The sequence below is a fragment of the Exiguobacterium sp. SH3S3 genome (assembly GCF_004337115.1).
Taxonomy (GTDB): domain Bacteria; phylum Bacillota; class Bacilli; order Exiguobacteriales; family Exiguobacteriaceae; genus Exiguobacterium; species Exiguobacterium aurantiacum_A.
In genome coordinates, this window is the sequence record NZ_SJUU01000005.1 from 113,710 (window position 1) to 169,352 (window position 55,643).

Here is a 55,643-nt window from a genome sequence, read left to right on the forward strand (position 1 = left end):
CTTCGTAAGTTTCTCTCTCCATGACCGTACTCATCGTACACCTCCCGTCTTCCGTTGTCGCAACAGAATCGCGATGAACACGACCGAGCCGACCGTCCCGAGAATGAGTGACACCGGCAACTCGAACGGCATGATGATCGTTCGGGAGATCAAGTCACTGACAAGAATCGCCCCCATCCCGATGACACACACCCACGGCAAGTTGCTGCGGAGGTCGTCACCGCGGAACATCGAAACGAGGTTCGGGACGATCAAGCCGAGGAATGGCAAGTTACCGATGACGGTCGCGACGACCCCGACCGATAACGCAATCAAGCCGGTTGCGATCAACATCAATAAGTTGTAGTTGACGCCAAGGCTCGTCGCAATATCTTCCCCGAGTCCGACGAGAGTCAACCGGTTCGCGAGTAAGAAAATAAAGAACGTGGTGATGATGATGAGCCATAAGTATTCATAACGTCCGACTTGGACCGAGGCGAACGAGCCGACGAACCAGCCTTCGAGCGTCTGGCTAGCCCGGAAGAACAATCCAAGAAACGTCGACACGGCCGAGACGACCGCCCCGAGCATGAGTCCGATAATCGGGACGATTAAGGACGAACGAAGTTTGACCGACCGTAAAAACCAAAAGAATACCATCGTTCCGATAAACGAGAATACGATTGCTCCCGTCATACGCATCATGAGTGACGGTGCCGGGACTAACAAGTAGACTGCCAACAACCCGAGACCAGCCCATTCAATCGTGCCGGTCGTCGTCGGTTCGACCAATCGGTTTTGCGTGATCAACTGCATAACGAGCCCCGCCATCGCCATTGCGGCACCAGTCAACATGAGCGCGACCGTCCGCGGGACCCGCGTGATCCAAAACATATCGAAGCCGTCCGCTTTACTAATGTCGTATACACCGGTGAAGAGCGATAGAATCGCAAGCATCAGGACGACGAGCATGGCAAAGATGAACGACTTCGTCCAAATGTTAGAAAAGGAGGGTTGAGCACTCGTCTCAACCCTGTCTAGTATTGGATTTTGCACAACGTGACCCCGTTACTTCGCGAGCGCTTTTGCGACGCTCTCAAAGAATTCCGAGTACGTTTGAATCGATTCGTTCAAGTACGTGTCTTTCGGTGTGTAGACGATTTGGTCTTCCTTGACGGCTGTCGTCTTTTGAAGTGCAGGTGCGTTATCGATGACGTCTTCAGCCGGGACTGCGCCTTCCGCGTCAGCGAGCGGTGCGTCGCGGTCAAGTACGAACAACCAGTCCGGGTTGCTCTCGGCGATCGCTTCGACCGATACTTCGTCGCCTTGGTGGTCGCCTGTCGTCTTCTCGACTTCTAGTGCTGGCACCCAGCCGAAGATGTCGTACATCGGTCCGAATACGCGGCCGCTGATTGGAGCTGAGAATCCGATGTCGCCACCTGAGACGATGACCGACATAATCGTGTCTTCGCCGTCATAAGCTGTTTTCGCGTCTTCGATTGATTGCCCGAGGTCAGCGACCATGTCTTCCGCTTCTTCGTTTTTGTCGAAGATTTGACCGAGCGTGAGTGTCGTGTCTTCAAGTCCTTGGACTAAAATCTCACCCGGTGTGCCTGAATCTTCCGGTAGTTCGATGTTCAAGTCGATAACAGCCGCATTCGGGACCAACTTTTTGATGTCCTCGTAGTAGTCGGCGAAACGTTGACCGACGATGACGACGTCCGGATCGACTCCGGCGATCGCTTCTAAGTTCGGCTCGAAGTGCATGCCGACGTCGACGATGTCTTCGTCTTTGACGTATGGTGACTCAGCCGGCATCAAGCCGACCGGCGCCGCCGCGAGTTCGACGTCCCACTCTGCGAGCGTCTCGAACGTCCGGTTGTCGAGTGCGACGACCGTCTCCGGGTTGACCGGTACTTCGATCTTGCCATGGGCGTCCGTGATCTCGACCGTCTTCGGTGTCGCTTCCGCTTCCGCGTTGCCCGTATTTTTCGCCTCATTCTCGTTCCCGCACGCCGCGAGTAACAAGACGAGCGATGTCGCCATGATTGATGCTTTCAATTTCCCCACTTTTTCCATCTCCCTATATGTATTGAGTACGCTGACAACCTTCTCAATCGAACGGCATCCCGGTTGTTGGTTTTGTCTATGTAAGTCACAGGAATACTTTCTCATTGATAATGATTATCATTGTCGTTTTCATTGAGAAGCATAGCAAACAAAAAAAGGATGCGCAATGCCAAAATTTCAAAAAGAGATTGGAAATATTTTTCCTACTATCTAACGCAAAATAAAAAGAAAGTGGTACGAGACCACTTTCTAAAGAGTTAAAGTTCAATTTCGCCTGTCTCGTTTTCGTTTGAGAATGCTGTAGATGAGAAATAATCCGAACGTGTAAGTGAACGAAAAGAGGATGAAAAATGGCCGTTTCGGTGTTTGATTCTCCATGCGACTCCCCCTTCCCAAGTTTCGTTATTCCGTTCACTTATTCTGTCGACACTCGTACATAGCTCGATCCGGTCGCGACCGGGCTTATCGTCATCGTGCTCGGTGTCATCGTCATGAATTTCGGGAAATCGAATACGGTACACGGCTAACGTTTTTAGAAAGGAGTGACGCGAATGCTCGCACCATTGATCGAAGAGAAAGAACGCCTGTTATTGACGACGGAAGTACGGACGTCGCCGGAGCGGTTGCGTGAACTGTTGACCGAAGATTTTTTTGAAATCGGCAGCTCCGGTCGCGTCTTATACAAAGAAGACGACACGAATACGATGGACCTTGGAGAGATTGACATCACACTCTCCGACTTCAATCTCGAGGTCATCCGCGACGATGTCGTGCTCGCTACGTATCGAACCGAGAATCACGCGACTGAGAAGACCACCCTTCGCAGCTCGATTTGGGTCAGGATTGACGGCGTATGGAAAATGCGATTCCATCAAGGGACACCTGCACAATAACGATAGATAGGGCGCGCCGATTTAAGCGTTCCCTTTTTTCTGTTCACCCTACCCTTTATTTTACTCACCCGCCTTGTCCGGATGTCCTATAATTCACGTATGAATGACATCAAAAGAGAGGGTCGACAAAATTGAATACATATAGCACACGCAATCACTTTGAACCGGTCATGCGACGACCGAGAGCCACGTTAGAAGAGAAGTTAGCGCTTATGGAGTCACGCCGAAAGAAATTGATGTTCGAGCCGACGATCCCGCTCGATGCCATCCGTAAAAAGAAACCGACTATCACCGTCACGTTCTCCGTCGGTGGCTTCGGTGTCCACAACGAGTCCACGTTGACGTTCTTTGAAGACGGGTCGGTCAAACGAGAAGTGATTTGGCGCGAAGATTACGACTTGAGCGTAGCAATCCCAAGCTCAGGTTGGTACGAAAAGGAGGATGCGATACGCGTCCACGAACGATTCGTCGCCCTCTCCTCACATCGTTGGCCTGAAGTGTTTGAAGAAAAAGGATATTACACCACCGATGGGACGCAGTGGAGCCTTGTTGTGAAACGTCACGGGAAACTGATCCATCAGCATTCCGGCAGCAACGCCTACCCATCGAGCTGGAAAGCCGTCACGGAACTGTTCGGCATCTCGTGAACCGACAAAGGGAGCACCCACTTGGGCGCTCCCTTTTCTCATATCGCCTGAATCATCTCGACCCGATTGCCGAACGGGTCGCGGAACTCGAACCGGTCAAATCCAGGGATTGGAATCCCTTCAATCCGCTCGATTCCTTCTGCTTCGAGTTTCCGTCCCCATTCCGCTAGATCAGTCACCGTATAGGCGACATGTGCTTTCGTTTTCAGCCGATCGACCCCGTCCTCGGTACCGACATGGACGCTTTGGTCGCCGACTTGAAGCCAAAACCCGCCTCGTCCTTGAAGCGACTCCGGTTTGTCGATTTCATTCAAGCCGAGCATATCGCAATAAAACGCGCGTGCCCTCGCTTCTTCACCTTTTGGGATCGTGATTTGGACGTGATGGATGCCTGTGATCATGTCGTTTTCCCCTTCCGATACGTCAATCCGATGAACTGCAGTTTTTGGTTAAACAAGCGTGGATACGACATATAGCCGACCATGACGGCTGAGATCGTCGCCGTCGTCAAAATGAGGAACAAGATAAGCAGTTGGTACAACACCGCCTCCATCGGGTCGGCGCCGCCGATGATGAGACCGCTCATCATGCCGGGAAGCTGGACGAGTCCCATCGTCTTTTGTGCCTCGACGGTCGGGATCATACTCGTCCGGATGGCGTTCTTCAAGCTCCGCTCGATCGCCGTCTTCGGAGCCCCACCCATCGACAGGATGAGCTCGATGACCTCGTCGCTCCGTTCGACCTCGTCCTTGAACTTGTTCAAAAACAGGAGCGATAACACCATACAGTTACCGATGACCATACCGCTGATCGGGATGATTTTCTCCGGCTCGAACGGGATGATGCCGAGCCCGAGCATGAGCCCCATCGTCACCGATTCGACCGTGACGAGCGTGAGGACGATCATCCAGGTGATGCCAGGGATGCCGTCCCCTTTTTTGATGATGTTTTGCGTCGCCGCCCCGATCATGAGGAGGATCATGAGCAGCATGAACACCGGGTTATCGCTCTCGAAGACGAACGTCAAAATGTAGCCGACCAACAACAGTTGAATGATCGAGCGTACCGTCGCGATGACGATGTCACGCTCGAGACCAAGCTTCAAAAATAACGCCAATCCGAGCGGAATCGCCACAAAAATCAAGGAAGTCATCAGTTCGATGAACGTCATAGCTCTTCCCCCCTGACGAAACGTCCGATCATCGGATTGTCCGACTCGTCGATGAACGACGCGTCCCCGAACTCAATCAATTCCCCGTTCCGTAAAAACCACATGTCATCACTGACCCGTCTCGCTTGATCAAGGTCGTGGGTGATCCAAATGACGGTGACCCCGAAATCTTTTTGAAGTCGCACGATCAAATGCTCGATCTCTTTCACCGTCCGGTAGTCGAGGCTCGACGTGATCTCATCTAACAGCAAGACGTCCGGTTTATTGACGAGCGTCCGGGCGATGGCGACCCGGCTCCGCTCCCCGCCGGACAACGTCTTGATCGGTTGGTCGAGCGAGATGCCGTCCAAGTCGACTTTTCCGAGCAGCTCTGTCGCTTTATCCCGGTCGAGCGTCTCCCCGAAAATCGCTTTCGGTAAATTCAAGTTGTCGTACACCGTCCCGTCGATCATCGGGGCGCTTTGGAACGCCATGCCGATCTGTTTCCGGAGCGCGATGACATCGATATCGCGGATGTTCTCGCCTTTGAAATAAATGTCGCCCGCGTCCGGCGACAGTAGCCCGTTAATATGCTTCAGGCACGTCGTCTTGCCGGCGCCGCTCGGTCCGACGAACGTCGTGATCCGGCCTTCGCGGAAGTAGCCGGTGATGTTATGTAGGATGTCGTTATGACTGACCCCAATGAATTCGATAATGTGCATGTGCCTTCAATCCTTTCTCGATCCGATCCCTATTTACTGAAAGTTAGACACGTCGTCGACCACGACGTCACCGTTTGAATCAAGTAACGGCGTGATGCCACCACCCGTCCCGACCCATGTCTGGATGTAGTTGACACCGGTCGCTGTGTCGACGAGTACCATAACTTGGCCAAGTTCCGGCAACTGTTCCGTCAATTTGACTTGGAAACGCGTCGCCCTTGTCACTTCCTCGTCTGTTTTTTTCTTGAATAACATGACATCCCGCCTTCCTACTGTTAACTGTACGCAACATGACCCTTTGTTTCAATGAATGCGATATCTCCAAGGCTGACAAATCCTTAACCCGTTCATTTTTGTTTAATATGACTCTAAAAAAACACGCCGACCTCGGCGTGTTTAGGAATAACTCCGTTCGATGACAAAACTTGTCTTGTCCCCTCGGAAATATGAACGTGAGTACTCGATCGTTTTTCCCGACGCGTCCTCGGTCACCGTCTCGATATAAAAGCACGGTGTTCCGAGCGGACAGTCGAGAAGATCGCTTATCCGTTCGTCGGCGAGCGCGATCTCGAGCGCCTCGGTCGTCTTGGCGACGTGGACGTCGTGGACTTCCGCTAGCGTTTGGAACAGCGAATGCTCGGCCTGGTCTTTCGTGATACCCGGCGCGATCTGCCACGGGATGAACGAGACCTCGTATTGCGTCGGCTCCCCGTCGGCGTGACGGATGCGTTCGATCTTTTGGATCGGTGCTTGTTCGTCGACCGTGAATACGTCGGCGAGCTGGGCGTTCGCCGAGACGACCGACAAGTCGATGAGCGACACTTGGCCGCGCTTGCCTTGAACGGCGAGCTGGGCCGCGTAATTGTTCGGTGTATGCGATAACGTCTGCCGGACTTTCTTCCCGGCGACGAACGTGCCGCGCCCTTGCTGGCGGACGAGATAGCCTTCCGTCGTCAACTGGTTGAGCGCGCCGCGGACCGTCGTCCGGCTGACGTCGAACTCTTCGCATAACGCGTACTCGGTCGGGAATTTCTCGCCTTCTGTATAATGCCCGCTCTTGATGCGGGACAATAACTCTTCTTTGATGGCTGTTTGAAGCGTCGACTGCGACATTCTGTCACCCCTTTGTGTCATCCTTCTTTCCTTTATTCTGATACAGCAAACATACAAATGCAAATACAAAAAACAATTTGTATTATTTGTACTTTTTACATTGCGACAAGTTGTACTATTTGTTATATTTGTTACAACAAAAAGAAATCGCTTTCACAAGGAGGAGTTGGCACTATGGCAGTCAAGGTCGTCATCATCGGTGGAGGTTCGAGTTATACCCCCGAAATCATTGAAGGTTTGATCCAGCGGCAAGCGACGTTTCCGGTTCGGGAGATCGTTCTTGTCGACATCGAGGAAGGGAGAGACAAATTAGACATCGTCGGCCGTCTCGCCGAACGGATGATTCAAAAGGCAGGCGCAGACATCAGACTCAGTTGGACGCTCGACCGGAAAGCCGCACTTGTTGGCGCCGACTTCGTCTCGACGCAGATCCGCGTCGGTGGCCTGAAAGCCCGCGCCTTGGATGAACGCATCCCGCTCAAGCACGGCTTCATCGGTCAAGAGACGAACGGTGCTGGTGGTTTGTTCAAAGCGTTCCGGACGATCCCGGTCCTCGTCGAGCTCGCTAATGAGGTGGCGGAGATTTGCCCGGACGCGTGGCTCGTCAACTTCACGAACCCGGCCGGTATCGTCACCGAGGCCGTCTTGCAGCACTCGGCCCACAAAAACGTCATCGGCGTCTGCAACATCCCGTTCAACATGCGCAACTCGGTCGCGGAGATTTTAGACACGCCGGTCGAACGTGTCGCCATCGAATTCATCGGACTCAACCATTTCGTGTTCGGCCGCCACGTCTGGGTCGACGGCGTCGATCGTACGGACGACGTACTCGCGTCACTGAACGCCGGCACCGACTACTCGCCGGCGAACATCGTCGGGCTCGGTTGGAGCGAGTCGTTCTTGAAATCGCTCCGCATGTTGCCGAACCCGTACCATCAATACTATTTCCAAACGGCGGACGTACTCGCGAAAGATCTAGCGGCGTATGAACAGAACGGCACGCGCGCCGAGGTCGTCCAGCAAGTCGAGGCGCAACTGTTCGAGAAATACAAAGACGTCGAACTCGACGTGAAGCCTGTTGAGCTCGAACAGCGCGGCGGCGCCTATTATTCCGACGCCGCCTGCAACTTGATGGACTCGATCTACAACGACCGCGGTGATATCCAGACTGTGAACACACTGAACCGCGGCGCGATTCGCGATTTACCGGACGACGCCGTCATCGAAGTGAACGCCGTCATCACGAAGGCTGGTCCACGTCCGATTTCAATCGGTGCGTTACCGCTCCCGATCAAAGGACTCATCACTAATTTGAAGACGTTTGAACAGCTCGCCATCCGCGCAGCGATGTCCGGCTCATACAACGACGCCTACCTCGCCTGCCTGATGAACCCGCTCATCCAAGATGAGAAGAAAATCGATGTGCTCTTGCGCGATTTGTTCGACGCGCACGAAGCGTACTTACCCCAATTCAAGAAGGAGGTTTACTCATGAACAAGTTTATCGAAATCGCTGGGCGCATCGGCTCCCAGCGACACTTAGTCGCCATCCGTGACGGCTTCGTCTCCGTCATGCCGCTCATCATCGTCGGTTCGCTCGCTGTCCTTATTAACAACTTCCCGGCTATCAATTTAGGTGGCCTCTCGCTCGACTTCGTCGGCATGATGAACAATGCGTTCGGCGAAGGCAGCTGGCAAGGACTCGGCGGCAATATTTGGACGGCCTCGTTCGCCATACTCGGGTTACTCGTCGCTTTCTCGATCGGGTATAACTTGGCCCGGTCATATGGGGTCGATGGACTCGCCGCCGGTATTTTATCGGTCGCGTCATACATCATGCTCGTGCCGGTCACAGAAGACTGGGGCTTAAACTTCGCTTGGCTCGGTGCCCAAGGATTATTCGTCGCCATCATCGTCTCGATCGCGGTCACCGAACTGTTCCGTTACCTCATCAACACGAAACTGACGATCAAGATGCCGGAAGGCGTACCGGGTGGGGTCACCCGTTCGTTCCAAGCACTCATCCCGTCGATGCTCATCTTGACGCTCGTCGCCGGAGTTCAACTGTTCATGACACTCCAAGTCGAGCTCAGCATTTTTGAAGTCATCTTCAAAGTCATCCAGCAACCGCTTCAAGGGTTCGGCGACTCGCTCGCGGCCGGTCTCGTCATCGCCTTCTTGAACCATATCCTTTGGTTCTTCGGACTTCACGGCACGAACATCATCGGTTCGGTCATCGAGCCGATCTATCTCCCGCTCATCGAGCAAAACTTGGCCGCGTTCCAAGCAGGTGTGTCGGCTTATGATGTCCCGTACACAGTGACTAAACCGTTTCTCGATTCATTCGTCTTCATGGGCGGATCAGGTACGACGTTCGCCCTGCTTCTCGCCATCTTCATCGTCGTCCGCAAACAGCGCAACCACCCGTACCACCAAGTTGCGAAACTGTCGGCTCCGGCCGGACTGTTCAACATTAACGAACCGGTCATCTTCGGTCTCCCAATCGTCTTGAACCCGGTCATGTTGATCCCGTTCATCTTGGTACCGGTCACGCTCACGATCGTGTCGTACGTCGCCCTCTCAACGGGCATGGTACCGAAGACGGTCGCCATCGTGCCATGGACGACGCCACCGATCATCAGCGGTTACCTCGTCACCGGCGGTAGCGTCCGCGGCGTCTTGCTTCAACTCGTCAACTTGACGATCGCGACGGCGATGTATATCCCGTTCGTCATGGCAGGGGCGAAAGCGATGACGGCCGAAATCAATAAAAATAAAGCAGAAGTCAACGAAGGAGAGAAAATCAGTTGAAGACAGAAAGCATCCAACAATTATCGTTCATGATCATCTTACACGCCGGAAACGCCCGCTCGTCGGCGTTCGAGGCGATCGCCGCCGCCAAACGCGGCGAAGGTGAACTCGCCGAAGCGAAAATGAAAGAAGCGGATGAGGCGTTTTTAGAAGCCCACAAGCTTCAAACCGAACTGTTGCAGGAAGAGGCACGCGGTGCGACGAGCGACATGAGCGTCCTGCTCGTCCACGCCCAAGATCACTTGATGACGGCAATGACCGTCAAAGAACTTGCGATCGAGATGGTCGACATGATCACTCGACTCAACCAATTGGAGGAACTGAAATGAACATCTTACTCGTCTGCTCGGCCGGTATGTCGACATCGATCCTTGTTGAAAAAATGCGCACCGAGGCCGCAGCACGTGGCTTGGACGCGACAATCGATGCCATCCCGGAATCGCGCTTGAAAGAACAAACGAACGTCGACGTCATCTTGATCGGACCACAAGTCCGCTACCTCGAAGGCAAGATCAAAGCATCCGTCACGGTACCGGTCGCCGTCATCGACAATATGGCTTACGGGCTCATGAAAGGCGACCAAGTGCTCGACCAAGCGCTCGGTCTCGTGCAAAATGCATAAGACGCACGTCTTGATCAACGCCGACGACTTCGGATTGACGACCGGCGTGAACCGGGGCATCATCGACAGTCACGTCCACGGCATCGTCAATTCGGCGACACTTATGATGAACGGCTATGCCGTCGATGAAGCCGTCGCGCTCGCAAAACTTCATCCCGCCTTACACGTCGGCGTGCACCTCGCCTTGACGTGGGGACGGCCGCTCGCAAAGACAAGTACACCGCTCACGAAAGAAGACGGGACGTTCCGCTACACGAACCGGTTTCTGACGGAAGCGGCACCCGACCCTGAGCTCGTCTACCTCGAGTGGAAAGCGCAAATCGACGCGTTCCGCGCGACGGGACTGTCGCTCCATCACCTCGACAGCCATCATCACGTCCATGGCTGGCCGGCGATCCAAGACGTCATCGTCCGTCTCGCCGAAGAATACGGCACGACGTTTCGGGCCTTAACGACACTCGACGCACGACGGGACTTGTGGGTGACCGAGCGGTTCAGTGACCAGTTCTACGGCGATGGTGTGTCTCGGGCAACGCTCGACGCAATTCAACCAGGCGACTCGATCGAGGTCATGGTCCACCCGGCCGACATCGATGAGATTTTACCAAGCGTCACGTCTTACCTCGTGCAACGCTTACTGGAAAAGCAGCTATTGATCGACTATGAGCGCCCTGATTGGTGGGTGTAGAAAAAGAGAGTTGTTCACCGTTTGCCGGCGAACAACTCTCTTTTCTGTTCGTAGATTAACCAGGTAGACCTCTTTCTTGTCTACTCATGTCTTCGATCACAATATCGTAAATCTCACCTAGCGACGCACAATATTTAACGAGATCCCACGGTTCGTTCGTGTGAAAATGAATCTTGATTAGATTTTCGTCCCCGACTGCCAACAAACAATCTCCCGCGAAGCTTGTGTTGATGTACTCAAATATCGCATCTTCGGACAGTTGTTCCCCTTCGATCAACAGTTGTGTATCATATTTGAATTCTATCATCTTGTTCACCTCGCATTTCAATGGATAGACTGCAAAGAATGTAATGGTTACTATCTAGTGCTAGATTATCTCTTTTCGTCCCGATTGGCAAATCAGCCGTCGCTCTTCAAACTTCTAAAGGTTGAACTGGCGTTGGATCTGTCGCGCGACCGTTTCGGCATCAAGGTCCGTGTTATTGATCCGCAAATAGTTGTCGACATCGATCTCTCCGTCACGCGAGTTCAAGCGGTACAGCGTCGCCGTCTGCTTCAATTCGGCCTCGGACCAAGCGATATCCCGTTTCGTCGGCTTATGTGCCAGCCGATTCTCGGTCGTGTTCCGGGCGAGCCGCTCCTCGATGTCCGCTTCGAGTTCGACGTAGTAGACGTCCGCCCCGTGCGACTCGAACAGTTCCGCCACTCCTTCGATGTAGGTCCGGTCTTCTTCCATATCAAACGCCCAGACGAACGTGAAGATCAAGCCGGGCTGATCGCTTTTCGCGACCGCTTCGAATAACTCGTGCCGAAACAGTTGGACGAGCCGGCGCCCCTCGTCCGTCCCGTAATCAAAGAACGGGCTGACGAGATCGATCGTCATATGGTTATGCAGTAACTTCAACCCTGTCTGCTTCGCAAGCTCCTGTCCGACCGTCATCTTGCCGACAGCTTGTGGACCGATCAGTATGACAAGCTTCATTCTTCCCCCGTCCTTTATCCATTTCTTGCTAGCATACCATACGGCTCGAGTCCTCGAGTAGGAAGAGCGAAAAGCGAGCGACATGAGACGTCACTCGCTACTTTTTATTGTTCGAACGCCCGGCGCAATACTTCTTCTTCCTCGGCGTGACCTAAGTTCCGATTGACGACGCGCTCGATGTCGATGTCGAGTTCGTCTTTCAACAAGTTGGCACTCCGGTCTTGCCCGATGATGACGACATCGCTCCATTTGTGCTTCTTGTGCAGCGAGCGAATCTCACCGGCGACGTCGCGATAAAATTGTCGGACTTGTTTTTCTTTCCGGCTGTCGAATTGGTCGACTTGACTACTCGACGATGCATGTCCACCAGCTCCGCGGCCTTGGTACCGTCTCCATTGATCGGTGTCTAAATCAAGATCGAATACGACGATGTCTTCGACTTCACCGAGCCGCGTATCGTACACCGTGATGCTGTCGAGTTGAGCCAACAAGATGCCCGTGTTCGGGAATTCAGCGTCAAGTTTCTCGATTTGATCCAAATTCGGCTTGTCGCCGTAATGGAAATCATTGTCGACATCGAGTTGCAGGAAGTGGAGCTCGAACAAGCCATCGTTTCCTTCCGCGAACAAGACGATACTGCGCAACAGCTTATGTTCGTTGCCCATAATCTCACGCTCGGCCCGTTCCCGGACGCCCTTGAACGCTTTCAACTTCGCCTCGTCCCCGCTCTTGATTTCTTGTTCGAGTCGGCGCAGCTCATTCTTCAAATGAATCTCCCACTTGTCGCGTTCGCTCGGCTTCGTACTTAAGTAGAGACTCAGTACGCCTGCCTCCGCGTTATGCAGTTGCTTAATTTTTCCGAGTTCTGTTGATAATGCCATGTCGTTCCCTCCTTAGTAGATGAAAGCAACAAGATACCGGTGATAAACACAGACATGATTGCGACCATTGAATAATTGTCTTGTATCCTTCTAACAACTTCCTCATCCGTTGTTCGACATATCATTTAATGGTTTCGCTAGACAAGTTCCCGCCGTAGACATAAAGAATGATGTTGGCACTAGACTGGTCAGCTGTTTTAGATGTTTTCAACCTTTCTCGGAGACATTTAGACCTGATTCCTTTCGATCGGAAGCTTCGACTGTTTGCGTAACGCGTATAGTTTTTGCAAGTTGAGGAACGTGACTTTCAGGACGGCATAGAATGGGACGGCGAGCAGCATGCCGACGATACCGGCGAGGCGTCCCGCAACGAGCAGGACAAGAGTGATGGTGATGGGATGGACACGGAGTGACTTGCCTTGAACGAGCGGTGAGATGACGTTGGCGTCAAGCTGTTGGACGATGGTGATGGCGATGATGACGTAGAGCGCTTTGACCGGCTCGTCGATGAACGCAATCAGAACGGCGGGTGCGGCCCCGAGAAACGGACCGAAGTAAGGGATGATGTTCGTTGCGAAAATGAACAGACCGAGCGGCAGGAAGAACGGGACGTCGAGCAGCCAAAGAGCGATTGTCGCGAAGAAGCCGACGAACGTGCAGACGATGAGCTGGGCCCGGACGTAACGTTTGATCGTCTCATGCATGTCATGCAAAATGTGGCGGGCGTTTTGTTCGTACACCTCAGGGATCCAACGTACGATTGCCGTCGACAGCTTGCCCCCGTCAATGAGCATGAACACGTACAAAAATAGGGCGATAAACAACGTGAACAGTCCAGACACGATCAGTGCGAGCACGCGTCCGAGCGAACCGGCGACGGTGCCGATGAGTGATCCGAGCGCGTCGGTCAACTGGCGAATCCACGTCTCGACCGATGTCGCGTTCTGCTCGGCATAGTCCCGAAACCATTCGTATTCCTCGAGCCGTCCGTACAGCAGCAAAAACTGGCGGTAGCTCCCTTCGGCAAAACGTGGGAACGCGTCAAGCAGCGCGAGCAGTTGCCTTGTGATGAGCGGTCCGAGCGTGACGACGAACAACACGGCGAGCGTGAGTAACAACATGAGCACGCTCATGATTGCGAGCGAACGCCGTTTCCATTTGATCTCAAGGAAATCGACGAGACCGACCGTCAAATAAAACAAGATGCCGGCGAACAAGAACGGTGTCAGTACGGTCGCGAAAAAGATACCGACCGGATAGAACAAAAACTCGACTTGTTTCGCCATGAAGATGATCGTCAAAATGAGCAGTACCCAGATCCCGTTACGGAACGCGCGCGTTGTCCAAAAGGGCTGCATGGACGTTTCCCCTTTCTTGAAGGATATCTATTTCATTCCCGATTTCCGGAAGTTCATTCCAACCCCATCTGCTTGCCCCATCAAAATATTGTTTATCCCCTCTTTATTTAAGGTATAGCTAATCATCTATGTATATGAAAGAAGGTGTCACCCTCGTGACTTGTCCACGCTGCGGAACGAAGACCCGCTCAAAAACAACTGCTTGTCCGACGTGTGGCCATCGCCCCCGTCGCTTGAAATGGATTGCCATTCCGACCGTGATTGCACTTATCGCATTCATCTCTATTTTAACAGTCGCCTATTTGAAAGAAGCTCCTCGTTCGACGGATTCACTCGCTGACAAAGTCAACTTGAACGTCGCCGAAGACACCGTCTCAGCCGATAACGCTTCGATGATTGATTTGGCGACACTTGAGAACAGTCTGTTTTCCGTCGGTGCCGGTACAGGGTTTTTGATCAGCCCGCAAGACGTCTTGACGGCTGCCCATAATGTTGAAGGTTTGACGACGATGACAATCGACCACGACGGGAAGAAACTAAAAGGAACGGTCGTCGGACGTACCGTCGACATCGCCGTCATCCGAATCAGTCAACTGAAAGAGACGCCGTTCATGTTCAGCCACGCAATTGCTGCGGCGGACGAGACGCTCATCACGCTCATGCCGTCTAAACGGATCGAAGGCCGGGTGACGTTCAATGAGACCGGGTATGAGCGCGAGTTCGATATCCCGAGACGGGCAATCGGCAGTCCGATTGTTGCTGCAGATGGACGGGTACTCGCCATGCACCTCAAGTCAAAAGCACTCCCGGTCGCCCTGTTCGAACAAGACGTGCTCGCGTTTCTTGAATCGGACACACCAGCGCCACCGTTAGCTAAACTAGCACCGGTCGCACCAATCACGCCACCTCGAAATGAGCAACCTGTGACGGAACCAGCGCCAGCGCCGCAACCAGAAGCCGAGGCCCCGGAAGCTGCACCAGAACCGGCCGCGCCTGCCGAAGAGCCGGTTGAAGACGCACCGGCAACGCCAGAGGAAACGCCAGAGCCTGAAGTCGTTGAACCGGAAGTGCCAGCTGAAGAACCGACGCCGCCTCCCGTCACAGAAGAACCGGTCACGCCGGAACCTCCTGTGACAGAACCGGCAGAACCGGTGGCGCCTGAAAAACCAGCGGCTGAAGCAGAGAAACCAGTCAAAAAGCAAGAAAGCAAACCGAAAGATCAGCCAAAAGAGAAACCGGTCACAGAAGAAAAACCGGTTAAAAAAGACCAACCCGCTAAACAAGAAAAGCATGTTGAAAAAGAACAGCCCGTTAAACAAGAAAAGCCCGTTAAAAAAGAACAACCTGCTAAACAAGAAAAGCCTGTTAAAAAAGAACAGCCTGCTAAACAAGAACAGCCTGCTAAAGAAGAAAAGCCTGCTAAAGAAGAAAAGCCTGCTAAAGAAGAAAAAGCTAAACCGGCTGCCACAGAGCGAGACGAAGAAAGCACGCCTTCCGACTAAATCGGAAGACGTGCTTTTTACTCGCCCTTATTCAATTTGCGTTGCACGTTACCGACCGCGGCCCCGAGTAACAGCAGCAAAATCGATAGCATCCAAAACGGGATCGCGTCTTGCAAGAGCCAGACGAGAAATGCGCTCAGCGCGATGACGCCGCCGAGCCAAAGAAAATTCCACTGTCCCATATGACTCACCTCGCATCCATCATAGCACATCAATCCGGTGCGCCGCCGCCTGGGGCGGCAATGATTTCGTCATCATCTCACTATGCTCGACCCGCACGAATTGGCCGACCAAGAGCGTCGATATGTCCTCGATCTGTTCGTCTAGATGAAACACGATGCCGTCGAACGGTTCAGCCTCCAAATTCGGTGCGACCCGAATTCGCGCTGCCCCGAGTTCGACGATATAGCCCGTGAACGTGACCACGTTGATTCCTCCTTCCCCCAAATGCGCTCCCCCTCTTTTCTTTTCCCATTTTTTCAAATAATGCTACTTCATGAAGCGATTGACTTGTATAATAAAGCGACAATCACAAAAGCTGGGAGGGACCTCATTTGAAACACACCATCGACTTACACACCCCAGACTTTCAGCGCACCTTCCTTGAGATGATGCTCCTTGAAGAGTTGATCGAAGACTATAACGCCGAGGCCATCGAGACGCTCATCGTCCGCGGCGAGACGGCTTTCCCGAACGACCCGTTCTTCCCGGCGATGCGCGCTTATCCGCTCATTCGCGAAGGCGATTTCAAGACAGCCAGACAAGTGCTCGAAACCGCGAGTACGATGGGCGACCATTACCTCATCCATTGCCTGCACGGCGCCCTCAGCGAAGACGCCGGGTTTACGTTTGAGGCCGAGCAACATTACTGCCGCGCCGTCGAGCGCTATCCGGACGTGCCGATGACACGGCGCGCCCTTGCCGTCCATTACTTCAATCGTAAATTCTACGGCGAAGCGGGCTTACACATCATGCACTACGTCCGTCTCGCCGGTTTCAGCGAAGAGACCGTGCCGATGTTGCTCGAATTCTTCCAAGCGTTCGACGAGATCCCGCTCGAGATGAACGACGAGCTGCTCAAAGCCGCAATCGGCTATTTGAACGCGAATCCGCGAAACCCGCGGGCCCATTCGCTCTATGCCTCGATTTGCAGCCACCGGGTCGAGATGCTCGTCAAACGTTTGCCCGAAGACGGCCAACTCGACGACGAGACGATCGCGACGCTGCTCGAAGTCGAAGAGCACGGCATGTGGAGTGCGACGTACGACGATAGTGAGGACAAAATGTTCCGCGCCATGTTCGCCGACTATATCGATAACGTCGTCTTGCCGAACACGTCCCGAACGTATGTATATCGCCTGCGCCTGCGCTACTGGTATCATCGCCTGACCCACCGCCTGACCGGGGGCTATGCGGATACGATGCGACAATCCTAAACGACAGCCCGAACTCAAAAAGAGTTCGGGCTGTCGTCGGCTTATGGTATTGAACGCTGTCTAACTCACCCCATATACGGGTGAATCGGTCCGCGCAGTTCAAATGAGTAGTCCTCGTGATTGACGATGCCGACCGTTTCATCGCTCTCAAGCAATTGAACTAAAAACTCGGCCATCTCTTCGGCCGTATGGTACTTCGCGACGTTCTCACTATAATCAAAGTTCTCTTCCTCGCGGGCCCGGCTCGCGAATCCGGTCTCGGTCGCAGCCGGTGCGAGCACTTTCGCCCGCAGCTTGTCCCCGTTTTGGATGAGCTCTTGGGCGAGTCCTTCCGTGTAGGCGCTGACGAAGAACTTCGTCGCGCTGTACGTGACCCCTTTCGCCGCGATGCGGTAGCCAACGACCGAGGCGATGTTTAGGAGTGTCGCCCCTGCGACGTTGTGATAGTCCCGGACGTACAAGTTCGACAAGACGGTCAGCGCCTCGACGTTTAGACGAATCATGTTTTCCATTTTTCCGACTTCGGCGTCTTTCACAAGATTCGAGTCCCCGAACCCGGCGTTATTGATCCACGTCTCGATATCGAGGTCGGCGAGCGACTCATAGAGTGCATAGACGTTTTCACTATATGACAAGTCATTCGTTTTGAGGATGACGTCGCTGTCTGGTGAGATCGACTTGATCTCGTCACGCAATTTTTGAAGCTCGTCCGTGCGACGCGCGACGAGCACGAATGATTTCCCTTGCTTGGCAAGCTGCTTCGCCGCCTCGTAGCCGATGCCTGAACTTGCCCCTGTGATGACCGTATATTTCATCTGAATTCCCCTTTTCTGTTTAAATTGCATTCTCTCCCGCAATTCCCGAAACGTAGCATCGTCAATCCTTTGAACGTACAAAAGCCGTCCGAGGACGGCTAAAGTCATGTATTGAATTTTCCGATCAACGTCTGCAGATCGCCCGTCATGTTCCCGAGTGACTCGGCGACGCCGTTCAACTCTTGGATCATCGCGAGCTGTGAATCGGCTGTCTCGCCGACCGAACGCATCGTCTGCGCCATCTGTTCGCTCTCGGTCGCAATCCCGAGGGCGGCCGTGGCGACTTGTTTTGTCGTCAAAGCGATCTCGTTTGAGGCGACACGAATATGTTTCGTGTTCTCAACCGACGTCTCGAGTTGGACGACGATTTGTTGGAACGCGTTTGTCGCTTTCTCCAACAGTTTCGTATTCGCCTCGACCCGCTTCGCACTGAGTTCGTGCCTTGCGAGCACGGCGTTCGATTGGACTTGGATCGATTCGATCAACCCGGCAATCCGTGTCGCCGACTGTTTCGACTGCTCGGCGAGTTTCCGGACTTCTTCGGCGACGACGGCAAACCCTTTGCCTTGTTCACCGGCCCGGGCCGCTTCGATGGCCGCGTTCAAGGCGAGCAAGTTCGTCTGGTCCGTGATTGATTGGATGACTTCCGTGATCAAGGCGATCTCGTCCGACTGATGTTTCAACGCCGCAATCGATTCCCCGGTCATTCGTGTCTCGGTTTCGAGGGCGAGCACTTCTTGTTTCGCTTGTTGAATCGTCTCGTCCCCTTGTTCGGCGAGCTTTAGACTCATCGCGACGTCTTCGCTGATCGTCCCGATTGAACGAGCGATCTGTTCGACGCCTTCATCGGCCGCAGCGACCGCTTTGGCACTGCTCGTCGCTTCTTTCGCTTGTTGAATCGTCTCTTCGACGACCGCCTCGATCATCCGCGTCGTTTCTTCAGTTTGAGACGACATCTCTTCCGTGCTGGCGTAAAGTTCTTCCGATTGCGCCGTGATCTCTTGGGCGTTACGGGTCACTTCATCGATCAACTCGCGCAAGTTGCCTTTCATTTGGTTGAAGCCGACCATGAGCTGCCCGATCTCGTCACGTGTCAGCGCGACCAAGTCGGCACGTGTCAAATCGCCATTCGCGACGACGGCGACTTCGTCTGACAACATCCGGAGCGGGACGGTCACCATTTGTTTCAAGATGTAGCCCGCACCGACCGTCAAGAGTAGGATGAAAATCGCGATTCCCGCGGAGTACAAGAGTGCCTTCTCACCTAACTTTTCAAGTCTTCGTTGCTGCTCAAACATCTCCGCCTCTGACTCGGCTTGTAACCGCTCGCCCGTCTCCGTGATTGAAGCTGTCACATCCGGCATGAGTCGAAGCGCGAGTCGGTCGATCGACTCTTCGTCCCCTTCATCGATTGCTGCAATCAATTGGGCGGCTAACTCATCATAGCCGGTTGCATAGGATAAAAGATTCTCGAGTTCTGTCTGTTCTTCTTTCGTCTCGGCAAGTTCGATGAGTGTCTGAATCGCCTGTTTCTTGTCTTCTGACCCACGTTTCTCTGCTTCGAGACGCGAGTCATCTTGCTCGAGTATGTAACCCCGAAGTCCATACGCCTGACGCGTCATGCCGAGTGATAACTCGTCGGCCGCCTTCATCTTCATCACATCATGGCTGATCATATCTTCATACTGATTCGTCATATTTTGAAGCGTCCATAAGTTATAACCCATGCCGAACGCGACGAACAATAAAATAAGTCCGATACCACTAAATAATTTTTGCGTTAATGACAGTGTTTTCAATCGTTTCATCTCTTTTGAGGAACACGTCCTCTCCCACCTCTACTTCTCTCTAATTTTGTATTGCCACTCTTATATCGGATGACGAAACCTAATATGTACCAAATAAAAGAAGTCTGACTTCTTATTGACTATCTTTATCAGTTTTATGTTCCAATTTTTGTCACAATTAAAGACCACAGTCGTTTGACTGTGGTCCTGTCTCATAACTTGAACTGTGACACGCGATTCGATAGTTCGGTCGCCCGCTGTTCCGTCTCGTTCATCCGCTGTTGGACATCGTTGAACCGCTCGACGGACAGTTGGACTTTCTCTGAGATCGACTGCGTCCCGTCCGCTCCTTCCGTCACCGTCGTCGCGACTTCTTGGATGACGTGCAAAATGCTATCCGTCATATGGCGGAGCTGCAGCGCGTTCGTCTCGAACGTGTTCGCCGTCTTGCCGAATACGGTCGCGTCCTCTTCGTACTGCGTTGCCGATTCCTCGAGCCGGTCGTAGTCGGTGAGCACGTTCGTGTTCAAGAACGTAAGCATATCCGCCGAGCTCGTATTGAGCCGTTCGACCGAATCGATGACCGTATTCGACACCGCTTGAATCTCGTTCACGGTTTGACGAGAGTTCTCGGCGAGTTTGCGGATCTCTGACGCAACGACGGCAAATCCTCGTCCGGCGTCACCAGCCCGTGCCGCCTCGATTGATGCGTTCAAGGCGAGCAGGTTCGTCTGGTCGGCAATCGTGAGGATCGCACTCGTCAAGACGCGGATCTCTTCGACCGACTTGGCACCTTTGATCGCCTCATCGAGCTCGATGCGTTTTTTCTGGATGATGGCGTTCGCTTCCGTCTTCGAGGCGATGGCTTGCGTACGCATCGTATGGGCACGACGCTCGACGTTTTCTGCCGTTTTGGCACTATCGTTCGAGAGTTCGACGATCGTATCGATCGAGCTGCCCATCTCGGTCGTCGAGGCACTCATCTCTTGCGACGAAGCGGCCGTCTCTTCCATCCCGGCCGTCAGTTCTTCGACCGTACCTGACGTCTCTTCCATATAACGGCTCAGTTGGGTCACTTCCGCGGCGACTTCTTGCGACGACGTGAGCACGACTTTCGCCGTCTCGTCGACATCAATCATAATCTCACGAAGCGAGGCGAGGAAGACGTTGAATGAACGGCTCACTTGCGCGATCTCATCGTTCGACGTGACCGGGATCGACATCGTCAAATCTCCGCCTTGTGATGCCAGTTCATCGAATTTCGTCTGAAGCATCCGCATCGGCTTGATGATTGAACGAAGTAGACTCATCCCGAGGAACAAGAGGATGACAAACGCCCCAACCGTCACGGCAAGTAAGGCGATGAGCGCTTGTTGAAACTTGCGTTCCATGTCCGCCCCGACTTGCCGCGAGCCTCCTGAGTTGTAATCGACGAGTTCGGTCAGGCGTTGCGTAAAGTTATCATATGTAGACTGAGACTGGGCATCGTAGTACGAGCGGGCCATACCGTTGTTGCCCGATGTACTAAAGATGAGCATGTTGTCTGACACGCGTTGATACATCTCCCATTGGCGGGCGAAGTTCGTAAACAGTTCTATGTCCGTCTCGCCTGACGCTGTCGCCTCATATTTCGGCGCGAGTTCATTGATTCGGGTCCGAATCTCTTTCAGTCTCGCCATCAATTCTTCTTTCCCGGCCGCGTCCTCGGTCACGATATGCTCGAGTTCGAGCGCACGATAGTTCGCGGCGAGCGTGTTCAGTTCGTGGGCGTAGTCGAGCCCTTTATTCCAGTTGTTGACGATATCGTCGCCTTGACGGTTCGCGTCGGCGAGTGACAACAGCGAGTAGCCGCCGACACCGGCGACCATGACGAGCGCGAGGATGACGAGCCCCCATAACTTTTGACGAATCGTCAGGCCTTTACTTGAAGGCGCGGATGTCTCTACTTTTTGTCGTCTCCGTTGTTTCGGTTTCCATGTAAAGCGGCGGGTATCGATGCGACGCAGGTTCAATCGACGTACAGCCGCTGTCCATTTTTCTTTCCATGCCATGTATGTATTCCCCTCTCAAGTACAACGTTTCATTCTTTATCGTCTTGAAATTGAGAAGTTTAAAGCGGATTGACCAAAATAAAAAAAGGTGACTGAAAACTCAGTCACCTTCCGGGTTCGATTATTGGATGTTCAACACCGTCTCGGTGCCTTCGATCATCTTGATCTCGGTCCACTTGACGACGTTTTTGCCGAGCGGGTCGTTCGCGACCATGAAGTCGGCGAGCGCTTGCACTTTCGCTGGGTCGACCGGTTGTTTGACGTTGTTCAAACGGAAGCGGGCAACTTTATTAAACGTGTCCAAAAAGGCGATCTCTAGTTTTGTCTCAGTCATGGTTCATTTCCTCCTTAGAATGTGAGTGGATTAGGCTAAGTCGTATTCGCGGACGACCGACACGGTGAAATCTTCATGTTCGAGAAGATCGAGCATGAGCTGACCATATGAGTCGGCAACATCTGCCGTGAGCGCTGAACGAATCGGACCGAACCGTTGCGTCTTCTTCGTCGGTTTCAAACTTTCGAGGTCATGGTGCGTCGTCAGGACGAGCGTGGCTTTCTTTTCTGTCAGCTGTGCCATAGGGGATGGCTCCTTTCGGGGAGTGGTTACAATTCAGACGGATAGGTGGAGTCCAGACGTTCGAGCAGCTGAATCATCCGCTCAAGACGTGTCTCGATCCGATGGAGCAGATAGAGCGAGACGACGATCGGGAATCCGAGATTTGAGATGAGTTCGGGCCAGCTCATGTGACCACCTGCTCATCGTGCCGATTGTGAGCGGCGGGACGAGGGGGTATTAGCATAAGTGGGAGCCTCCAATTTAGACGGTCACGTGGAATTCACGCGACACGACGTACGTAGCGGATTCGACCGCGAGTAACGGGATCAACAAGTCGCCAAACTGTTTGATCTCCTCGGTCTCCATCCGCGCACCGAGCGGACCGAAGCGGACGAGCTGACGTTTTTCCTTGCCGTCAACGAGCCGTTTCGTGTCGAGATAAAAAACGCTTGCGTATTCTCGATACACTGCCATATGTCTCACCTCCTTCGCCCTTATTAACCGACACTAAAACCGTTTTGCTCAAAAACCGCAAATTTTCTAACCGTGACTTTTGAACCACATCATCAAGCAGTCGTTATATCTGCCTCAAATCATTCCTATGACTTGCATCGCCATACCATTTAGGGTATTTTTATAGACGTTGTGTAAATTTCACAACCGCATCGAAAGTCCCATAAATTCATTTCCACGCTTTCAAAAAATGAACAGTTAATTTTTTGAAAATAGGGTACTATACGAGGGAGGGTACTACCACCCGGCAGACTTGAAGAAGGAGCTAACACTAGATGAACAACTTAGACATCACACTCGCCACGCCAATTCCTTCCGCTCAATTTGAAGTTGACACGATCGATTTAACGTTCTTTGCGACCGAATGGGATGCATATCGTCCCGAACTAGGTAAACCATTTCAATATAACGGACGCCATTTAATTGTCTATCCGCTTAAAGAATTGAGTCGCGCCTTCACTGTCGCCGGCATCCCACGCAGCCAGCAACAGTTGATCAAATGGGAGACGGACGGCGTCTTACCGCCGACCCCGTTCACGATGGGACGCAAACGTTTTTATACGGAAAATCAGATTCGGACAATCATCGATATTGCTTTGGAATGTGGATTACGACCACGTACGCACGTCAGAAAGACTAACTTTTCAGATCAAGTACATGTAGAATTGACGTACATACTCCAATACGAATTAGCCGAGCGAGAAAGTTCACTCGCATGAGCACCCAAAAAGCCTTTCCCGACGACACGTTGATCGTCGGGAAAGGCTTTTTGAGTTGAACTCGATTTGAGTCTATTTTTATAACCGTTCCCGGGACATCATCAAGGCACACGGGGGCACGGTCACCGTGACGAGTGACCTCGGTGTCGGGACGACGATTCAGATTGACCTGCCACAATGAAAACAAGGATTCGCTCAACGGAGCGAATCCTTGTTTTCATTGTTATAAGCTTCAATCCACGCCTCGAGCTCATCAATCGGGAGCGGACGCGAGAAGTAATACCCTTGCATCTCGTCACAGCCAAGCAAACGGAGTGCGTCGTGCTGCTCGGTCGTCTCGATGCCTTCGCAGACGGTCTTTAAACCGAGGCCGCGGGCGAGCTCGATGATCGATTGGACGATGACGTTTCCGGTCGGGTCGTTCTCCGTCGCTTGGATGAACTGACGGTCGATTTTGATCTCATGGATCGGATAATGCTTTAAATAGACGAACGCCGAGAAACCGGTCCCAAAGTCATCGATCGAGATCGAGAAACCTTGCGTGCGGAAGGCGATGAACCGTTCGATGACGTGCTGCTGATTCTCCATTCCGACGCTCTCCGTGATTTCAAACGTCAAATAGTTCGGGCAGACACCCATGCTTTCGACGACACGGGCGAACTTCTCAACAACGCCTTCTGATAGGAAGTGACGGGCCGACAAATTGAGCGCCAAGTGATATGTCCGGCCAGAGGCGTGCCACGCGTTCAATTGGCGGCATGCCTCCTCGAGCGCCCACTCTTCGAGGGCGATGATGACACCGGTCGACTCGGCAAGCGGGATAAAGTCAAGCGGCGGGATCAGCCCTTTTTCCGGATGGATCCAACGCATGAGCCCTTCAAAACCGTTAAGCCGTCCGGTCGACCCGTCAATTTTCGGCTGATAGTAGAGCGCAAACTCGTTCAACGCGAGCCCTTTGCGCAAATTCATCTCGAGCGTCAATCGGGCCGTCGCCTTCTCTCCCATCTTCTCTTCATAGAAGATGATGCCACCGCGTTGGACATGATGATGACTAGCGGCGATCCGTGTCGTGTGAATCATCTCGAGCGTCGAGCGCGCCTTATCCTCAATCGAGATAAAGGCACTCATCGTCAAGACGACATCCAGTTCATCGACGGTAAACGGCTCGTTCGTCACCGTCTCACAAAGCATGTCGGCAATCCCGTACGCTTTGATCCGGTCGCCGTACGGTGTCCATATGACGAACCCGGATTGAGAACTTCGGGCGATCATCGCCGGATCGACGACGAGACGGAGCCGATCTGCGATTTCCTGGATTAATTGATTGGCCTTCTCGCTGCCGAACGCGTCCTCGACAGAGCGGAACTCATCGATTCTCACGTAAATGAGTGACCCGAGGTGATGATTGAGTTCGTCCCGCATCCGGTCGACTCGTTCGATGAACGCGTTCTTATTCATCAGTCCTGTCAATTCATCCGTATAGGCGAGCCGGGCGATGTGTTGTTCGACCGACTGACGTTCGAGCCGACTATATAAAATAGCGACAAAATCGGCGAGTGTACTCACGATCAGCTCTTCGACATACGTCCACTTCCGAAGCTCGTATGTCTCGCAGCAGATGACACCGCGGGCTTGTCCGTCCGCAAAGATTGGTGCGTCAAGCATCGAGTAAACCCGTTGTCCTTCGACGAAGTATTGTTGATATAAATTTTTCACCCATTCGTGCGTCCGGACATTCTCAAACAGGAGGACACGGTTCGTGCAGAGCGCATCAAAATAGACCGGCGCATCCTGACGATAGACCGTTAATGCCGGCTTGCTGATGCCTTTATCTTTTGAATACGCGACTTGACAACTGATCGAGTGTTGCGCCTCATCGAAGTGCCAGATCGAGACGGTGTCGACTTCGAGCATATCCGCGACGACTTCGCACATATAGCTGATCGCCTGCTCGACTGTCGCATCAGACACGTCCGGCATCCGTACGAGTTCGAACAGTTTCGCTTGATGTTTACGGTATGTTTGTGTTGAAAAGTTCCCCTCGATCATAGTCCCCTACCCTCGTTCAAACAGTTTTGCCTTAATGATAGCATGAAGCACAAATACGAGACCTTCCAAAATTCAACAGAAAGTCAATTTTTAATTTCCCTCTTTTTAGGAGGTATCTATCTGACAGACCTATCAAAAAATATTGACCTGCTTTTCAAGGAATATCGCTCGAATGAGTCCTTTCCACCATTGCTTCCCGGTTTCTCAGCACCGTACAATAAACGTGTATCGTTACCCGTCATGAATGACTCTATTATATTAAAGGAAGTGACTCCATGAATCACAAGTCCGGCCTCATGTACTCATTCGCCGCAATCGCCGCCGTAAGCGTCCTCGCCCAGGCCGAAGAAGCGTCCGCCGCTAGCACCCATATCGTCCGAGCCGGTGACACGCTTTGGTCGATCAGCCAACAGCATCACATCCCGCTCGCGACACTCAAGTCGATGAACAACTTGACGACCGACCGAATCGCCATCGGACAAACACTTCACTTGGCCGGATCACCGACCGTACTCACGACAACGAGCACGGCGGTAAGCAAAAATCGAGTGACGACCGCTGCATTGAACCTTCGCACCGGTGCCGGTACGAGCCATAATGTCTTGCTCACCATCCCGAAAGGTCAAGCGCTCAAACCGCTCAAGACGAGCGGTAAGTGGTCGCAAGTCACTTTTAACGGGAAGACCGGCTGGGTACATAACGATTATCTCAGTACAGCCAAGGCAGCAACGACCAAGCCGACGGCATCAACGAGCACCGTCAGCCCGACCGCCCAATCGACGTCACAGACGACCGTCAACTTGAACCTCCGGGCTTCGAAATCGACAAAGGCGAACGTACTCGTCACGATCCCGAAAGGAAAAACGGTCACGATCCTCAAAGTCGAAGGTTCATGGTCGCACATCAAATACGGTTCGACGACAGGCTTTGTCGCCACTACATACTTAAAGAAAGCCGCCGCGACGCCTTCACCGAGTCAACCTGCCACACCTTCACCGAGTCAGCCGGCGACACCGGCAGCGCCGAAAGAAGAGAGCGTCAATCAATCGTTCGTCACGACGGCGAACTTGAACGTGCGTAAAGGAGCAGGCATCGGTTTCGCGCTCGTCACGACGATCCCGAACGGCGCGACCGTGCAAGCAACGAAACAGAGCGGCACTTGGTACTACGTCACATATAACGGGAAGAGCGGTTATGTCAGTGCCGGCTACTTGAAACAGACGACGACCGCACCGAGTGCACCGGTCGCACCGAACTTAGGTGACGCCGGGGCTGGGAACACTTCGGTCGATTACGTCGTTAATACCCCGTCCTTGAACGTCCGTGCTTCTGCGTCGACGAGTTCCGCCATCGTCGGTAGCGTCAAAGCCGGCCAGACGCTCCGCGTCGTCCAGACGGCAAACGGCTGGCACCAGATTTATATCGGCAACACGACGGGCTTCGTCGCAGCCTCGTTCGTCAAAGAAGTACCGAAAGGCTCAACGACAGCACCGACATGGGTCAGCGGGTCGTTCGACTCACATACGTTCTATACAGCAAGTCCGGCCGCGATCCGCGCCCAAGAAAACGATTCGAGTCAGGTCGTCGGGTCGACGCTCCGCGGCGGACTGTTGAACGTCGTCGGCGAGACGGCGACACACTACCGTGTCAACGAGAACGGGACGCAAGGCTTCGTCGCCAAAGCGTTCGTCACCCAAGTCAACGGACAGACCGCCCAAGCAACCCGGCTCGCGACGATCGCCGTCGCGAAGAAATACGTCGGGACGCCGTACATTTGGGCGTCATCTAGTCCGGTCAACGGCGGCTTTGACTGCTCAGGCATCATCTATTACGCGTTCAATCAAGCGGGTGTCTCAATCCCGCGGACGAACGTCGCCAACTATTGGGCCGGGTCTTACTTCGGGCCGCAGCTCGACAAATCGTTCGTGCCCCAGGCTGGTGACCTCGTCTTCTTCGAGAACACGTATACGGCCGGTCCGTCCCATATGGGCATCATGATCGACGCCGATACGTTCATCCACGCCGGGACGTTTGGTCTCGGCTACAATCAAATCAGCAAAGAGCCGTATTGGAAATCACGCCTCATCGGCTATAAGCGACCGTGACCTTTGACGCATTTGAAAACCCGACCTTTGTCGGGTTTTTTTTTAGTTAGCAGGATTTCACTTGAAAGACTCGAAATGCGATATAAGATAGGAAGGGTAGAAAGGGAGTGTACGATGGGAAGCAACCGATTCGCCAAAATTCCGTACCGGATCTATACGATGGTACTTGCTGTCGCCTGCCTCGTCGGTGTGTTGTTATTCGGTCTCGGATTAAGCTATTACTGGAAAGAGAAACACGTCAGCGTCGATCAGTCCGTGACGAACTTGAACCATGCATCCGACCTTGCCAGCGTCGAGTCTTACCTCGTCCTCCACCAGGCCGCGAAACTGTACGAACTGAACTCGGGTCAGCCGACGGCGTTGTTGTCCTCGCCTTACCGCGAACGCGCGCTCCAGTATAACACCCAGCTGCTCGACGATTTCGAGACCGGGGTCCACGAACGCGAACGGGACGCCCTCCTCTCTTTTTCTGAACGATTAGAAGAGACGCTCGACGGCGAGTTAAGCGAATTCGACAACGTCCCGTTTGACGTCATCGAATCGATTGACCGACGCTGGCTCTACCAAGGCTTAGAGCGGACCGCCCAAGCGAACACAGTCTACGAGTTGACCGACGCCGTCATGCGGATGCAGATGACGTTCGTCCAAAACGTGACGAACTTGCTGGCGGAGACGCCGGACCGAGAAAAATTAGAAGCCGAACTCGCCTCCATCGCCTCCGAAGCGCGTTTACTTGAAGAGATTATCGCAACGAATCCTGCTCTGCAATCGAAATCGATTGCTGATTTAACGGAGAGCGCCCTAGCTTTGGGACGACTGACTTCGAGCGGCTCGACGCTCGAGGCGCGTTACGTCAACGGGACCAAATTTTACGAAGACTCGCATGAAGCGCTCCAGACCATCCGCTCGTCGACCGAGTCATTGCTCCTGAAGGAACGAAACCGATATGGGACACTCGCCGTCCTCGTCTTGCTCGCGACACTGCTGCTTTCGACCGGGCTCTTGGCCGCGCTTTGCTGTACACGCAAAATGTATGCCCATGATTTAAGTCATTTGAAGGCCCGTGCGCTCGCCATCGACCCGAGCACCGAACCGGTCGAGGCGTCATTCCCGGCCAGTCATGACTTCCGCGGTATCGAGGACGAGCTCCGCGAGATCGCGGTGAGCGTCCATTCGACCGTCAACACGCTCGAGACGAAATCGAACGACCTGCTTCGCTATCACGAGCGTTGGTCGTCCCTGTTCTCAGAGACCGGTCTCGCCATCGCGTTGATTGATGACGCCTATAACTTTATCGAACGGAACGATGTGTTCGGCCAATTCTTCGGCGAACGGAACTTGTACGAGATCAATCAGCTGTTCACCAACACAGGCCGTCGCCTGTTTCAGGAAGCACTTGAAGGTGTGACCGAGCACGGGACGAGCGCCCAGTTCATTTTGCATTTAAAAGGAGAACATGCCCGTTTCTTGAACGCGAAAATCATCCCGCTCAAGCGCGGAGAGACACTCACGTACTATTTGATCCTCGAAGATGAGACCGAGCGCGTCGAGCGTGAACGGAAAGTCGATCGCCTCGTCCGATTCGACCTCGCCACCGAACTGTATAACGAGTACGGTTTTATGCGAGCGTGGGAAAAACAAGATATCGACGGAACGTTCCTCTTAATCAAGTTGAACGATTTCCACCATCTCGTCGATTGGTACGATACGATTTATGCTGACCTGCTCATGACCGAGTTTGCCCGTCACGTCGAGGACCGGCTCGAGAAGTATGCGCATCACTTGTTCGGCCGCTATCGGGACGACACGCTCATGCTGTACGTCAGAGGGTTCAACACGCTCGACGAACATGAACTGATGGAGCTGTTCCCGACCGAACTGTTGATCAATCAAAAACGACAGACCGTCCACGTTCAAATCGGGGCGGCACACACGACGCCGAACTATACAGATTGTTTGTTCGAGGCGACGCGAGCACTCCAACACGCCAAAGAGACGCGGACGCCGTTCGTCTGGTATGACGCGAGCATCCTCGCCCAGCTGCAGTGGGCCGCCTTGATCGAACAGGCGCTCCCCGAGGCGATCGAGCAAGGACACATCACCGTCGCCTACCAGCCACAAGTCGAATTGACAACTGGACGCGTCGTCGGGGCCGAGGCGCTCGCTCGTTGGCAGCATCCGGATATCGGTCACGTCCCGCCGAACGAGTTCATCCGGATTGCCGAACGGTCAGACCAGATTTTATGGTTATCTCACTCGATCCTCGACCAAGTCATCAACCAGCTCGTCGCTTGGCGCGATACGTCATTCTCCGGCGTCTCGTTGTCGTACAACTTGTCTGCCCACTCGGTCGACCCGTCGATTGTCACGAAGCTGCGTGATTTGATCGAGACGTATCCGTGGCTGCCGGACCGCTTGAAAATCGAATTGACCGAGTCGGCCGACATCATGTCACATGCGAACGAGCTCGATCGGCTCGAGGACATCGCCGACCTCGGCTACTGCTTGTCGATCGATGACTTCGGCACCGGCTACGCCTCGTTCGAAGCGATTTGGCACTTACCGATCCAAGAAGTGAAGATTGACCGGATGTATGTCAGCGGGAAAGCGAAAGACAGCACATCATTCCTCCGTGCCGTCTCACGCTTCGCGAGCGAGCAGGCGCTCACATCCCTCGCCGAAGGCATCGAGACGAAGGAAGACCTCGAACGGATGATTGCCGAAGGGGTCGAGCTCGGACAAGGCTACTACTACGCCCCGGCGCTCAAACCTGACGCGTTCGAGGCTTGGGTGAACGAAGAAAAAGGACGCCCTGAGTGAGCGTCCCGATCGGCTGACGTCTAGCGCGTCAGCCTTTTTTTCGTCTGATCACGTTCAGTACGAGCTTTAAGGCAATCAAGCCGAAGATGATCGGCAAGATGACCGGAAGCGTGCCACGCGGCAATAGACCGAACACGATGAACACCGTCATCCCGACCGCGAAAAACAGTTTGATGCCCCGGTCCGTCGTAAATTTGTCCCACTGCCAGACGAGCAAGAGCAGCGCGAGCGGCGGAAAAAAGAACGTCAGGAAAAAGAACGGCATGTTGCGCGCGTACCATGGACTCATCGAGTGATCACCTCCTCATATAATTGTTCCGTTGCTTCGTATGACTCCTGATTCAAGTAAATCGGCTGACCGCTCCAATCGATACGGATGACCGCTTCAATGCGACGGTCGATGAACAACAGCACATCTTCCCCACTCATCGTCCGGAAATGCCCCGTCAGACGAGAACCGATTGTGGCCCCGTTCGTTCGACGGTGGATTTGCGGTAAATACGACATCGTCACAGCTTCAATCTCGTCATATGGCACGGTCTGCCCGTAACTGCCCTCGATGACGATTGCCGTATCGGTCAGTGTCACCTCCGTCGGTTGGGAGAACCAAAGCAGGAGCCCCGGTACGACCGTGAGCAAGAGCACAGAGACGAGGACGATCGGGATGAGTTTCTTCTTACCGCCCGGGCGAAGCCGTCCCGTGTCGTCAAAAATATTCCCGTCATACTTTTGGGCGCGCCAAAGGATGATGACGATGAACAGGATGAGCACGATAACGAGCGGCTCGAGTGGGACGACGAGTCCGAATCGATCAATGAGCACGATGATGAGAAAGATGAACCCGATGCCGTAACACATGATACCAATCAACCGTGCGACCGGTTTGATGTCGACACGTGCCTTGTCTTCTTCGTTCATCGTGTTATAGCCCGAGATGAGAGAATGCCACTCTAACTTGTGGACGGCAAACCCGAGGACAAACATGAGCAGTGCTGCAAATATAAGAATCCACATGGACGAGTCCCTCCTATCTCTTTCATTCTACGAGAAAACCGACCGAAATGTTTCATCGGATCATCAGACGTGCGCGAACGAAAGGCGCATGCGTATACTAGCGGTAGAATATGCAAAAGGAGGTTAGTTTATGTATCGGAACGTTAACGACTTCAAACAGGATTGGACAAAATCATCGACCGGCACGCTCGACGTGCTCCGCGCCATGACCGATGACGCACTCGGCCAAAAAATCGTCCCCGACCATAACTCACTCGGTTGGATCGGTTGGCACGTCACGACCGCCCTCGGCTACTTCACGAACTTGCTCGGCTTCCGTCTTTCGGCTTTGAAGAGCCTGACCCAGCCCGATCAAGCGAGCACGATCGCCGACCAGTACGAGCGATACGCGCAAGAAATCTCAAGCGCCGCTGACGGTTTTACAGATGACTACTTGCTAGAAGAAGTCGACGTCCACGGGAAGATGACGCCGCGCGGCGCCGTCCTCCGCATGATGATCGACCATCAGACGCATCACCGCGGTCAGATGACGGTACTTTTACGCCAGGCCGGACAACACGTCCCCGGTGTCATGGGTCCGACAAAAGAACAGACGAACCGCTAACAGATCTGTCGCTGATGGGATTGAAGCGCATGATCGAGGAAGGCTACTATTTCACCGAACCGCTCGACGCCATCGCACTCATCACCTCGGGCATCGACCACATGTGACTGCTAAACTAAAAAGAGACGTTCGAGAACCGCCTACAGGAACAGGTCCTGCTCGCCGTTCTTCGGGAGCGAAACAAGCTATCGGATAATGTCTGACATGAAGAAAAGTACCCAAGCCGCGTCATAAGTCGACGCATATTGGGTACTTTTTTGTCTTGATGATGCAACATCGTATTCATATCTCATCAATGTGTTGATCGAGCACATTTAACATAATTAAGCGAGAATTCTCCCACCTCTAAGCGTCTGGGGCGAAGCCCAGCGTAGGTGGGAGATGAATCGCCCGTACATAAACCTCTTGGCCACCCCTGTGACAGATATGACGAACAGAAGTTCGTGATTCCGTCAGTTTTCCCTTCCCCCGCCGCGGGTATCGGATGAGGAAGACGTTCATCACGATCATCGGCCGGGAGGAGGCGGAGACATGCTGAAGGGCTACAAATACAGGCTCCACCCGACGGCGGCACAGGCCGATTTCCTGGTCCGGACGATCGGCTGTGCCCGCTTCGTCTACAACAAGCTGCTCGAGGACCGCATCGCCATCCACGAGGAGGCGAAGGCGAGCGGCGGGCCGAAGCGAAAACTGCCGACACCGGCCTCGTACAAGCCCCTGTTCCCGTTCCTCGCCGAGGCGGACAGCCTCGCGCTCGCCAACGCGAAGCTTCACCTCGACGCGGCGTTCGCGAAGTTCTTCGCCGGGACGGCCGGCTTTCCGGTGTTCAAGTCGAGACGGAAATCGCGCGCCTCCTACACGACGAACAACCAGCACGGCACGATCCGCATCGAAGGGGGCCACGTCCGGTTGCCGAAGGTCGGGTTCATCCGGTTCACACAGCACCGAATCTTCGACGGGGCCATCCGGTCGGCGACCGTGTCGATGACGAAGACGGGCAAGTTCTTCGTGTCGCTCCTCGTCGAGCAGGACGACGAGCCGTGGGTCCCGGCCGAGCACAAGATCGGGATCGACCTCGGCCTCGGGCACTTCGCCGTCATGACGAACGACGCGATGGTGACGGAGAAGGTCCCGAACCCGCGCAACCTGCGCGAGGCCGAGGCGCGGCTGAGACGGGCGCAGCGCGCGCTCTCCCGCAAGAAGCCCGGCAGCAGGAACCGCGAGAAGGCCCGGCTCCTATTGGCCAAGAAGCATGAAAAGGTACGGAACCGCCGGCACGACTTCCTCCACAAGCTGTCGCGACGCATCGTCGACGAGAACCAAGTCGTCGTGGTCGAGACGCTGAAGCCGAGGGAGATGATGCAGGACCGCCGCCTGGCGAAGTCGATCGGGGACGCCGGGTGGGGCGAGTTCGTCCGTCAGCTCGCCTACAAATGCAGGTTCCACGGCCGGACGCTCATCATGGCCGACCCGTGGTTCGCCTCGACCCAGGTCTGTTCGGCCTGCGGCGAGAACGGCGGCAGGAAGGGCCTGCACGTCCGCGAGTGGACGTGTGGCGCATGCGGCACGCACCATGACCGCGACGTCAACGCGAGCCTCAACCTGTTGCGCCTCGCCGACTGAAACACCCCAGGGCAGGGACTGCCCGACGAGCTTGGTCCACAACCGTGGCTGGTCAAAGCACGGTCTTCCCAAGAAGCTCCCACTTCAAGTTGCGAAGCAAATAAGTGGTGAGTAGTTCACATGTATACAGAAATCAATGAGGGTATGCTGACGAATCAATGTTTCTTTCTCCTCTAGATCTACGATGTACAGTTTAGCGTCTGTGATGACTTCTCGAATGTCCGCGTCATCGCTACAAATTAAGCCAGCGCTGATCAATCGTGCAGCAGCAAGGCTATGGATTTCACCCAAGTCACTCGTATGTTTGAGTGGCCGACCTTCTCTGATTTTCTTTTCATCCAGTTGTTGAAACGCAAGACGAACTTCTGTCAGATAAACTAGATAAAGGTCATAGAGTTCATCCGACGCAATCGACGCTTCCGATTCAGGATCGAATAGCACCCAAGTCCCTTCATTGATGAACGCGTCGACCTTTTCTCTAACCGAAGATGTCTTCAGTTCATTCAATACCTCAACATGGATAAGAACTTGTCCATACAGGCTGTTGATCCAATCAAAGACGTCGGCTTGTCGAAAACTTGCCGCATGGATGATGATGTTCGCATCGATGAACACCGGTTCATTAATCATGGGTGGCATCCTCTTGTAGACGACTGACCTCATCTTCTTGTAACGCTCGAGCCAGCTCGGGTCGATAGACGGAGAGCTTGCTCGCAGCGCTCAATCGTGTCAATCGTTCTTCTTCTACTGCTTTGACGACCACTTGTTCATAGGCTGGAAATGACTCGAAGCGTTGGGGTTGATCTAATGGGCTCGGAGCGATCCCGAGACGATTCCGTTCCTTGCGCCAATCGACTTCCTGTTCGCTCAAGTCAGAGAATCGATAATTGAGTTCTCGGAGTCGTCGGACGACCGAGACGTATGGCACTTGGGCCATATCGGCCAAATAGATGATGGCGGACTTCGTATCATAGCCGTCTTTAAGCTTCTCCCAGACTTCTTTTGTCGTACTCTTCGGCAACATGATCGCGGCTGCGAACCGGTCGGCCGCCCGCTCGTGATCGAACCCGTTGACTTGCCACTCGCTTGCTTCAGACAAATGCCATAGTTCATGGGCCGCTGTAAAGTAACGCATACGCAGCGGTTGGTAAGAATTCAGGGCGATGAACTCTTCTCCTGACATATGCTTGATGGCGACACCGTAATAAGAGTCGTCCTCGACATATTGAAAAATGAGGTTCGCGCGTTTGGCCAATACCTGTTCGATGTAAGCGCCAATGAAGACGTGACTATCAATGACTTGATCTAAGAAGTCGGCTGCGAACGCTTCTGCCGTGTCTTCAGCTATTCGTGTTGACGGCTTCATCTTTGCTCACTCTTGAGACCAACATAGTCTTCCACCGCAAATTTCAAACGTTCAAGTTCCATTTTGGCCCGTCGATTTGAGAGTGTCCCTCGCAACTCGACCGTCATGCGTTCTTCCCTCATTGAAGCATCAGTTGTCAATTCGTTGACCGATACGCCTAATGCCTTCGCGATAGAAACGATACGTTGCGGTTGGATGACACGGCTCTCATTCAACATATGACCGACCATTGCCTTGCTGACCCCGATTTCCTGAGCTAACCATTGATGCGACTTTTGATTATCTTGTAGCCTTGATTTTATATTGTTCACGATGATTGTATTTGATTTCATGATGCCACCTTCTTTCAAAATAATTATAACACCTCTTGTAGACGACTACAAAATTATAAAATAACGAACGATAATATCCCTCAATTGTTTTTAAAAAAAACTCTCTCCTCATCCTACGATGAAAAGAGAGTTCTATATGAATGGTCATTTCGATGACGGTGTGTTCGTCTTGCCCTGCATGCGGCCGACGCCTTCGTACTCGACGTCTTCTGGGTCGCGCGCATACTTCCATGCGTTGCGTGCGTCAATCAACCGTTTCGTCCGCATCCCGGCGAACGCTTCCGGTTTCAAGTTGACGAGTTCGTCCCATTCCGTGACAAGAATCGCCACGTCGGCTCCTTTGAGCGCCTCTTCTGGTGTCAACGCTTGACGGTACTCCCACTTCGCGAGCGGATCGTAGCCGACGACTTCGACTTCACGTAACCGTAAGTGATTGGCGAGTGTGATCGACGGTGCGTCACGCATATCGTCCGTCCCTGGTTTAAAGGCGAGACCGAGGAAAGCGACGCGCAGGTTCGGGCGGTGTTCGATCTTCGATGCGACATAGGCGATCTGTTCATCGTTCGCTTGAATCGCCGCACGGATGACCGGCAAGTCGAGTTCGTTCTCGGCCGCGACGTTCAAGAGCGCGTTCATATCTTTCGGGAAACACGAGCCGCCGTAACCGAGACCAGCGTTTAAGTAAGAACGTCCGATGCGCGGGTCAAGCCCCATCCCGTCGGCAATCGTCGCGATGTCGGCGCCAGCTTTATCCGCGAGGCGTGACAAGTCGTTCATGAAACTGATTTTTGTGGCTAAAAATGCGTTCGAGGCGTATTTGATCAGTTCGGCGTTGATCGGTGTCGTGCAAACAATCGGCACACCGAGACGGCCATAAATGCCGGCGAGTTCTTCGCTGATTTCAAGACTTCCGCTGCCGATGACGACGCGGTGCGGTTTAAGGACGTCGGCGAGCGCACGCCCTTCTTGTAAGAATTCTGGCATGACTGCGAACGTGTGGAATGGATACATGATGCTAAGTAAGTCGGTCGTTCCCGGTGGCACGGTGCTGCGGATGACGATTTTTTGCTTCGTGTTGATCTCAGACAAAGCGGCATCGACGAACGTCATGTCGCAGCTGCCATCTTCCTTGCTCGGCGTACCGACAGCCAAGAACAAGTAATCGACATCATTTGTGTCGGCGGTGTTATCCGTAAGTGTGATCGAGTCTGCATAGTCTTGGAGCACTTCTGCCATACCCGGCTCGTGAAACGGTGCGTGGCCGCTCATGAGGCGGCGCAGTCTCGGTTGGTCTTTCTCGACACCGATGACTTCATGTCCCGCTTTTGCAAGGCCACACAGGGTGGCTAATCCGACATACCCTAAGCCGATGATTCCAAATTTCACGCTAGTTCCTCCTTAAATAATCTATCTTCAACTGTAGCGAAAAGTCGTCTTAAAGGGAAGCCTCTAACACTCTCGCAATGTTGTCTGCTATAATTGGTCAAAATGATGCTAGAAAGGACTAACCGCATGGGCTTGCTCGCTTTCTTTTTGATCACGTTATTCATCTATTACTGGTTTCCGGTCCGGGGGGGACTGCGAACCTTGTTGCTCATCCTCGTCATGATCAGCGGATGGTTGTCCATCTTTGAAATTGTCGCGATTCTCGAAGCCCGTCCTTGGGTGGCCGCTCCGATTTTCCTCGTCCTCGGTCTTGTGATTTGGAAATGGCGGAAAAATCAACAGCTTGAAGACAAGAAGAGCGTTTGACGACAGTCGAACGCTTTTTTCTTTTTGCACTTATTCCACGAATCTGCCGAAACTCCTGCTTTTTCGATATGTATGACGCGTGAACATTCGCTGTGATAAATGTGGTTCAATATCTAGCTGTCGATTCGATTTCTTGAAAGTATGCTCGCGTTGTCGCTTCGTTTTCGAGTCGAAACAGGAATAGTCAAAGAGAGTCTAGGAAAAGAGGGGTGTCTATGACGATCATGACGTTCATCACGGCCGCATGCGTGGCGAGCACGCTCAGCCTCGTGTTCATCTGGTTCGCCGAACATCCGGTCGAGCCGATCAAACTACAAGTCTTCGCGACCGTCTTATATTTACTGTTCGTCGGCTCGAGCGTCTACTACTACAACTTGGAACAAGACAAGCTACACGTCAGCGCCGACTTAGCTGAGGTCGAGGCGAACTACGACGAATCCCTGCTCGCCCTCGAGGAACAACATGCCGACGCCCTCGCCTGGCAAGCGATTCAAATCGAGCGGGACGTGACCGAGAAACTCGAGGCACGCCTTGCCGTCCGCGAAGACACGATGAAAGACAACTTGTTTCAAAAAGTGTTCGATCTAGAAGAAGTCATCAAGACACAACGGACCGAGATTTACGCGCTCGAAGACGAATTGCGGGAAGCGCACGCCTTGAACGAGCAACTCGAAAGTGAACTAGCCGCCCTCCAAGACGACGCAGTCGCCACGGCCGACGAGACGGATGCGTTCTTCGAGGTGTACGGCTCCTGCACCGATTTGAACGCAGTCTACCCGGACGGTGTCCCACTCGAGCACGACGCCTATTTGCTGTCGTTCGACACCGATCTTGACGGCATCGCCTGCGGACAGAGCGACACCCAGTAGACGTGAGGGTGTCGCTTGTTCATTCTTTCGGCATCTCGACTTGGTCCCCCGCCTCAATCTCGCCAGACATGACCCGCTCCATCTCCTCTAAGCTGAACGCATCGAGCAACTTGATCCCGTCCACGTACACGGTCGGCACGTATTCGACGCCGAGGTCACGCGTATAGAGCCGTGCGTTTTGAATCCCCGCGTCGACTTGCGGCGCGAGCAGAGCTTCCGCGTCCACATCGAACGTTTCCGCGAGCCGTTGGACGTACGCCTCCGTACCAAAGTCCGAGACCGTCTCGGCGTCGAGCCCGATGTGGCGTTGCAACGCATAGTACCGTTCCGGCATCACTTGTTCCGCATTCGCATCGACACTAGCGAGCAGTTGCGACTGCTCATTCAACAAGACGAGCGGCTGTCCTTTGAACGTCGCCTCTCCCGTCTCGATCCACCGCGACTCGATTTCCGGCAAGACGCTCTCCATCCATTTTTTGCACCATGGGCAACTGTAGTCAAAGACGAAGACGATCTCGTGCGAACCATCGCCGAGCGCGACCTTATCTTCGAGCGGGAGCTCGTACCTCGTATATGTAAACTGCTCTCCCCGTTCATCCGACTCGCTTGTCCCGCAAGCCGCCAACATCGTCACACCTAATAGAATCAATAGTAAACGTTTCATGCTCATCCTCCATATGTTCATTTATTCACATATGTCTGTTATACCACGCCTCCTATGAAAACTCGAGTGACGTTCTGTTGACACTCCCCGGGCCAAACAAAAAGAAGCGCTTCGATTCTAATCAGAACCTTCACGCTTCGCGCTCCATAATCACATCGTTCCCCGCTTGTCCCGTCCCGACGAAGCCATGCTTTCTGTAAAATGAAATGGCGTGCTCATTCGTCTTCTCGACGTGAAGCCGGATCAACTGCTTATGTTGCTGCGCCGCTTCATCGAACAGTCTGACCAACAAGTCATGCCCGCTCCCTTTCGGCGCCTCCGGCAAGACACATATATGGCTGATGAAGGCGACGTCCGTATCAAAGTAGGCCGCGAGGAGGCCGATCAACCGGTCGTCGTCCCACAGTTCGAACGATGTCGCCCGGTCATGCAGCTTACGCGCATATTCGTGCAAGTCGATCCTCTCCGACAGTGCCGTCGGGAACAACGCATCACACGCCTCGAGGTGGGCCTCGTAGTCGGCGACCGACCCGCGGCCGAGCGTGATCATACGTCCTCCAAGACGGCGACACCGAAGCCGTCGCGTCCGAAGGCGTTGCCGTTATACAGCAAATACTGCCGCCCGTTCATCTCGAACACGTGCGGGTAACATTCCATTGCTGAATCCCACCCCGAGTCGCTCCGTTCAAAACCGAGCGAGGCGTCGTCGCGCGTCCACTGCATGAGGTCGTCGGAATAAGCGTAACCGAGCCGGTAGCCGCGCGTCGGGTCGTCCCGGAAGCCGAACGTGTCACGGAAACAGAACACCATGTGATAGCGGCCACCCGCCTCGAACACGGTCGGGAGCGCCTGGCTCTCGTCTTGAATCACATCATCGATGATGCGGCCGTGCCGGGTGAACGTGCGCCCGTCCTCGGACGTCGCGAGCGCGATCTTGTACGTCCGTTCGGCGACGCCGTCCGGGCCCGTCTTCCACGTCGTACCGTAAATGTAGTACATATACAGCTTGTCTTTCGTGAAGACGAACGGGTCCCCGACGAGGAACGGCTCATCGACACTCGCCGATAGCACCGGCCCGTCACCGAGCCGCTCGAACGTATGCCCGTCGTCATGACTGATCGACAGGCCGATCCCCGTCTCGACCGACACTGACTTGCGTCGGCTCCAGCCGCTCGTATATCCGTACAGGCCCGTGTCCGTCCGCGTGACGTGGAACGGGAAGATGCCGTGCTCATCGAACGTGCCCAGTTTTCCGAGCGGGATGACCGGGTCGTGCGATACGGCGATCACTTCGAACGACGGTGTCATATCGACGTAACGGATATGGCTCTTGAACGTCCCGTCCTCATCCGGCTCCCGGGTCGAGAAGTAGATGCGGACGAAGTCGTCGAAGACGAGTGCTTGCGGTGATTGAGCGAACGCTGAATAGTCCCCGAAAAAGCCGTGCGGCTTGGGATCGAAAATATGCCCGAGTTTCCGCCACTTCATATCGTTTCCTCCTTCCGCTCGGCGATGCCGAAACCGGCCCGTCCGACCTCGTTGCCGAGATAGAGCAGATAACGCTTCCCGCCGACGACGAACGTGTGTGGATAGGCGACCATCTCGTCGTCAAACCCGACGTCTGAGCGGGTGAAGCGCATGACGTCATCGTCGCGCGTCCAGTTCAACAAGTCCGGCGACGACGCATAGCCGAGCCGATACGTCCGTTCGGGATTCTTCCGGTAATCGGTCGCGTCGCGATAACAGAAGAACATATGGTACGACCCGTTCTCATAAAACACGTCTGGGCTCGCCTGTGCCTCGTCCGGGATGATGCTCTCGATCAAGTCGCGCTCTTGTTTCACCCAGTTCACGCCGTCGGCTGACGTGGCGAGACGGATCTTGTACACCGGTTCCGGTTTACCTTCGTGCATGAGCCACTCCCGGCCCGCGATGTAAAACAAGTACCACGTGTCTCCAAAGCGCCGGATTTTCGGCCCGCTCAAGACGAACGGTTCATCGAGCGTATACGACAAAACCGGTCCCGGTCCGATCCGCTCGAACGTCTTGCCACCGTCCCGACTCACTGCTTTGCCGATAGTGACGTTGAACGGGACCGACGTACAACGTGTCCAGCCGCCGTAGTAGGCGTGTACCTCGTCCCCGACGTCGATTGCCGAGAACGGATAGATGCCGAACTCGTCGAACGTGCCCCGCTCCCCGAGCGAAAGCGCTGGCTGTTCACTCACGCGCAAAATCGAGAAGTCTCGTTTATCGACGTCGACGTAAGCGCTATAGCTGACGTAGCGGCCATCGATCGGTTTCGGCCGGCAACTGAAATAGATGCGCAAATACGTATCGCGCTCGAGCACGGACGGCGCCTGTGCGAATGCATCCATCCAATCGATGTCGGTATCTCGTTCCGGACTGAACAGCAAGCGCCGGTTCGTCCATTCGTACGTCGTGTTCGTCGTGTTCGTCGTCTTCGTCGTCTCAGCCATTCCCCGTCACCCTTTCGCGTACATCTTGTCGTAGTAGTGTGCATAATCCCCGGAAACGATGTGGTCGACCCAGTCAGGATGCGTGACGTACCAGTCGACCGTCTCCCGCAAGCCTTGGTCGAACGTGTAGGCCGGACGCCATCCGAGCTCGGTCGTGATCTTCGTGTTGTCGATCGCGTAGCGGCGGTCATGCCCGGGACGATCGGCGACGAATGTGATCTGGGAGTCATCTTTACCGAGCAGTTCTAAAATTAAGCGGACGATCGTCACGTTCGCCTGTTCATTGTTGCCGCCGATGTTATACACGTCGCCGTCGCGTCCGCGCTCAGCGACCGTCCAAATCGCCACGCAATGGTCTTTGACGTGGAGCCAGTCACGGATCTGTTGACCGTCACCGTACACCGGGAGCGTCTCCCCGCGCTCGGCGCGTTGGATCATGAGCGGGATCAGCTTCTCAGGGAATTGGTATGGCCCGTAATTGTTGCTGCAACGCGTAATATTGACCGGGAGGCCGTACGTCTCGTGATAGGCCCGGACGATGAAGTCGGAGCTCGCTTTCGAGGCCGAGTACGGACTGTTCGGGGCGAGCGGGGTCGTCTCGGTGAAGAACCCGTCTGGCCCGAGCGTCCCGTACACCTCGTCGGTCGAGACGTGGACGAATTTGACGCCTTCCGAATAGTCACGTGAGTGTTTATCGTCAGGACGTAAATTCCAGTGCCGCTTCGCCGCGTCTAACAGTACTTGTGTCCCGAGTACGTTCGTCGTCAAGAACACGTCCGGTTCGACGATGCTCCGGTCGACGTGCGACTCGGCCGCGAAGTGGATGACGCGCGTCACGTCATACGTCGCAAACACGCGTTCGACCGTCTCGCGGTCCCGGATGTCACCTTTGACGAACACGTAACGCGGGTCGTCGATGTCTTGTAGCGTCTCGAGGTTACCGGCGTACGTGAGCGCGTCAAGGTTGACGATACGCCACTGCTCGTTTTCCAGAAGCATCTTTATGAAGTTTGATCCGATGAACCCGGCTCCGCCAGTTACGAGTAAAGTCTTCATGCTCGACACGCTCCTCTTCAAGAAGTGATAGGATATACTGCCCGTAATCCGTCATCTTTAACGTTTGGCCGATATCGCGGAGCTCGGTCGACGTGATGAACCCGCGGCGCCAGGCGATCTCCTCGAGACAGGCGATATAGTAACCTTGCCGCTCCTGCACCGTCTGGACGAACACCGACGCCTTGATCATCCCTTCCGGCGTCCCCGTATCGAGCCACGCCATCCCGCGTCGGAACAAGACGACGTTCAAATCACCGGCCTCGAGGTACATCTGGTTGATCGATGTGATCTCGAGCTCGCCGCGCGGGGACGGCTGGACTTGTTTGGCGTACTCGACGACACGGTTGTCATAGAAGTAGAGACCAGGCACGGCATAGTTCGACTTCGGCTGCGCCGGTTTCTCTTCGATCGAGATGACGCGGCGATTATCATCGAACTCGACGACACCGAACGCGCGTGGGTCCTTGACCGGATATCCGAACACGGTCGCCCCCGTCTCGCGTTGTTTCGCGTCACGTAAGAATTGCGTCAAATCCTGTCCATAAAAGACGTTATCACCGAGGATGAGGCAGACCGAGTCGTCGCCGATGAAGTCCGCACCGAGGATGAAGGCGTCGGCGAGACCGACTGGTTTGTCTTGCACTTTATACGTGATCGACAACCCGAGCTGATGTCCATCCCCGAACAACCGCTCATAGCCATTGATGTCTTTCGGTGTCGAGATGAGCAGAATGTCTTGGATCCCAGCGAGCATCAAGACCGACATCGGATAGTAGATGAGCGGCTTGTCGTAAATCGGGAGCAACTGTTTCGAGACGGCTTTCGTCATCGGATAGAGCCGTGTCCCATTACCGCCTGCTAAAATGATTCCTTTCATGTCCGGTTCCCTCCTTCAATAATCAAGTCGCAAATCCGGTCGACCATCTCGAGCGTCATGTCCGGATAGAGCGGCAGCGTCAAGATGCGGTCTGATACATATTTCGCGTTCGGCATGTGGGCGTCGAACGCGTAACAACTAAAATCGGTGACGAGCGGATAAAAGTACTTCCGGGCGAAGATGCCGTGCTCGGCGAGCCAAGCCATCATCTCGTCGCGGTGGCGCCGGTCACCTTTGAACAGCACCGGGTAGTAGGCGTAGTTCGAGACGGTGTCGTCGCCTCGGCGGTTCAAGCGAATCGTCGGGATTCCCCTGAGCCGTTCATCATAGCGTTCGACGATGGCGCGCCGTTTCATGACGTCGTGCTCGAACCGCGGCAAGTTACAGCGCCCCATCGCCGCCTGGAACTCGTTCATCTTGGCGTTGCCCCCGACCGATTCGACCGCTTCGGGTCCGGTGATGCCAAAGTTGACGGCCTGTTCGATGGCGGCGTGAAAACTCGCCTCATTGTAGGCGAGCGCACCGCCCTCGATCGTATGGAATACTTTCGTCGCATGGAAACTGAACATGCTCATGTCTCCATATGTGGCGATGCTCCGTCCTTGATACGTGACCCCGAACGCATGGGCCGCATCGTACAGTACTTTCAACCCGTGCCGTTTGGCGATGCGGTCAATCTCGTCGACGTGGCAGACGTTGCCGTACACGTGCACCGGAAGGATGGCCGACGTCTTGTCGGTGATGAGCGACTCGAGCTGTGAGACGTCTAGCGTATAGTCGAGCGGATTGATGTCACAAAAGACCGGTGTCAGTCCTTTTCGGACGAGCGCATGCGTCGTCGAGGCGAACGTGAACGGTGTCGTGATGACCTCGCCCGAGAGGCCGAGGACGTCGATCGCCGTCTCGAGCGCCAAATGTCCGTTCGTCAGGAGCGAGACGTGCTCTGTACCGAGCACTTCCGTCAATTCTTCTTCGAGTGCGCGGACGTGTTCGCCGCGATTGCTGAGCCAGCGGCTGTCCCAGAGCGGCCGGATCATCTCGACGTACGCCTCGAACTCAGGCATCGCCGGACGTGTCACGGGGATCGGCGGCGACAGATCGTGTTTCGGTAAGTTCATCTAGTCCCTCTCCTTCTATTAAGTCAAGTTAGCGTGTAGGCGTTCAGCAGCTCGCGGACTTTCGGTTTCGAGTTGAACATGAGCACATCGATGATCGACAAGTTCGGTGTGAACGGTTCATTGAATTGCCGGTATGTGACCGGGTCCATCTTAATGAAGTCGAGCGCGACCCCGGCTTCGGCGAACATCGCTTTATCGTATAAGGCCGTGCCCCCGATCGCGTTGATGTAATGGTCCGCATCTAAATGTTCACAGATGGATAAAACGAGATGCTCACATTTCGCATTTTTGTCGTTCGTGAGCTCCGACGAATAGAGGATTGATGTGTCGAGTCCCACATAGTCACGCACCTCACTCAAGAGACGCCCTAAGTACGCGGCGACGTTCCGCTCCTCGTCTTTCATGATCCGCTCGACCATCGGCATGACGTCCGCAAAGTGTGGCGCGTGCTGATAGGCGTGACGGATGAGACGTAACTGGGAGTGCCGCTGCTTCGAATCAAGCACACGGTCATGCTCATTGATCAAACGCAATTGGGACATGTGCTCGACCGGCATTAAAATCGGCTTCGTTTTACCCTCGAGCAGGATCGTGTTGCGATGGATCCAGCCCCCTTTAATGAACTGGACATCGTCAAGGATGACGAACGTGTCGACCGCGGCCATGAGTTGGAAGTAGCCGAGGTATGGAAAATAGTAAGGTTGCATGATTGCCAGTTTCAAGTTTACGACCCCCTTATATCAGTTGCCGCGACCGAAGCCGAATCAACAGTTCGGTGACGATCGGATGCCGCACCATCAAGTAAGGACGAATCCGCTCTTTCCCGACGAAACGGTCAAGGTAGCGATCGTATCGTGGTGACTTTAAAGCGGCATAGTCTCGTCTCAGCCGGTGCAGCCCGACCTCGAACGAGATGCGAGAAAGTTCCATCTCCTGATGATACTGTCCGTTTGAATACGCATCGAACGTATCGATAAAGCGGATGAACGCCTCGTGACGCGCGATATCCCGCTCGAGGTTCCCTTCGTTCCAGATCGTCGTCGCCGATCCTGCGACGCCATATCGATAGATGCTCATCACCTCGGGCATATAGTAAGCGTAGCCATGACTCGCGACGTACAGTTTCATCGCCCCGTCTTTTGCCGGCGCATCGCTCAACCAGTCCGGCCCGTCCAGGATCAGCCCGTTTCGGTACAACATCGACATCGTCGGGATGAACCCGAGCAGTTGCAGCTCACCGGCGTTGTACGTCCGTGCTTCAAACGACGCATACTTCCGGTTCTCAGGCATCCATGGAATGACGCGCCAATCCGTATGCAACGTGTCGTCCGTCTCGACGTAGGCGTCGTGGAAGCAAAGCGTGCAGTCGGGATTTGCTTCCATGTAGTCGACTTGCTTTTGCAGCTTGTGCGGGTCGGTCCAGTAGTCGTCACCGTCACAGAGGGCGACGTATTTGCCGCGGGCCCGCTCTTCGTTCAACAAGTTGACGAACACGCCTTTTGAGTACTGGTTCTCCGTCTGATAAATGACCCGGATCTTGTCGGGGTGAAGACGTTCGTAACTTCGGACGATCTCGGCCGTCCGGTCCGTCGACGCATCCTCATGGATCAGGATCTCGAAGTCGAAATCCGTCTCCTGCATGAGGAATCCTTCGATCGTCTGACCGATATACGCCTCATGGTTATAGGTGATGCAGTTGATACTGACCATGATCATCGCGTTTCCTCCTCACAGCACTTCGGTTTCAGCTCGGGCGACGGTGCCTGAGTACGTGTCGGGCTGGCCCGGGTCGAACGGTTCGTTCACCCACATGATGGTGACGAGGTCGGTCGTGCCGACGTTCTCGATATTGTGGACGTATCCAGGCGGGATCTCGACGACTTCGAGCGTTTCCCCGCTCACATGGAACGTCATGACTTCCGTGTCGTCGACCAACCGGAGCCGGATGACACCTTCTCCGCTGACGACGAGGAATTGCTCATGCTTTGTGTCGTGCCAATGTTCCCCTTTTTTGATGCCGGGCTTGGCGACGTTGACGGACACTTGCCCCCGGTCCGGCGTCTTCAAGAACTCGGTGAACGAGCCGCGCGCGTCGCGGTGCATCAGGAGCGGTGTCACCATCCGCTCTCTCGGCAAGTAACTCGTGTACGTGCTATACAGCTGTTTCGTGAACGCGTCCGACAAGTCCGGCACGCTGTGCGCCGCCCGCATCGTCTCGAACGCCTCGAGCGTACGGACGACGTCGAGCAGGGAGATCTCATGCGACGGAACCGTCGGATAGAGCGCGACGTCCGTCGTCAACGTGTCAAGAAACGAGGCGACGACATCATCGACGTGGGCGAGTGTGAGCAACCGCTCAGGGTCGTTCACCGTGACCGTCTCGCCGCGCGAGATCTGATGACAGAACGTCGTGACGGCGCTGTTATAAAACGGGCGCCCCCACTTCCCGAACACGTTCGGCAAGCGGAACAAGTGGACCCGTGTCCCAGAGCGTTCGCTGTAGACGACGAGCACGTTTTCCGCGTCACGCTTGCTGCGGCCGTAGTCGTTGTCTTGCGTCGCCTGGATCGACGAGGCGAACACGATCGGAACCGGGTTGTATGACAACAGCTCCGTCGCGATGACCTCGGTCAAATCGACGTTACCGGTGATGAATTCGTGCGGGTCTTCCGGCCTGTTGACGCCGGCGAGATGGAAGACGAAGTCGGCCGCTCGGAGCATCCGGCTCCGTTCAGCGAAGTGTGTCTCCTGCGTGACTTTAAGGACGTTGTGCCCTTCCTGTTCAAGTGCGTGCGTGAGGTGTTTTCCTAAAAAGCCGCTTGCTCCGGTGACGACGATATCCATGACAATCCCTCCTTCCGTTGAGTAGCCGGCGTGACGTGAAGCGTCACCCATTTGTCCGGATGATCGAGCAGCCGGAGCATCGTCGGCACGTCTTCAAACCGAAGGATGAGACTGCCGAGTGCTTTGTTCGCCCCTTCGAAGCGCGGGATATCCGAACCGATCGCGTAGGCCAAATTCGATTTGACGATCGTGTACCCTTTGGATGCGAACGTGAGTCCGATAAAACGGCCTGGTACTTGGCTGCCGAGCATGAAGTAACTCGACGGCGTCGTGACACGTTTCATTTCCAGTTCGACCGGTCGTCCGAGCGCGAGGTCGATCGTCGCGCTCACCATGTCGACGCCGGTCGCCTGTTCGATGATCTGCGGGATATAGTTGCCGCCGTTACGGGGGCCGATGTCCATCAAGTAGACGTCACCTTTACTGACGAAAATGTCGAAGTTGAGCGGACCGTTCTTCAGCCCGACTTTCGTGATCATGCATTGAAGCGTGGTGTGGACTTTCGCTTGGACGCGGTCCGGTTGGACGCTCGGGAAGCTCGCAGCGATGGGCGCGAACGGGTTGACGCCTTTCACGTTGAAATGGCTGTTACCGAAACAACGAAAGACGAGTTTCCCGTCGACGACGAACCCGTCTCCGGCGACTTGATAGCCGTCACGTTTGACGAACTGTTCGACGACGATTTCCCCGCCCGGTGACACCTCGAAGGCGGCGGCTAGCTTTTCGCGAATCCTCCTGGGCGTATCCGACGAGGTGATGCGGCTAATCCCTTTGCTCCCCGACGAGTCGGCTGGTTTGACGACGTACGTCCCACGCAGCGTCGACAGTGCCAAAACGGCCGTTTCGAATTCGGTGAAGGCGTATGCCTCAGGTGTCGGGAAGCCGTTCGCTTTCAAGAAGGCGCGGAACTTGACTTTATTCGTCAACGTCTCGACCGTCTGGAACGGGTTCGTGACGAGTCCGAGCGCTTCGCCGACGTAAGCCGCCGTGCGAGCGGCCGGGTCTGACGCGTAAGCGATGATCCCGTCAATCTGTTCCTCGCGTGCCACTTCGAGCACGCGTTCGCGGTCGAGTGTACTGACGCAGTAATAACGGTCAGCGACGTTTCGCCCCGGATTGTCCGGCAAGAAATCGCACAGGATCGTGAAGATCCCTTTCTCTTTCGCCTTTAAAATGACGGGCGTTTGATGCATCGCTCCTCCTAACAGCATGAGCTTCACCATGTCGTTGGTCTCCTTTGGCGTCAAATGATGTTTGCTTGCGTGAACAGTTGGCGATACGTCGCCGCGGTCGCACGGTTGCGACGATTCTCGACGCTTTGTTTTGACAGGGCGCCATGCGTCGCGAGCCGTTCCGGTGCTTCCAGGTAGTTCCGGAGTGACGCCTCGAGCGACGTAGCGGTCGGCTCACATTTGAAACAGTTCTCCCCTTCCGTCAAATGCCCCGAGACGTTGTCGACTTGACGGCTGACGATGACGCCCATCCCGGACGCGCACGCCTCGATGATCGTCAAGTTGCCGTTCGAATAGGTCGCCGGCAAGACTAAGATGTCCGAGTCACGATAGACGAGATGCATATTGTCCCAGGCGTCGATTTCATCCAAGAACGTCACACCTTCGAGGTCATGCTCCTTGATGTAGTCACGACACGCCTCGTACAAGTGTCCGTCCCGGTTCAGCGCGAGCGACAGGTTCGGATAGTCTCGTTTCAAGGCCCGGTACGCTTCTAGGGCGACAAGCGGTTGGTAGCGGTCGATGAGCCGGTTCGCGAACAAGATCCGGACCGGGTCACCTCGGCGCTTCACGCGGAGCGGATGGTCGAAATAGGCGTCGATATCGATCGGGTACGGGGCGTTGACGACTTGTTCTTCCATGAATCCGAACTCGCGGACGAATTGGTCGCGGGCGACTTGTCCCATTCCGAAGATCAGGTCGGCGTCACGGAACATCGTGTGGATGATCCGCGTCTTCCACTTCGCGTTCGCTTGTTCGAGCAGCTTGTCCGAGGCGTTATCCTCACCCGACACGTCGCGGATCGGCTCGCTCAAGACGACGACTTTACTGCCTTTCCGTTTCGCGAGCTTCAAGATGAGCGAGTGCAGCGGTGTGAAGCCGGCGACGAGAATGATGTCCGGTTTGAAGCGGGCAAGTTCTTGGAACACCTGGAGTGACACATAGTTCAATGGTCCGGCGAAGTAGTTGCTTTTGAGCACTTTACAGCGGTCGCCGAGCGGGACTTTCCACCAGTCGGGACGTCGGGCGGTCAATTGGTCATAAAACCAAAACTCGGTATCGAAATGTTCTTGGAGCGCGTAGCAGAACTTGACTTGATACGGGGCGGCGATGTTCGTGATGAAGACGAGTCGTTGTTTCATCAGATTCACCTCACCCGATCCGCTTCGTCGAGCTCGGCACGTGCCAAGCTGCGAGTTCTGCTTGAATGTAGGGCAGCGTCAACAGCAGCCGTTTCACGTCTTCGACGCCGAGCTGTTCGGTGTTGTTCGAGTTGTACTCGCCTTGGACCGTCAGCTCCCTGCTGCCTTCACTGAAATATTTATCGTAGTTGAGGTCACGGTTGTCAGCCGGGACGCGGAAGAAACCACCCATATCTTCGGCGAGGACGTGTTCTTCACGTGTCATGAGCGTCTCGAACGTCTTCTCGCCATGCCGGGTACCGATGACTTTGACCGGATTGTCGACTTGGAACAATTGTTTGAGCGCCTCGGCGAGATCACCAATCGTCGAAGCCGGTGACTTTTGGACCATGATGTCGCCCGCGTGCGCATAATTGAAGGCGAAGACGACGAGCTCGACCGCGTCACTGAGACTCATCAAGAACCGGGTCATGAGCGGGTCGGTCACGGTGAGCGGTTCCCCGTTTTTGATCTGTTCGACGAAGAGCGGGATGACCGAGCCGCGGGACGCCATGACGTTACCGTAACGGGTGCCGCAGATGAGCGTCTTGTCCGGACCGACGGCGCGTGCCTTGGCGACGAACACTTTTTCCATCATCGCTTTCGAGATGCCCATCGCGTTGATCGGATAGGCCGCCTTGTCGGTCGACAGGCAGATCACTTTCGCGACACCGGCATCGACGGCAGCGTTCAAGACGTTCTCGGTGCCGAGGATGTTCGTCTTGACGGCTTCGATCGGGAAAAATTCGCACGATGGGACTTGTTTGAGCGCCGCGGCGTGGAACACGTAATCGACGCCGTACATCGCGTTCTTGACGCTATTCGAATCGCGCACGTCACCGATGTAAAATTTCAGTTTGTCATCGTTGTAGCGTTTGCGGATGTCTTCTTGTTTTTTCTCGTCACGTGAGAAGATACGGATCTCTTTAATGTCCGTATGGAGAAACCGTTCCATGACGGCGTTGCCGAACGAGCCGGTCCCGCCGGTGATGAGCAAAGTCTTATTCGAAAACATGATCGAGTCTCCTTTCTGAGGTGCATTGTCTGAGAGGTCAGGAGGTTGTGTATGAAGTCTTTTACCCGCCAAATTTGAAATGAATTGGTAATAGAAGGGAAACTCCTATCATTTTTTCGCAACATGTGTCATCTCTTTTTCTTTCAACGGGACGGTCGGCGGTTCGACCTGCCCTTCGATGATGCCTTTGCGCAGGAGGACGTTTCGGACCGTCAACAAGATACAGACGAGGTCGAGACGGTGACCCATGTGCCGGACGTAATCCCCGTCAAACTTCGCCTTCACCTCGATCGGGAGCTCATCGCGTCCTTTCACTTGCGCCCACCCGGTCAGGCCTGGTTTGACCGGGGCGACGCCTTCCGCGCGTCTCGCCTCGATCAAGTCGGTCTGATTCCACAGCGCCGGCCGCGGACCGACGAGCGCCATGTCGCCTTTTAAAATGTTGACGAGTTGCGGGAGTTCGTCGAGGCTCGTCTTCCTGAGGACGCTACCGATCGGCGTGATGTGTTTCGTCGGGTCGGCGAACATGTGGGTCGGCACGTCTTTCGGCGTGTCGTCCCGCATCGTCCGGAACTTATAGATCCAAAACAACGTCTCGTCCTGACCGACGCGCTGCTGTTTGAACAGGACCGGTCCTTTCGAGTCGAGTTTGATCAAAATCGCGATCAACACGAGCAACGGTGCGAGCAAAAATAGTGCGAGCGAACTCAAGACGATGTCGAGTTTCCGCTTTTGATTCAAATAGCGCATCCCTCACACCTCCCTCTTGAGCGGACTCCCCGGCGTCTGTTTCCACACTTCACGCATCACATAATCCGTGTACGACAACAAGATGCGGAGCACTTTATCGGACACGTTCGGCATCGCGTAGTCGGAAACGAGTCGCATCGGTGTATCCGTCTCCTCTAACACGCGGAGCGCCTGGAGGACGCGGTCGCGTTTCAAGCCGACCATCATCGCCGCCCCTTCTTCCATCGCCTCGGGCCGCTCGTGCGCTTGGCGGATGTTTAAGCCTTTCAGCCCGAGGATCGAACTCTCCTCGCTGATCGTCCCGCTGTCACTGAGCACCGCTTTCGCATGAAGTTGCAAGTGGACGTAGTCGCTGAACCCGAGCGGCTTGAGCGTGCGGATATTCGGGTGCAGCGTCACCCCGGTCTCGCGAATCCGGTTGGCGGTGCGCGGGTGCGTGCTGATGATGAGCGGGAGGTCGTACGTCTCGGCGATCGCATTCAACGTGTCGATGAGATCGAAGAAGTTCTCATCCGCACTAATGTTCTCGTCCCGATGCGCGGAGACGACGAAGTAGCCGCCTGCCGTCAGACCGAGCCGGTCGAGCACGTCCGAGCGGTCGATTTTGTCTCGCTGGCGCGTGAGCACCTCGAACATCGGACTGCCCGTCTTGATGACGCGGTCGGACGGGAGCCCTTCTTTTAGAAGATACTCGCGGGCGATGTCGCTGTACGTCAAATTGACATCGGCGATATGGTCGACGATGCGGCGGTTCGTCTCTTCCGGCACCCGTTCGTCAAAACAGCGGTTCCCTGCCTCCATGTGGAAGATTGGGATTTTATGGCGTTTGACGGCGATGGCGGCGAGGCAGCTGTTCGTATCGCCGAGAATGAGCACGGCGTCCGGTCGTTCAGCCTTGAGCACCGGATCGACCGCGATCAAGATGTTGCCGATCGTCGCCATCGGCCCGTCAGCGGAGGCGTCGAGAATGTAGTCGGGCGTGCGCAGACCGAAGTCTTCGAAAAAGATCTCGTTCAACTCGTAGTCGTAGTTTTGTCCGGTGTGGACGAGGATGTGTTCGATCGCCTCCGACGCCTCGAGCTTGGCGATGACGGCCGAGAGACGGATGATTTCCGGGCGCGTGCCGACGATGGTCATCACTTTGAGTCGATTCATAACGTTCCCTCCTAAGAAGTATGGTGGATGGATAGGATGCGGATCTTCACTTGGGCGAACACTTGATGGACGAGTGCTTTCTCGCTGTCATCAAACGCGAGGAACCACATGATGATGCCATAGAGGACGACGAGCACGCCCCCTTTCAAGGCGAAGGCGAACAGGTTCGACGCCGGGAACAGCTGTTGGATGCCCCAGCCGATGACCGTATAGAGCGCGAGCGCCGGAAGAATCCTCACGTGGCATGACCGGAAAAATAGCCCGATGTCGAGTTTGAGGATGCGGCTGTAGACGAAGTTCATATAGAAGACGAGCCCGACGATATTGCCGATACAGATGGCGACAGCCGCCCCGATCGGCCCGTAAATCGGGATGAGGAGCGGAGATAACGTGATGCTGATACAGGCGACGATGAGTGCGCCATACGCCCGATACTTCACTTTGTTCTCGGCGATGAGCGTCGTGTTGCCGATGTCTTGTGTCAATGTGATAAGGCTCGGGGCGATGAGGAGGAGCGCGACGTAATACGAATCGTGAAACGCCTCGCCGACCCAGAGCCGCATGAACTCTTGTCCGAGGACGAAGAATGACAGGACGATCAATCCGACGATATAGAGCTGGATGCGGCCGATCCGGACGAACAAGACGGCGATTCCTCCCCTGTCGTCACGCGTGAGCATCCGGCTCACTTTCGGCAAGAACAAGAAACCGAGCGCCGACGCGATCGTCCAGACGTACCCTTCGATGACCATCCCGACCGAGAACAAGGCGATCGAGGCACTGCCGGCGAGCATCCCGAGCAGGCTCGGCGTGATGTTGAGGATGAAGCGCTGGGCGACGAGCGTGACCGTGCTCCATGTCATGAAGCCGAAGATGTCTTTATAAATTCCTTTGTCGCGTTCACGGAAGTTCGCGCGGACCGTCGTCTTCCGGTGGATAAAGATGTATTCAATGATGAGCACGAGCGTGCCGACGAACGCGGTGACGAGGACGAGCGCATACAGCCCGTAGCCGAGGATGAGCGCCGTCACCATGAGGACGACGGTCGCGATCTTTTCTGTCAACTGGAGCGCGCTCGAGAACAAGAAGTACTCATGTGAGACAAGGATGCCCGTGAACGGTTTCGCCGGGAATGACATGACGATGAACAGACCGGCGACGACGTACAGGACTTTCAACTTGTCGAGCTCGGCCGCGGTCAGCCCCGCGTATACCGAGTCGAGAAAGAAATAGACGACCGCGAGGATGACGAACAAGACGAAGCCGATGACGGTGAACAGTTTATAGGCGACGCCGAGGAAGCGTGCCGCCTTATCCTCGTCCCCTTCGGCCATGTATTTGCTCATGAACCGGGATACGGCCGCGTCGAGCCCGAAGTCCATCGCGAACATGCTGATCAGCGAGATGGTGAGCATGTAGAGCCCGTAGTTCGCTTGACCGATCTCCTGGATCATCCACGGCGTATAGATCAATCCGGACAAGATGCCGAAAAAGATTTGCGTATACGACATCGCTGCCCCGTATTTGATTTTGCGTGTACTCGCGGCCTCATCGGGCTCGACGCGTGTCGACATGTGTTTCCACCTCTCTTCCTTACTGCCAGAAGAACGTATACACCGGTGCGTCCTGCAGGAACAACAAGACTAACAGCGTCACCGCCGCGTAATAGACGAGCAATCGTTCGCGCCGCTCGAACGTCTTGAGGATCTCCGGGATCATCAGAATCAAGAACAGCGTGAAGTATTGGACGAGCCGCATCATCGACGGGTTGATGAACGTGAGCGGCAAGAAGCATGCCGCGAGGAACAACGCGTTAAAGTAATGCGTCGCCGACGGGTTGTTCGCCAAGATCTCATCGCGCCGCCATAAGGCGACGAGCAGGACGAACAGGAGCATGACGCTGAAGTTGATCGCACCCGCCCCATTCATGTAGTCATACGTGTCGTAGCCAGATAACGTCACCAACATCTCAAAGAACGGGCCCCGAAACACGAACAAGGCGGCGATGAAGCCGAGCATGCCGAGAATGTACGCTTTCGTCAGTTGCCGGTTGGCCAAGAAATAAAACGGCAAGAACACGAGCGCCGACTTATGGATCGTCATGGCGACGAGCACGAGGACGAGAAACAGTAGGAGCTTGCGGGCCCGGACGAAGTGATAACCGATGAGGACGACGAGCGCCGTCGCCACCGTCTGGCGTAACCCCGTCACGGCGAAAAATTCATAAAACAGGACCGAGAAGATCAAAAAGCTGATGAGCGGCTCGCTCGAATATTTATAGATGAAGTAACCGAGCGGCACCATGAAGATGACGGCGATCAAGACGAGATACAGTTGATAGTCCGAGATGACGAACTGGGTGAGCCGTTGGAACAAATAATAGCCCGGGTCCTCGCTCTCGGTGAAGACGAGGGTAAAGAAGTCCCGCGTCAGCGCTTCGAGCGGCAACGGCTTCGTCGCAAGGAAAAGCGCTCCGTATTGCGCCGTGTCGTCCCCGACCGAGATGTGACGAAATCCCGACAAGACGATCCACTGGACGGTCGCGAACGTCACGAACCAACCGCGCCTGTAAGTCGTGTCAGAACGCATGAGCAGCATCGCCCAGAGGACGAGCAGTGCGATGTTGACGAGATAGATGGTCATGAGGTCGCCTCTTTTCTAACGATAGATGAGGTTCGTGACGCCCCGATAGAGCGACAGCAAGTTCGAGATCAACAGTCCGTTGAACCGCAGACGCCCATGTTCGAACGGACTGAAATAGTCACGCACGTCCCGGGTCGCGAGATACGCTTCACGCACCGCCACCGCATCTTCTTTGAACGTATGGCGCAAGATGATCGGGATGAGCGTACCCGCGTCCGGACGGCGCTCGACGTCAAGGAGTAACTGGCTGAGGTAGCGGTCCGATTCGATTTCGGCACGGTGGGCAATCTTTTTCGTCTGTTGGGCCCCGTGAATCCGGGACAGAACGAGCGGCTCATCCGTCAAATAGTAGTCAAACCCGTCAAGCGCGAACCCGATCCAACACATCCAATCTTGGATGAACCGGTCCTCCTGCGAGAAGCGCCGCGTTGCGAACGCCGCGCGCGGGATGAGGAGCGCACAACCGTTCAGGCTCGACGTCAGCATCAAGTGACGGAACATATCACCCGCTTGATACAGCCCGGTGAATTTGCGCTGGTAACGCCGGATCGGGGCCCCGTGTTCGTCGATGAAGCGGGTGCCGGTGACGAGGATCGTCCGCGACGGGTCGAGTTTTTCCCGCTCGAGCGTCTCGAGCTGCGCCTCGATTTTTCGCGGGGCGTACAAGTCGTCGTGGCTGAGCCAAGAGAAGAAGTCACCGCGCATCTCGTCGATCCCACGGTTGAGCGCGCTCGAGACGCCGCCGTTCACTTGCTCGATGTAACGGATCCGGTCGCCGTAGGTTTTGGCGACGGCGGCCG

Annotated in this window: 62 protein-coding genes (2 of these 62 only partly in view); 16 read left to right on the forward strand and 46 right to left on the reverse strand. The window is 54.7% G+C overall.

What is annotated here, in order from left to right; genetic code table 11:
- The 3 genes in view from EVJ28_RS06560 to EVJ28_RS06570 are tightly spaced (at most 24 nt apart) and all read right to left on the reverse strand, a layout consistent with a single transcriptional unit that may run on beyond the window.
- Positions 1-34, reverse strand: the 5' end (the start) of a protein-coding gene (locus EVJ28_RS06560) for an iron chelate uptake ABC transporter family permease subunit (RefSeq protein WP_131488380.1). The gene continues 1,028 nt to the left of window position 1, outside the view; 34 of the gene's 1,062 nt are visible here — the first part of the coding sequence; it begins with the start codon at positions 32-34; its stop codon lies off the left edge, out of view.
- Entirely contained in the window at positions 31-1,023 is a 993-nt protein-coding gene (locus EVJ28_RS06565; RefSeq protein ID WP_370253598.1) for an ABC transporter permease, read from the reverse strand. The genes EVJ28_RS06560 and EVJ28_RS06565 overlap by 4 nt, the downstream gene beginning before the upstream one ends.
- A gap of 24 nt (positions 1,024-1,047) precedes the next feature.
- Entirely contained in the window at positions 1,048-2,049 is a 1,002-nt protein-coding gene (locus tag EVJ28_RS06570) for a siderophore ABC transporter substrate-binding protein (protein WP_370253600.1), read from the reverse strand.
- A 551-nt stretch (positions 2,050-2,600) separates the two neighbouring features.
- On the opposite strand from EVJ28_RS06570, the gene EVJ28_RS06575 reads away from it, so the two are divergent.
- Both EVJ28_RS06575 and EVJ28_RS06580 read left to right on the forward strand, forming a co-directional pair.
- Positions 2,601-2,942 (forward strand): nuclear transport factor 2 family protein, encoded by a 342-nt coding sequence (locus EVJ28_RS06575; RefSeq protein ID WP_131468873.1) that lies wholly within the window; start codon positions 2,601-2,603, stop codon positions 2,940-2,942.
- A 170-nt stretch (positions 2,943-3,112) separates the two neighbouring features.
- Positions 3,113-3,589: a hypothetical protein gene (locus EVJ28_RS06580; protein WP_145963151.1), complete on the forward strand. Its 477-nt coding sequence runs from the start codon at positions 3,113-3,115 to the stop codon at positions 3,587-3,589.
- 38 nt (positions 3,590-3,627) lie between these two features.
- Here the strand turns inward: EVJ28_RS06580 and EVJ28_RS06585 are convergent, their stop codons facing one another.
- The 5 genes from EVJ28_RS06585 to EVJ28_RS06605 form a co-directional block, all read right to left on the reverse strand.
- Positions 3,628-3,990 (reverse strand): VOC family protein, encoded by a 363-nt coding sequence (locus tag EVJ28_RS06585; protein ID WP_131456443.1) that lies wholly within the window; start codon positions 3,988-3,990, stop codon positions 3,628-3,630.
- Positions 3,987-4,760, reverse strand: coding sequence for an ABC transporter permease (locus EVJ28_RS06590; RefSeq protein WP_131488384.1), 774 nt, complete (start codon positions 4,758-4,760; stop codon positions 3,987-3,989). The genes EVJ28_RS06585 and EVJ28_RS06590 overlap by 4 nt, the downstream gene beginning before the upstream one ends.
- On the reverse strand, positions 4,757-5,461 hold the full coding sequence (locus tag EVJ28_RS06595; RefSeq protein ID WP_071398172.1) for an ABC transporter ATP-binding protein: 705 nt from the start codon (positions 5,459-5,461) through the stop codon (positions 4,757-4,759). The genes EVJ28_RS06590 and EVJ28_RS06595 overlap by 4 nt, the downstream gene beginning before the upstream one ends.
- Before the next feature lie 33 nt (positions 5,462-5,494).
- On the reverse strand, positions 5,495-5,716 hold the full coding sequence (locus EVJ28_RS06600) for a DUF6440 family protein (RefSeq protein WP_131456439.1): 222 nt from the start codon (positions 5,714-5,716) through the stop codon (positions 5,495-5,497).
- Between the two features lie 141 nt (positions 5,717-5,857).
- Positions 5,858-6,574, reverse strand: coding sequence for a GntR family transcriptional regulator (locus EVJ28_RS06605; RefSeq protein WP_131438913.1), 717 nt, complete (start codon positions 6,572-6,574; stop codon positions 5,858-5,860).
- Positions 6,575-6,748: 174 nt separating this feature from the next.
- On the opposite strand from EVJ28_RS06605, the gene EVJ28_RS06610 reads away from it, so the two are divergent.
- The 5 genes from EVJ28_RS06610 to EVJ28_RS06630 are packed head-to-tail and all read left to right on the forward strand — an operon-like array spanning position 6,749 to position 10,694.
- The gene (locus EVJ28_RS06610; protein ID WP_131488386.1) at positions 6,749-8,068 is read left to right on the forward strand and encodes a 6-phospho-beta-glucosidase; all 1,320 of its coding nucleotides are present in this window, start codon (positions 6,749-6,751) and stop codon (positions 8,066-8,068) included.
- Entirely contained in the window at positions 8,065-9,384 is a 1,320-nt protein-coding gene (gene celB / locus EVJ28_RS06615) for a PTS cellobiose transporter subunit IIC (RefSeq protein ID WP_131456433.1), read from the forward strand. The genes EVJ28_RS06610 and celB overlap by 4 nt, the downstream gene beginning before the upstream one ends.
- A gap of 29 nt (positions 9,385-9,413) precedes the next feature.
- Positions 9,414-9,713, forward strand: a complete 300-nt coding sequence (locus EVJ28_RS06620) for a PTS sugar transporter subunit IIA (RefSeq protein ID WP_035386318.1) — start codon at positions 9,414-9,416, stop codon at positions 9,711-9,713.
- Complete coding sequence (locus EVJ28_RS06625) at positions 9,710-10,006, forward strand: PTS sugar transporter subunit IIB (protein WP_131456431.1); 297 nt, start codon at positions 9,710-9,712, stop codon at positions 10,004-10,006. The genes EVJ28_RS06620 and EVJ28_RS06625 overlap by 4 nt, the downstream gene beginning before the upstream one ends.
- Positions 9,999-10,694, forward strand: coding sequence for a carbohydrate deacetylase (locus EVJ28_RS06630; RefSeq protein ID WP_131456429.1), 696 nt, complete (start codon positions 9,999-10,001; stop codon positions 10,692-10,694). Before EVJ28_RS06625 ends, EVJ28_RS06630 begins: the two co-directional genes overlap by 8 nt.
- A gap of 55 nt (positions 10,695-10,749) precedes the next feature.
- Here EVJ28_RS06630 and EVJ28_RS14365 read toward each other — a convergent pair whose 3' ends face one another.
- From EVJ28_RS14365 to EVJ28_RS06650, 4 genes are all read right to left on the reverse strand, one after another.
- The gene (locus EVJ28_RS14365; protein ID WP_035386313.1) at positions 10,750-11,001 is read right to left on the reverse strand and encodes a dihydroxyacetone kinase; all 252 of its coding nucleotides are present in this window, start codon (positions 10,999-11,001) and stop codon (positions 10,750-10,752) included.
- Between the two features lie 114 nt (positions 11,002-11,115).
- Positions 11,116-11,676 carry an AAA family ATPase gene (locus EVJ28_RS06640; RefSeq protein WP_070328491.1) on the reverse strand — a complete coding sequence of 187 codons (561 nt, stop codon included), beginning with the start codon at positions 11,674-11,676 and terminating at the stop codon, positions 11,116-11,118.
- Positions 11,677-11,780: 104 nt separating this feature from the next.
- Positions 11,781-12,557 carry a VLRF1 family aeRF1-type release factor gene (locus EVJ28_RS06645; protein WP_131470102.1) on the reverse strand — a complete coding sequence of 259 codons (777 nt, stop codon included), beginning with the start codon at positions 12,555-12,557 and terminating at the stop codon, positions 11,781-11,783.
- 227 nt (positions 12,558-12,784) lie between these two features.
- Positions 12,785-13,915 (reverse strand): AI-2E family transporter, encoded by a 1,131-nt coding sequence (locus EVJ28_RS06650; protein WP_131488388.1) that lies wholly within the window; start codon positions 13,913-13,915, stop codon positions 12,785-12,787.
- Between the two features lie 233 nt (positions 13,916-14,148).
- On the opposite strand from EVJ28_RS06650, the gene EVJ28_RS06655 reads away from it, so the two are divergent.
- A complete protein-coding gene (locus tag EVJ28_RS06655) occupies positions 14,149-15,417 on the forward strand; it encodes a trypsin-like peptidase domain-containing protein (RefSeq protein WP_161566955.1) in 1,269 nt (422 codons plus the stop codon).
- Positions 15,418-15,434: 17 nt separating this feature from the next.
- Here the strand turns inward: EVJ28_RS06655 and EVJ28_RS14205 are convergent, their stop codons facing one another.
- Positions 15,435-15,599: a hypothetical protein gene (locus EVJ28_RS14205; RefSeq protein WP_167615699.1), complete on the reverse strand. Its 165-nt coding sequence runs from the start codon at positions 15,597-15,599 to the stop codon at positions 15,435-15,437.
- 19 nt (positions 15,600-15,618) lie between these two features.
- Positions 15,619-15,843, reverse strand: coding sequence for a DUF3221 domain-containing protein (locus EVJ28_RS06660; RefSeq protein ID WP_131470105.1), 225 nt, complete (start codon positions 15,841-15,843; stop codon positions 15,619-15,621).
- A gap of 128 nt (positions 15,844-15,971) precedes the next feature.
- On the opposite strand from EVJ28_RS06660, the gene EVJ28_RS06665 reads away from it, so the two are divergent.
- A complete protein-coding gene (locus EVJ28_RS06665; RefSeq protein ID WP_236633332.1) occupies positions 15,972-16,853 on the forward strand; it encodes a tetratricopeptide repeat protein in 882 nt (293 codons plus the stop codon).
- Between the two features lie 65 nt (positions 16,854-16,918).
- On the opposite strand, the gene EVJ28_RS06670 is transcribed toward EVJ28_RS06665, so the two are convergent.
- The 7 genes from EVJ28_RS06670 to EVJ28_RS06700 all read right to left on the reverse strand — a co-directional run bounded on the left by EVJ28_RS06670 (position 16,919) and on the right by EVJ28_RS06700 (position 22,536).
- Positions 16,919-17,668: an SDR family NAD(P)-dependent oxidoreductase gene (locus EVJ28_RS06670; protein WP_131470106.1), complete on the reverse strand. Its 750-nt coding sequence runs from the start codon at positions 17,666-17,668 to the stop codon at positions 16,919-16,921.
- A gap of 104 nt (positions 17,669-17,772) precedes the next feature.
- Positions 17,773-19,476, reverse strand: coding sequence for a methyl-accepting chemotaxis protein (locus EVJ28_RS06675; protein WP_131488392.1), 1,704 nt, complete (start codon positions 19,474-19,476; stop codon positions 17,773-17,775).
- 191 nt (positions 19,477-19,667) lie between these two features.
- Positions 19,668-21,506: a methyl-accepting chemotaxis protein gene (locus EVJ28_RS06680; RefSeq protein WP_131488394.1), complete on the reverse strand. Its 1,839-nt coding sequence runs from the start codon at positions 21,504-21,506 to the stop codon at positions 19,668-19,670.
- 121 nt (positions 21,507-21,627) lie between these two features.
- The gene (locus tag EVJ28_RS06685; RefSeq protein WP_071398188.1) at positions 21,628-21,840 is read right to left on the reverse strand and encodes a DUF2922 domain-containing protein; all 213 of its coding nucleotides are present in this window, start codon (positions 21,838-21,840) and stop codon (positions 21,628-21,630) included.
- Positions 21,841-21,870: 30 nt separating this feature from the next.
- The gene (locus EVJ28_RS06690; protein ID WP_131470109.1) at positions 21,871-22,083 is read right to left on the reverse strand and encodes a hypothetical protein; all 213 of its coding nucleotides are present in this window, start codon (positions 22,081-22,083) and stop codon (positions 21,871-21,873) included.
- Positions 22,084-22,109: 26 nt separating this feature from the next.
- Positions 22,110-22,250, reverse strand: coding sequence for a YvrJ family protein (locus EVJ28_RS06695; RefSeq protein ID WP_021066374.1), 141 nt, complete (start codon positions 22,248-22,250; stop codon positions 22,110-22,112).
- Between the two features lie 73 nt (positions 22,251-22,323).
- Positions 22,324-22,536, reverse strand: coding sequence for a hypothetical protein (locus EVJ28_RS06700; protein ID WP_131456407.1), 213 nt, complete (start codon positions 22,534-22,536; stop codon positions 22,324-22,326).
- 314 nt (positions 22,537-22,850) lie between these two features.
- On the opposite strand from EVJ28_RS06700, the gene EVJ28_RS06705 reads away from it, so the two are divergent.
- On the forward strand, positions 22,851-23,294 hold the full coding sequence (locus tag EVJ28_RS06705; protein WP_131456405.1) for a MerR family transcriptional regulator: 444 nt from the start codon (positions 22,851-22,853) through the stop codon (positions 23,292-23,294).
- 195 nt (positions 23,295-23,489) lie between these two features.
- Here the strand turns inward: EVJ28_RS06705 and EVJ28_RS06710 are convergent, their stop codons facing one another.
- Positions 23,490-25,343: a sensor domain-containing phosphodiesterase gene (locus EVJ28_RS06710; protein WP_131488396.1), complete on the reverse strand. Its 1,854-nt coding sequence runs from the start codon at positions 25,341-25,343 to the stop codon at positions 23,490-23,492.
- Between the two features lie 275 nt (positions 25,344-25,618).
- On the opposite strand from EVJ28_RS06710, the gene EVJ28_RS06715 reads away from it, so the two are divergent.
- Together EVJ28_RS06715 and EVJ28_RS06720 are read left to right on the forward strand one after the other, a co-directional pair.
- Positions 25,619-27,448 (forward strand): C40 family peptidase, encoded by a 1,830-nt coding sequence (locus EVJ28_RS06715; RefSeq protein WP_236634074.1) that lies wholly within the window; start codon positions 25,619-25,621, stop codon positions 27,446-27,448.
- A 114-nt stretch (positions 27,449-27,562) separates the two neighbouring features.
- Positions 27,563-30,268, forward strand: coding sequence for an EAL domain-containing protein (locus EVJ28_RS06720; protein WP_131488398.1), 2,706 nt, complete (start codon positions 27,563-27,565; stop codon positions 30,266-30,268).
- A gap of 28 nt (positions 30,269-30,296) precedes the next feature.
- Here EVJ28_RS06720 and EVJ28_RS06725 read toward each other — a convergent pair whose 3' ends face one another.
- The gene (locus EVJ28_RS06725) at positions 30,297-30,557 is read right to left on the reverse strand and encodes a hypothetical protein (protein ID WP_070328468.1); all 261 of its coding nucleotides are present in this window, start codon (positions 30,555-30,557) and stop codon (positions 30,297-30,299) included.
- Positions 30,554-31,282 carry a DUF3784 domain-containing protein gene (locus tag EVJ28_RS06730; RefSeq protein WP_131488400.1) on the reverse strand — a complete coding sequence of 243 codons (729 nt, stop codon included), beginning with the start codon at positions 31,280-31,282 and terminating at the stop codon, positions 30,554-30,556. Before EVJ28_RS06730 ends, EVJ28_RS06725 begins: the two co-directional genes overlap by 4 nt.
- 130 nt (positions 31,283-31,412) lie before the next feature.
- On the opposite strand from EVJ28_RS06730, the gene EVJ28_RS06735 reads away from it, so the two are divergent.
- Together EVJ28_RS06735 and EVJ28_RS06740 are read left to right on the forward strand one after the other, a co-directional pair.
- A complete protein-coding gene (locus tag EVJ28_RS06735) occupies positions 31,413-31,886 on the forward strand; it encodes a DinB family protein (RefSeq protein WP_131488401.1) in 474 nt (157 codons plus the stop codon).
- 531 nt (positions 31,887-32,417) lie between these two features.
- Positions 32,418-33,509, forward strand: a complete 1,092-nt coding sequence (locus tag EVJ28_RS06740) for an RNA-guided endonuclease TnpB family protein (RefSeq protein ID WP_131488403.1) — start codon at positions 32,418-32,420, stop codon at positions 33,507-33,509.
- Positions 33,510-33,593: 84 nt separating this feature from the next.
- Here EVJ28_RS06740 and EVJ28_RS06745 read toward each other — a convergent pair whose 3' ends face one another.
- From EVJ28_RS06745 to EVJ28_RS06760, 4 genes are all read right to left on the reverse strand, one after another.
- On the reverse strand, positions 33,594-34,139 hold the full coding sequence (locus tag EVJ28_RS06745; protein WP_131488405.1) for a hypothetical protein: 546 nt from the start codon (positions 34,137-34,139) through the stop codon (positions 33,594-33,596).
- On the reverse strand, positions 34,132-34,875 hold the full coding sequence (locus tag EVJ28_RS06750) for an ImmA/IrrE family metallo-endopeptidase (RefSeq protein WP_131488407.1): 744 nt from the start codon (positions 34,873-34,875) through the stop codon (positions 34,132-34,134). The genes EVJ28_RS06745 and EVJ28_RS06750 overlap by 8 nt, the downstream gene beginning before the upstream one ends.
- A complete protein-coding gene (locus EVJ28_RS06755) occupies positions 34,872-35,207 on the reverse strand; it encodes a helix-turn-helix domain-containing protein (protein WP_131488409.1) in 336 nt (111 codons plus the stop codon). The genes EVJ28_RS06750 and EVJ28_RS06755 overlap by 4 nt, the downstream gene beginning before the upstream one ends.
- A 144-nt stretch (positions 35,208-35,351) precedes the next feature.
- Entirely contained in the window at positions 35,352-36,593 is a 1,242-nt protein-coding gene (locus tag EVJ28_RS06760; protein ID WP_131456397.1) for a UDP-glucose dehydrogenase family protein, read from the reverse strand.
- Positions 36,594-36,698: 105 nt separating this feature from the next.
- On the opposite strand from EVJ28_RS06760, the gene EVJ28_RS06765 reads away from it, so the two are divergent.
- The gene (locus tag EVJ28_RS06765) at positions 36,699-36,959 is read left to right on the forward strand and encodes a hypothetical protein (protein ID WP_131464287.1); all 261 of its coding nucleotides are present in this window, start codon (positions 36,699-36,701) and stop codon (positions 36,957-36,959) included.
- A 215-nt stretch (positions 36,960-37,174) separates the two neighbouring features.
- Complete coding sequence (locus tag EVJ28_RS06770) at positions 37,175-37,828, forward strand: excalibur calcium-binding domain-containing protein (protein ID WP_131468744.1); 654 nt, start codon at positions 37,175-37,177, stop codon at positions 37,826-37,828.
- A gap of 19 nt (positions 37,829-37,847) precedes the next feature.
- Here EVJ28_RS06770 and EVJ28_RS06775 read toward each other — a convergent pair whose 3' ends face one another.
- From EVJ28_RS06775 to EVJ28_RS06860, 18 genes are all read right to left on the reverse strand, one after another.
- Complete coding sequence (locus tag EVJ28_RS06775) at positions 37,848-38,492, reverse strand: thioredoxin domain-containing protein (RefSeq protein WP_161566956.1); 645 nt, start codon at positions 38,490-38,492, stop codon at positions 37,848-37,850.
- 130 nt (positions 38,493-38,622) lie between these two features.
- Complete coding sequence (locus EVJ28_RS06780; protein WP_131456391.1) at positions 38,623-39,042, reverse strand: GNAT family N-acetyltransferase; 420 nt, start codon at positions 39,040-39,042, stop codon at positions 38,623-38,625.
- Positions 39,039-39,980, reverse strand: a complete 942-nt coding sequence (locus EVJ28_RS06785; protein ID WP_131488413.1) for a glycoside hydrolase family protein — start codon at positions 39,978-39,980, stop codon at positions 39,039-39,041. The genes EVJ28_RS06780 and EVJ28_RS06785 overlap by 4 nt, the downstream gene beginning before the upstream one ends.
- Complete coding sequence (locus EVJ28_RS06790; protein ID WP_131488415.1) at positions 39,977-40,972, reverse strand: glycoside hydrolase family protein; 996 nt, start codon at positions 40,970-40,972, stop codon at positions 39,977-39,979. The genes EVJ28_RS06785 and EVJ28_RS06790 overlap by 4 nt, the downstream gene beginning before the upstream one ends.
- 6 nt (positions 40,973-40,978) lie before the next feature.
- The gene (gene rfbB, locus EVJ28_RS06795) at positions 40,979-42,028 is read right to left on the reverse strand and encodes a dTDP-glucose 4,6-dehydratase (protein WP_131468736.1); all 1,050 of its coding nucleotides are present in this window, start codon (positions 42,026-42,028) and stop codon (positions 40,979-40,981) included.
- A complete protein-coding gene (rfbA, locus tag EVJ28_RS06800) occupies positions 41,931-42,905 on the reverse strand; it encodes a glucose-1-phosphate thymidylyltransferase RfbA (protein WP_070328455.1) in 975 nt (324 codons plus the stop codon). Before rfbA ends, rfbB begins: the two co-directional genes overlap by 98 nt.
- Positions 42,902-44,023 carry a DegT/DnrJ/EryC1/StrS family aminotransferase gene (locus tag EVJ28_RS06805; RefSeq protein ID WP_131456383.1) on the reverse strand — a complete coding sequence of 374 codons (1,122 nt, stop codon included), beginning with the start codon at positions 44,021-44,023 and terminating at the stop codon, positions 42,902-42,904. Before EVJ28_RS06805 ends, rfbA begins: the two co-directional genes overlap by 4 nt.
- Before the next feature lie 23 nt (positions 44,024-44,046).
- The gene (locus EVJ28_RS06810; protein ID WP_236634075.1) at positions 44,047-44,745 is read right to left on the reverse strand and encodes a WbqC family protein; all 699 of its coding nucleotides are present in this window, start codon (positions 44,743-44,745) and stop codon (positions 44,047-44,049) included.
- 13 nt (positions 44,746-44,758) lie between these two features.
- The gene (locus EVJ28_RS06815; protein WP_131488417.1) at positions 44,759-45,739 is read right to left on the reverse strand and encodes a glycosyltransferase family 2 protein; all 981 of its coding nucleotides are present in this window, start codon (positions 45,737-45,739) and stop codon (positions 44,759-44,761) included.
- Positions 45,740-45,751: 12 nt separating this feature from the next.
- Positions 45,752-46,867 (reverse strand): polysaccharide biosynthesis C-terminal domain-containing protein, encoded by a 1,116-nt coding sequence (locus EVJ28_RS06820; protein ID WP_131488419.1) that lies wholly within the window; start codon positions 46,865-46,867, stop codon positions 45,752-45,754.
- Positions 46,831-48,090: an ATP-grasp domain-containing protein gene (locus tag EVJ28_RS06825; protein ID WP_131488421.1), complete on the reverse strand. Its 1,260-nt coding sequence runs from the start codon at positions 48,088-48,090 to the stop codon at positions 46,831-46,833. The genes EVJ28_RS06820 and EVJ28_RS06825 overlap by 37 nt, the downstream gene beginning before the upstream one ends.
- A gap of 20 nt (positions 48,091-48,110) precedes the next feature.
- The gene (locus tag EVJ28_RS06830; RefSeq protein WP_131470156.1) at positions 48,111-49,241 is read right to left on the reverse strand and encodes a glycosyltransferase family 4 protein; all 1,131 of its coding nucleotides are present in this window, start codon (positions 49,239-49,241) and stop codon (positions 48,111-48,113) included.
- Positions 49,242-49,251: 10 nt separating this feature from the next.
- On the reverse strand, positions 49,252-50,295 hold the full coding sequence (locus tag EVJ28_RS06835; protein ID WP_131438962.1) for a polysaccharide biosynthesis protein: 1,044 nt from the start codon (positions 50,293-50,295) through the stop codon (positions 49,252-49,254).
- A gap of 108 nt (positions 50,296-50,403) precedes the next feature.
- Entirely contained in the window at positions 50,404-51,045 is a 642-nt protein-coding gene (locus tag EVJ28_RS06840) for a sugar transferase (RefSeq protein ID WP_131456375.1), read from the reverse strand.
- A 3-nt stretch (positions 51,046-51,048) separates the two neighbouring features.
- On the reverse strand, positions 51,049-52,200 hold the full coding sequence (gene wecB / locus EVJ28_RS06845; RefSeq protein WP_131488423.1) for a non-hydrolyzing UDP-N-acetylglucosamine 2-epimerase: 1,152 nt from the start codon (positions 52,198-52,200) through the stop codon (positions 51,049-51,051).
- Between the two features lie 11 nt (positions 52,201-52,211).
- Positions 52,212-53,774: an oligosaccharide flippase family protein gene (locus EVJ28_RS06850; protein ID WP_131470124.1), complete on the reverse strand. Its 1,563-nt coding sequence runs from the start codon at positions 53,772-53,774 to the stop codon at positions 52,212-52,214.
- Positions 53,775-53,793: 19 nt separating this feature from the next.
- Positions 53,794-54,843, reverse strand: coding sequence for an EpsG family protein (locus EVJ28_RS06855; RefSeq protein ID WP_131488426.1), 1,050 nt, complete (start codon positions 54,841-54,843; stop codon positions 53,794-53,796).
- Between the two features lie 15 nt (positions 54,844-54,858).
- Positions 54,859-55,643 carry the 3' portion of a glycosyltransferase family 2 protein gene (locus EVJ28_RS06860; RefSeq protein WP_131488428.1) on the reverse strand. The gene runs 142 nt beyond the window's last position, so the window shows 785 of its 927 coding nt (coding positions 143-927); its start codon lies beyond the right edge, outside the window; it ends in the stop codon at positions 54,859-54,861.

Excerpts from the sequence above, each read along its gene's own strand:
- EVJ28_RS06730 (WP_131488400.1), bottom strand. The coding sequence starts at position 31,282 with ATGTGGATTCTTATATTTGCAGCACTGCTCATGTTTGTCCTCGGGTTT.
- EVJ28_RS06675 (WP_131488392.1), bottom strand. The coding sequence starts at position 19,476 with ATGAAACGATTGAAAACACTGTCATTAACGCAAAAATTATTTAGTGGT.
- EVJ28_RS14365 (WP_035386313.1), bottom strand. The coding sequence starts at position 11,001 with ATGATAGAATTCAAATATGATACACAACTGTTGATCGAAGGGGAACAA.
- EVJ28_RS06725 (WP_070328468.1), bottom strand. The coding sequence starts at position 30,557 with ATGAGTCCATGGTACGCGCGCAACATGCCGTTCTTTTTCCTGACGTTC.
- EVJ28_RS06835 (WP_131438962.1), bottom strand. The coding sequence starts at position 50,295 with ATGTTTTCGAATAAGACTTTGCTCATCACCGGCGGGACCGGCTCGTTC.
- EVJ28_RS06695 (WP_021066374.1), bottom strand. The coding sequence starts at position 22,250 with ATGAGCTGGCCCGAACTCATCTCAAATCTCGGATTCCCGATCGTCGTC.
- EVJ28_RS06700 (WP_131456407.1), bottom strand. The coding sequence starts at position 22,536 with ATGGCAGTGTATCGAGAATACGCAAGCGTTTTTTATCTCGACACGAAA.
- EVJ28_RS06785 (WP_131488413.1), bottom strand. The coding sequence starts at position 39,980 with ATGAAGTGGCGGAAACTCGGGCATATTTTCGATCCCAAGCCGCACGGC.
- EVJ28_RS06590 (WP_131488384.1), bottom strand. The coding sequence starts at position 4,760 with ATGACGTTCATCGAACTGATGACTTCCTTGATTTTTGTGGCGATTCCG.
- EVJ28_RS06650 (WP_131488388.1), bottom strand. The coding sequence starts at position 13,915 with ATGCAGCCCTTTTGGACAACGCGCGCGTTCCGTAACGGGATCTGGGTA.
- EVJ28_RS06600 (WP_131456439.1), bottom strand. The coding sequence starts at position 5,716 with ATGTTATTCAAGAAAAAAACAGACGAGGAAGTGACAAGGGCGACGCGT.
- EVJ28_RS06620 (WP_035386318.1), top strand. The coding sequence starts at position 9,414 with ATGATCATCTTACACGCCGGAAACGCCCGCTCGTCGGCGTTCGAGGCG.
- EVJ28_RS06820 (WP_131488419.1), bottom strand. The coding sequence starts at position 46,867 with ATGGATATCGTCGTCACCGGAGCAAGCGGCTTTTTAGGAAAACACCTC.
- EVJ28_RS06740 (WP_131488403.1), top strand. The coding sequence starts at position 32,418 with ATGCTGAAGGGCTACAAATACAGGCTCCACCCGACGGCGGCACAGGCC.
- EVJ28_RS06585 (WP_131456443.1), bottom strand. The coding sequence starts at position 3,990 with ATGATCACAGGCATCCATCACGTCCAAATCACGATCCCAAAAGGTGAA.
- EVJ28_RS06605 (WP_131438913.1), bottom strand. The coding sequence starts at position 6,574 with ATGTCGCAGTCGACGCTTCAAACAGCCATCAAAGAAGAGTTATTGTCC.
- EVJ28_RS06735 (WP_131488401.1), top strand. The coding sequence starts at position 31,413 with ATGTATCGGAACGTTAACGACTTCAAACAGGATTGGACAAAATCATCG.
- EVJ28_RS06690 (WP_131470109.1), bottom strand. The coding sequence starts at position 22,083 with ATGGCACAGCTGACAGAAAAGAAAGCCACGCTCGTCCTGACGACGCAC.
- EVJ28_RS06595 (WP_071398172.1), bottom strand. The coding sequence starts at position 5,461 with ATGCACATTATCGAATTCATTGGGGTCAGTCATAACGACATCCTACAT.
- EVJ28_RS06705 (WP_131456405.1), top strand. The coding sequence starts at position 22,851 with ATGAACAACTTAGACATCACACTCGCCACGCCAATTCCTTCCGCTCAA.
- EVJ28_RS06850 (WP_131470124.1), bottom strand. The coding sequence starts at position 53,774 with ATGTCGACACGCGTCGAGCCCGATGAGGCCGCGAGTACACGCAAAATC.
- wecB (WP_131488423.1), bottom strand. The coding sequence starts at position 52,200 with ATGAATCGACTCAAAGTGATGACCATCGTCGGCACGCGCCCGGAAATC.
- EVJ28_RS06625 (WP_131456431.1), top strand. The coding sequence starts at position 9,710 with ATGAACATCTTACTCGTCTGCTCGGCCGGTATGTCGACATCGATCCTT.
- EVJ28_RS06815 (WP_131488417.1), bottom strand. The coding sequence starts at position 45,739 with ATGATCATGGTCAGTATCAACTGCATCACCTATAACCATGAGGCGTAT.
- EVJ28_RS06805 (WP_131456383.1), bottom strand. The coding sequence starts at position 44,023 with ATGAACTTACCGAAACACGATCTGTCGCCGCCGATCCCCGTGACACGT.
- EVJ28_RS06580 (WP_145963151.1), top strand. The coding sequence starts at position 3,113 with ATGCGACGACCGAGAGCCACGTTAGAAGAGAAGTTAGCGCTTATGGAG.
- EVJ28_RS06775 (WP_161566956.1), bottom strand. The coding sequence starts at position 38,492 with ATGAAACGTTTACTATTGATTCTATTAGGTGTGACGATGTTGGCGGCT.
- rfbB (WP_131468736.1), bottom strand. The coding sequence starts at position 42,028 with ATGAAGACTTTACTCGTAACTGGCGGAGCCGGGTTCATCGGATCAAAC.
- EVJ28_RS06855 (WP_131488426.1), bottom strand. The coding sequence starts at position 54,843 with ATGACCATCTATCTCGTCAACATCGCACTGCTCGTCCTCTGGGCGATG.
- EVJ28_RS06745 (WP_131488405.1), bottom strand. The coding sequence starts at position 34,139 with ATGATTAATGAACCGGTGTTCATCGATGCGAACATCATCATCCATGCG.
- EVJ28_RS06670 (WP_131470106.1), bottom strand. The coding sequence starts at position 17,668 with ATGAAATATACGGTCATCACAGGGGCAAGTTCAGGCATCGGCTACGAG.
- EVJ28_RS06770 (WP_131468744.1), top strand. The coding sequence starts at position 37,175 with ATGACGATCATGACGTTCATCACGGCCGCATGCGTGGCGAGCACGCTC.
- EVJ28_RS06610 (WP_131488386.1), top strand. The coding sequence starts at position 6,749 with ATGGCAGTCAAGGTCGTCATCATCGGTGGAGGTTCGAGTTATACCCCC.
- EVJ28_RS06630 (WP_131456429.1), top strand. The coding sequence starts at position 9,999 with ATGCATAAGACGCACGTCTTGATCAACGCCGACGACTTCGGATTGACG.
- EVJ28_RS14205 (WP_167615699.1), bottom strand. The coding sequence starts at position 15,599 with ATGGGACAGTGGAATTTTCTTTGGCTCGGCGGCGTCATCGCGCTGAGC.
- EVJ28_RS06840 (WP_131456375.1), bottom strand. The coding sequence starts at position 51,045 with ATGCGCTATTTGAATCAAAAGCGGAAACTCGACATCGTCTTGAGTTCG.
- EVJ28_RS06640 (WP_070328491.1), bottom strand. The coding sequence starts at position 11,676 with ATGAAGCTTGTCATACTGATCGGTCCACAAGCTGTCGGCAAGATGACG.
- EVJ28_RS06765 (WP_131464287.1), top strand. The coding sequence starts at position 36,699 with ATGCTAGAAAGGACTAACCGCATGGGCTTGCTCGCTTTCTTTTTGATC.
- EVJ28_RS06825 (WP_131488421.1), bottom strand. The coding sequence starts at position 48,090 with ATGGTGAAGCTCATGCTGTTAGGAGGAGCGATGCATCAAACGCCCGTC.
- EVJ28_RS06575 (WP_131468873.1), top strand. The coding sequence starts at position 2,601 with ATGCTCGCACCATTGATCGAAGAGAAAGAACGCCTGTTATTGACGACG.
- EVJ28_RS06755 (WP_131488409.1), bottom strand. The coding sequence starts at position 35,207 with ATGAAATCAAATACAATCATCGTGAACAATATAAAATCAAGGCTACAA.
- EVJ28_RS06830 (WP_131470156.1), bottom strand. The coding sequence starts at position 49,241 with ATGAAACAACGACTCGTCTTCATCACGAACATCGCCGCCCCGTATCAA.
- EVJ28_RS06710 (WP_131488396.1), bottom strand. The coding sequence starts at position 25,343 with ATGATCGAGGGGAACTTTTCAACACAAACATACCGTAAACATCAAGCG.
- EVJ28_RS06720 (WP_131488398.1), top strand. The coding sequence starts at position 27,563 with ATGGGAAGCAACCGATTCGCCAAAATTCCGTACCGGATCTATACGATG.
- EVJ28_RS06790 (WP_131488415.1), bottom strand. The coding sequence starts at position 40,972 with ATGGCTGAGACGACGAAGACGACGAACACGACGAACACGACGTACGAA.
- EVJ28_RS06680 (WP_131488394.1), bottom strand. The coding sequence starts at position 21,506 with ATGGCATGGAAAGAAAAATGGACAGCGGCTGTACGTCGATTGAACCTG.
- rfbA (WP_070328455.1), bottom strand. The coding sequence starts at position 42,905 with ATGAAAGGAATCATTTTAGCAGGCGGTAATGGGACACGGCTCTATCCG.
- EVJ28_RS06685 (WP_071398188.1), bottom strand. The coding sequence starts at position 21,840 with ATGACTGAGACAAAACTAGAGATCGCCTTTTTGGACACGTTTAATAAA.
- EVJ28_RS06780 (WP_131456391.1), bottom strand. The coding sequence starts at position 39,042 with ATGATCACGCTCGGCCGCGGGTCGGTCGCCGACTACGAGGCCCACCTC.
- EVJ28_RS06645 (WP_131470102.1), bottom strand. The coding sequence starts at position 12,557 with ATGGCATTATCAACAGAACTCGGAAAAATTAAGCAACTGCATAACGCG.
- EVJ28_RS06715 (WP_236634074.1), top strand. The coding sequence starts at position 25,619 with ATGAATCACAAGTCCGGCCTCATGTACTCATTCGCCGCAATCGCCGCC.
- celB (WP_131456433.1), top strand. The coding sequence starts at position 8,065 with ATGAACAAGTTTATCGAAATCGCTGGGCGCATCGGCTCCCAGCGACAC.
- EVJ28_RS06750 (WP_131488407.1), bottom strand. The coding sequence starts at position 34,875 with ATGAAGCCGTCAACACGAATAGCTGAAGACACGGCAGAAGCGTTCGCA.